Origin of the sequence: Pseudomonas sp. TTU2014-080ASC, assembly GCF_001446935.1 — a bacterium.
Lineage (GTDB): Bacteria > Pseudomonadota > Gammaproteobacteria > Pseudomonadales > Pseudomonadaceae > Aquipseudomonas.
Window position 1 is genome coordinate 519043 of sequence record NZ_LKKK01000002.1, and the last position, 56234, is coordinate 575276.

Below are 56234 nucleotides of genomic sequence, written 5' to 3' on the forward strand. Positions count from 1 at the left end.
CGGTACGGCACTGGCGCGCTGAGCGGGCGTACTTCGATCACGCCGGGGGCATAGTGGTGGCTGTGCACGGCAGACAGCGGCAAAATCGATACACCCAGGCCGGAAGCCACCATATGGCGGATAGTTTCCAGTGAGCTAGATTCGATGGTGGTGTGCTTGACGTTGTCCTCGCCACCTTTGCGAATGGTCGGACAAGCCTCCAGGACCTGATCACGGAAGCAATGACCTTCACCTAGCAAGAGTAGGCTCTTGTCGTTAAGCAGCTTGGGATCGATGGTCTCCATCTGGCACCAAGGGTGATCGGCAGGCATCAGGGCGAAGAAGGGTTCATCGTACAGTGGCTTGGTCAGTACATCGGCTTCGTGGAACGGCAAGGCGATGATGATCGCGTCCAGTTCGCCGTTGCGCAGTTTGTCACGCAGGACGTGGGTGAAGTTCTCTTCTATATAGAGAGGCATTTGCGGCGCAACGCGATGCAACTGCGGAATCAGGTGAGGGAACAGGTAAGGCCCTACGGTGTAGATCGCGCCGATCTTGAGCGGTGCCGCCATTTGGTTCTTGCCGGCCTGGGCCAGCTCGCGAATACCTTGAGCTTGTTCCAGAACTTTCTGAGCCTGAGTGACGATACCTTCTCCAACCGGAGTAAGGCGGACGGCACTTTTGCTGCGTTCGAAAATCAGAACACCTAGCTCGTCTTCCAGCTTCTTCACCCCGACTGACAGAGTCGGCTGACTCACATGGCAGCGCTCAGCGGCTCGGCCGAAGTGCTGTTCCTGAGCAAGGGTGACTATGTAGCGCAGTTCAGTAAGGGTCATAGTCTTTATCCATTGAAATGCTCTGTAGCATAGCCGCTGCATTCAACAGAACCAACCATTGATCCCTGCTCCTACTTCTATAGGCGTAGTTAGACGCTTTTCTTCTTAAGGTGAGGTATAGTGCCGCAGGCCTGTGGAATTGAAAAAAATTACCAAATATGTTCGCAGGCGAATAGAATTGCGCACACTTTGAGGGGCGTGGCCTGAACCGGGGCTATGCTCGAACAGTAAAATCAATAAAGCCGCCCCTTTACCCAAGGAGAACCGGCATGCCTGATGTGGTAACCGCCATGTCCCAGAACTGGGCTTTTGCAGTTTTTCTTTTAGGAGTCTGTGGACTCATCGCGTTTATGCTGGGCCTTTCCAGCCTGCTTGGAAGCAAGGCCTGGGGTCGCAGCAAGAACGATCCTTTCGAATCCGGCATGCTGCCGGTCGGCAGTGCGCGCCTGCGTCTGTCCGCCAAATTCTATCTGGTCGCGATGCTCTTCGTGATCTTCGACGTCGAAGCCCTCTATCTCTTCGCTTGGGCAGTCTCAGTACGCGAAAGCGGCTGGGCGGGCCTGATCGAAGCTACAGTCTTTATAGCAATTCTGTTGGCAGGTCTTGTCTACCTATGGCGTATCGGTGCGCTCGATTGGGCACCCGAGGGCCGTCGTGCTCGGCAGGCGAAGCTAAAACAATGAGGCTTTGGCGATGCAATACAAACTTACTCGGATCGATCCGGATGCGCCTAACGAGCAGTATCCGATCGGTGAGCGGGAGACTGTTTCTGACCCGTTATTAGAGGATCAGGTTCATAAGAACGTCTTCATGGGCAAACTAGAAGACGTGCTTAATGGCGCAGTCAATTGGGGGCGCAAAAACTCCCTGTGGCCGTATAACTTCGGTCTTTCCTGCTGCTATGTGGAAATGACCACGGCCTTTACGCCTTCGCATGACGTTGCCCGCTTCGGTGCTGAAGTTATTCGGGCATCGCCGCGTCAGGCCGACTTCATGGTCATTGCAGGGACCTGCTTCGTCAAAATGGCCCCTGTGATTCAGCGTCTGTATGACCAGATGCTCGAACCCAAGTGGGTGATCTCGATGGGCTCGTGCGCCAACTCCGGCGGCATGTACGACATCTATTCCGTGGTTCAGGGTGTCGACAAATTCTTGCCGGTAGACGTCTATATTCCCGGCTGCCCACCCCGTCCTGAGGCTTTCCTGCAAGGTTTGATGTTGCTGCAGGAATCTATTGGCAAGGAGCGTCGTCCGCTTTCCTGGGTCGTTGGCGATCAAGGCATTTACCGTGCTGAGATGCCGTCGCAGAAAGAGCAGCGCCGCGAACAGCGTATCGCCGTAACCAATCTGCGTAGCCCCGACGAAGTGTAAGTCCGGGCCCGATTGGGCCCGCCTACAGACGCCGTTGACCGATAGCGACCGAGATCATGACTGCAGACAGCATTCTGTCCATACCGCCATATAAGGCTGACGACCAAGATGTGGTTGTCGAACTGAATTCCCGTTTTGGCGCTGATGCCTTCACCGCCCAAAACACCCGCACTGGCATGCCCGTTTTGTGGGTTGCCCGTGAACGATTGGTTGAAGTACTGACCTTCCTGCGTAATGTGCCGCGCCCCTACGTCATGCTGTATGACCTGCATGGTGTGGATGAGCGCCTGCGCACCCAGCGCCGCGGCTTGCCGGGCGCCGATTTTACTGTGTTCTATCATCTGATGTCGCTGGAGCGTAACAGCGACGTGATGATCAAGGTCGCCCTGAGCGAGGGTGATCTGAACCTGCCGAGCGTCACCGGTATCTGGCCGAACGCCAACTGGTATGAGCGTGAGGTCTGGGACCTTTATGGCATCAATTTCACCGGTCACCCGCACCTGAGCCGGATCATGATGCCGCCGACCTGGGAAGGTCATCCGCTGCGTAAAGACTACCCGGCGCGTGCTACCGAGTTCGATCCGTTCAGCCTGACCCGTGCCAAGCAGGACCTGGAAGAAGAAGCCGCTCGCTTTAAGCCAGAAGACTGGGGCATGAAACGCGGCAACGAGCATGAGGACTATATGTTCCTCAACCTCGGCCCAAACCACCCTTCGGCACACGGTGCTTTCCGCATCATTCTGCAGCTCGACGGCGAAGAGATCGTCGATTGCGTGCCTGATATCGGTTATCACCACCGTGGTGCCGAGAAGATGGGTGAGCGCCAGAGCTGGCACAGCTTTATCCCATACACTGACCGTATCGACTACCTCGGCGGTGTGATGAACAACTTGCCGTATGTACTGGCGGTGGAAAAACTCGCGGGTATCAAGGTGCCGCAACGGGTCGACGTGATTCGCATCATGATGGCCGAGTTCTTCCGCATCACCAGTCACCTGTTGTTCCTCGGTACTTATATTCAGGACGTTGGCGCGATGACACCGGTGTTCTACACCTTCGTTGACCGTCAGCGGGCCTACAAAGTGATTGAGGCCATCACCGGCTTCCGCCTGCACCCAGCTTGGTACCGCATCGGTGGTGTGGCCCATGACCTGCCGCGTGGCTGGCAAGGTTTGGTGAAAGAATTTGTGGATTGGCTGCCGAAGCGTCTCGACGAGTACGAAAAGGCCGCACTGCGTAACAGTATTCTCAAGGCCCGTACTGTTGGTGTTGCCCAGTACAACACCAAGGAAGCCCTGGAGTGGGGTACCACCGGTGCTGGCTTGCGCGCTACCGGTTGCGATTTCGACCTGCGTAAGGCGCGCCCGTATTCCGGCTATGAGAACTTCGAATTCGAAGTGCCGTTGGCCGTTAATGGTGATGCCTATGACCGCTGCATGGTGCGTGTGGAAGAGATGCGCCAGAGCATCAAGATCATCGACCAGTGCATGCGCAACATGCCGGAAGGCCCGTACAAGGCGGATCACCCGCTGACCACGCCGCCGCCGAAAGAGCGCACGTTGCAGCACATCGAAACCCTGATTACTCACTTCCTGCAAGTCTCGTGGGGCCCGGTGATGCCGGCCAACGAGTCGTTCCAGATGATTGAGGCAACCAAGGGTATCAACAGTTACTACCTGACCAGCGACGGCAGCACCATGAGCTACCGCACGCGCATCCGTACGCCGAGCTTTGCGCACCTGCAACAGATCCCGTCGGTGATCCGCGGCAGCATGGTGGCGGACTTGATTGTGTACCTGGGCAGTATCGACTTTGTTATGGCTGACGTGGACCGCTGATTATGAGCACGTTGATTCAGACTGACCGTTTCGTCCTCAGCGATACCGAACGCTCGGCCATTGAGCACGAAATGCACCATTACGAGGACCCGCGCGCGGCGTCCATCGAAGCATTGAAAATCGTCCAGAAAGAGCGTGGCTGGGTGCCAGATGGCGCTGCCGACGCGATTGGCGAGATTCTTGGCATCCCGGCCAGCGATGTGGAAGGCGTAGCGACGTTCTACAGCCAGATTTTCCGCTCGCCGGTTGGGCGTCACATCATCCGCGTATGCGACAGCATGACCTGCTACATCGGTGGTCATGAGGGCGTACTGGACACCATCAAGCAGCAGTTGGGCATTGTCCCCGGGCAGACCACGGCTGACGGTCGTTTCACCCTGCTGCCCGTGTGCTGCCTGGGTAACTGCGACAAGGCTCCGGCGGTGATGATTGATGACGACACCTTCGGCAACCTGCAGCCGGAAGGCGTGGCCAAACTGCTGGAGTCCTACGTATGAGCAAGACGCTGACTTCCATTGGCCCGGCCAACCGGATTACCCGCACCGAAGAAACCCATCCGCTGACTTGGCGTCTGCGTGACGACGCCCAGCCAGTATGGCTTGAAGAGTACCGTTCCAAGAACGGCTACGCTGCTGCTCGCAAGGCCCTGACCGAAATGGCTCAGGCCGATATCGTCCAGACCGTGAAAGATTCAGGCCTGAAAGGTCGCGGTGGTGCAGGCTTCCCCACTGGCGTTAAGTGGGGCCTGATGCCTGCTGATGAGTCCATGAACATCCGCTACCTGCTGTGCAACGCGGATGAAATGGAGCCGAACACCTGGAAAGACCGCATGCTGATGGAGCAGCAGCCACACCTGCTGATCGAAGGCATGCTGATTTCCGCCCGTGCGCTGAAGGCTTATCGCGGCTACATCTTCCTGCGTGGCGAGTACGTTGATGCCGCCGCCAACCTCAACCGTGCCATTGAAGAAGCCAAGGCCGCTGGCCTGCTGGGCAAGAACATCTTCGGCAGCGGTTTTGATTTTGAACTGTTCGTACACACCGGCGCTGGTCGCTATATCTGTGGTGAAGAAACAGCGCTGATCAACTCGCTGGAAGGCCGCCGCGCCAACCCACGTGCCAAGCCGCCATTCCCGGCTGCTGTGGGTGTATGGGGCAAGCCGACCTGTGTGAACAACGTTGAAACCCTGTGCAACGTCCCGGCCATCGTCGGTAACGGTGTGGATTGGTACAAGAGCCTGGCCCGCCCGGAAAGCGAAGACCACGGCACCAAGCTGATGGGCTTCTCCGGCAAGGTGAAGAACCCCGGTCTGTGGGAGCTGCCGTTTGGTATTTCCGCCCGCGAGCTGTTTGAAGACTATGCCGGCGGTATGCGCGACGGTTACAAGCTGAAGTGCTGGCAGCCTGGTGGTGCCGGTACTGGCTTCCTCCTGCCTGAGCACTTGGATGCACTGATGTACGCCGGTGGTATCGGCAAGGTCGGCACCCGTATGGGCACTGGCCTGGCGCTGGCGGTAGACGACAGCATCAACATGGTCTCGCTGCTGCGCAACATGGAAGAGTTCTTCGCCCGTGAATCCTGCGGCTGGTGTACGCCGTGCCGTGACGGCTTGCCGTGGAGCGTGAAGATGCTCCGGGCGCTGGAGCGCAAGCAGGGTACTCGTGAGGACATTGACACCCTGTTGGGGCTGGTCAACTTCCTTGGCCCAGGCAAGACCTTCTGTGCTCACGCACCAGGTGCCGTCGAGCCGTTGGGCAGTGCGATCAAGTATTTCCGCTCGGAGTTCGAGGCTGGCGTGGCCAGCTCCGCAGCTCCGGCAGCGCCTGGGCAGTTTGTCCACGCGTAAAGATTAGCGCCAGGGAGGCCGCCAAAGCGGCCACCGGCACACCGTGATTCCATTAGCCAAGCCTGCTTCGGCGGGTAAAGAAGAAACCTGAACCATGGCCACTATCCACGTAGACGGCAAAGATTTCGAAGTCGATGGGGCGGACAACCTGCTACAGGCCTGTCTGTCTCTGGGGCTCGATATCCCTTACTTCTGCTGGCACCCGGCGCTCGGAAGCGTCGGCGCCTGCCGCCAGTGTGCGGTCAAACAGTACAACGACGAGAACGACACCCGTGGTCGCCTTGTTATGTCCTGTATGACGCCTGCCACTGACAACACCTGGATCTCCATCGACGACGAGGAAGCCAAGCAGTTCCGCGCCAGCGTCGTTGAATGGCTGATGACCAACCACCCGCACGACTGTCCGGTGTGCGAGGAGGGCGGTCACTGCCACCTGCAAGACATGACGGTGATGACCGGCCACAACCAGCGCCGTTATCGCTTCACCAAACGCACTCACCAGAACCAGGAACTCGGCCCGTTCATCGCACACGAGATGAACCGCTGCATCGCCTGCTATCGCTGCGTGCGTTATTACAAGGATTACGCCGGCGGCACCGATCTGGGTGTCTACGGTGCCCATGACAACGTGTACTTCGGTCGCGTTGAAGACGGCACGCTGGAAAGCGAGTTCTCCGGCAACCTGGTTGAGGTCTGCCCGACCGGTGTGTTCACCGACAAGACTCACTCTGAGCGCTACAACCGTAAGTGGGACATGCAGTTTGCCCCGAGCATCTGCCACGGTTGCTCCAGTGGCTGTAACACCAGCCCGGGCGAGCGTTATGGCGAAATCCGCCGTATCGAGAACCGCTTTAACGGTGACGTGAACCAGTACTTCCTGTGCGACCGTGGTCGTTTCGGCTATGGCTACGTTAACCGCAGCGACCGTCCGCGCCAGCCGCTGCTGCAAAGCGCGAACGGCAGCCAGCAGTTGGGTATCGACGCTGCGCTGGATAAAGCCGCCGAGCTGCTTAAAGGCAAGCGTGTGATCGGTATCGGCTCGCCGCGTGCCAGCCTGGAAAGCAACTTCGCCCTGCGTGAACTGGTCGGCGCTGCCAACTACTCCACCGGCATTGCCGCTGAAGAGCTGGCCAATATCCGCCTGATCCGCGACATCCTGCAGAACGGCCCGCTGCCGGTGCCGACCCTGCGTGAAGTGGAACTGCATGACGCCATCTTCGTCCTCGGCGAAGACCTGACCCAAACCGCTGCCCGCATGGCTCTGGCCCTGCGTCAGGCGGTAAAAGGCAAAGCCACCGAAATCGCCGCCTCTGCGCGGATTCAGGATTGGCACATGGCGGCAGTGAACAACGTCGCCCAAGGTGAACTGCACCCGATGTTTATTGCCAGCGTGGCGCCTACCCGTCTGGATGATGTGGCCGAAGCCTGTGTACATGCCGCGCCGCTTGATCTAGCCCGTATCGGCTTTGCCGTGGCCCACGCCATCGATCCGAGCGCTCCGGCGGTAACCGGTCTGGACGCTGAAGCCAACGAGCTGGTGCAGCTGATTGCCGAAGCGCTGCTTGAAGCCAAGCGTCCGCTGGTGGTTGCCGGTGCATCGCTGGGAGAGAAGAGCCTGATTGAGGCTGCTGCTAACATCGCCAGCGCCCTGAAGAATCGCGAAAAACAAGGTTCGATCAGCCTGGTTGTCCCTGAAGCCAACAGCATGGGTCTGGCCCTGCTGGCCGGTGATGACAGCCAGTCGCTGGACGACGCGCTGAACGCACTCAGCAGTGGTAATGCCGATGCTGTGGTGGTGCTGGAGAACGATCTGTACCGCCGCGCCGACAGTGCCAAGGTGGATGCGGCTCTGGCCGCGGCCAAGGTCGTCATCGTTGCTGACCATCAGCACACCGCCACCAGCGACAAAGCGCACCTGCTGCTCCCGGTGGCCAGCTTCGCTGAAGGCGACGGTACGCTGGTCAGTCTGGAAGGCCGCGCTCAGCGCTTCTTCCAGGTATTTGAGCCGAGCTACTACGACAGCAGCATTCTGGTCCGTGAAGGCTGGCGCTGGCTGCACGCCCTGCACAGCACCCTGCAAGGCAAGGCTGTGGACTGGACTCAGCTGGATCAAGTGACTGAAGCCTGTGCCGCCAGTAACACACTGTTGGCCCGTATCGGCGAGGCAGCGCCAAGCGCCTCGTTCCGTATCAAAGGCCTGAAACTGGCCCGTGAGCCGCACCGCTACAGTGGCCGCACCTCCATGCGCGCCAATATCAGCGTGCACGAACCGCGTCAGCCGCAGGATCAGGACTCGCCGTTTGCTTTCTCTATGGAAGGTTACGCGGGCACTAAAGAAGATCGCCAGCAGATTCCATTCGCCTGGTCGCCGGGTTGGAACTCACCGCAAGCCTGGAACAAGTTCCAGGACGAAGTCGGTGGCCATCTGCGTGCCGGTGATCCGGGTGTACGCCTGATCGAAGCCAAGGGTGACGTGCTGAGCTGGTTTGCAGTACCGGCAGCCTTCAATCCGGAGCAGGGCACGTTGCAGGTTGTACGCCTGCACCACCTGTTCGGCAGTGATGAAACCTCTGCATTGGCCAAGCCGATTCAGGAGCGCATGCCGCAGCCTTACGTGCTGCTGGCAACTGCCGAAGCTGAGCGACTGGGTGCCAAAGAAGGTGCACTGGTCAGCCTTAACGTAGCCGGTCAGACCCTGCGTCTGCCGCTGCAGGTCAGCGATGATCTGGCCATTGGCGTAGCGGGGCTGCCGGTTGGTCTGCCGGGTATTCCGGCACTGACGTCGCACGCTGTAGTCACGGGTCTGCAGGAGGTCGCGCAATGAGCTGGCTGACACCTGAAGTGGTCGATGTGCTGATTGCAGTGCTCAAAGCGCTGGTCATTCTGGTGGTTGTGGTGCTCTGCGGGGCACTGCTGAGCTTTGTCGAACGTCGTCTGTTGGGCTGGTGGCAGGACCGTTACGGTCCGAACCGCGTTGGCCCGTTCGGCATGTTCCAGCTCGGTGCGGACATGATCAAGATGTTCTTCAAGGAAGACTGGACGCCTCCATTCGCCGACAAGTTCATCTTTATCCTGGCGCCGATGATCGCCTTCGCGGCCATGCTGATGGCCTTTGCGATTATTCCGATCACGCCGACCTGGGGTGTGGCGGACCTGAACATCGGCATCTTGTTCTTCTTCGCCATGGCGGGCCTCTCCGTGTACGCGGTGCTGTTCGCCGGTTGGTCGAGTAACAACAAGTTCGCCCTGCTCGGTGCGCTGCGTGCGTCGGCCCAGACCGTGTCTTACGAGGTGTTCCTGGCCCTGGCCCTGATGGGCGTGGTGGCGCAGGTCGGCTCGTTCAACATGCGCGACATCGTTGAGTATCAGGCGCAGAACCTGTGGTTCATCATTCCGCAGTTCTTCGGCTTCTGTACCTTCTTTATCGCAGCGGTTGCGGTGACCCACCGTCACCCGTTTGACCAGCCGGAAGCGGAGCAGGAACTGGCCGACGGTTACCACATTGAATATGCCGGTATGAAATGGGGCATGTTCTTCGTCGGTGAATACGTCGCCATCGTTACTGTCTCGGCGCTGCTGGTAACCCTGTTCTTTGGTGGCTGGCACGGGCCGTTCGATCTGCTGCCGCAGATTCCGTTCTTCTGGTTCGCCCTGAAGACCTGCTTCTTCATCATGATCTTCATCTTGCTGCGTGCGTCGATCCCGCGCCCGCGCTATGACCAGGTCATGGCGTTCAGCTGGAAGTTCTGCCTGCCGCTGACCCTGATCAACCTGCTGGTGACCGGCGCCTTTGTGCTGGCCGCGGCCCAGTAAGGAGTAATCGCAATGTTCAAATACATCTGGGATGTGCTGGTCGGCACTGGAACCCAACTGCGCAGCCTGGTCATGGTCTTCAGCCATGGCTTCCGCAAGCGCGACACCCTGCAATACCCGGAAGAGCCGGTGTATCTGCCGCCGCGTTACCGTGGCCGTATCGTTCTGACCCGCGACCCTGACGGTGAAGAGCGCTGCGTGGCCTGTAACCTCTGTGCAGTGGCCTGCCCGGTGGGCTGTATCTCCCTGCAAAAGGCAGAGAAAGACGACGGTCGCTGGTATCCGGAGTTCTTCCGCATCAACTTCTCGCGCTGCATCTTCTGTGGTCTGTGTGAAGAAGCCTGTCCGACTACTGCGATCCAGCTCACGCCGGATTTCGAGATGGGTGAGTACAAGCGTCAGGATCTGGTGTACGAGAAGGAAGACCTGCTGATTTCCGGCCCGGGCAAAAACCCGGAATACAACTTCTACCGCGTCTCGGGTATGGCGATTGCTGGCAAGCCGAAAGGCGCTGCCCAGAGCGAAGCCGAACCGATCAACGTCAAAGGCCTGCTGCCCTAAGGAGCGTATCGTGGAATTTGCTTTCTACCTCGCCGCTGGTGTGGCGGTCGCGGCAACATTCCGGGTGATTACCTCGAGTAACCCGGTGCATGCCCTGTTGTACCTGATCATTTCCCTGCTGGCTGTGGCTATGACCTTCTTCGCCCTCGGTGCGCCGTTTGCCGGAGCGCTGGAAATCATCGTTTACGCTGGTGCCATTATGGTGCTGTTTGTGTTCGTGGTGATGATGCTCAACCTCGGCCATGCTGCCGTAGAGCAGGAGCGCAAATGGCTGACTCCGGGTATCTGGGCCGGGCCTGCGATTCTCTCGGCGCTGCTGTTGGGGCAATTGCTCTATGTGCTGTTCCAATCCCCGAGCGGTGCTGCTCTGGGTCTGGAAACGGTTGATGCGAAAGCGGTGGGTATTTCTCTGTTTGGCCCGTATCTGCTAGTAGTCGAACTGGCTTCCATGTTGCTGCTGGGTGCGCTGGTCAGCGCTTATCACCTGGGTCGCCACGATGCCAAGGAGCCAACTGCATGAATGCTATTCCTCTGGAGCACGGCCTGGCGCTGGCCGGCGTGCTGTTCAGCCTCGGCCTGATTGGCCTGATGGTGCGCCGCAACATCCTGTTCGTGCTGATGAGCCTGGAAATCATGATGAACGCTACTGCGCTGGCCTTTGTGGTCGCAGGCAGCCGCTGGGTTCAGCCGGATGGCCAGGTGATGTTCATTCTGGTGATTACCTTGGCGGCTGCTGAAGCTTCCATCGGTTTGGCGATTCTGTTGCAGCTCTATCGCCGCTTTAACACCCTCGATGTCGACGCTGCCAGCGAGATGCGCGGATGAACCTCTTATTCCTGACTTTAGTGTTTCCACTGATTGGCTGGTTCCTGCTGGCCTTCTCCCGTGGGCGTTTCTCCGAGAATCTGTCTGCGCTGATCGGCGTTGGCTCGGTGGGTTTGTCGGCGCTGGTTTCAGCCTGGCTGATCTTCCAGTTCAACACCAATCCGCCGGCAGATGGGGTATTCACCCAACAGCTGTGGCAGTGGATGAGCGTGGCCGGTTTTGCAACGACCTTCACCCTGTATCTGGATGGCCTGTCGCTGACCATGCTCGGCGTGGTGACCGGTGTGGGCTTCCTGATCCACATGTTCGCCAGCTGGTACATGCGCGGTGAAGAGGGCTACTCGCGCTTCTTCGCCTACACCAACCTGTTCATCTTCAGCATGTTGCTGCTGGTGCTGGGCGATAACCTGCTGGTGCTGTTCTTCGGCTGGGAAGGCGTGGGCTTGTGCTCGTACCTGCTGATCGGTTTCTACTTCAAGCACGTGCCGAACGGCAATGCGGCGCTGAAGGCCTTTATCGTCACCCGTATTGGTGACGTGTTCCTGATGATCGGCCTGTTCCTGCTGTTCCTCAACCTCGGCACCCTGAACATTCAGGAGCTGATGGTGCTGGCTCCGCAGAAGTACGTGGAAGGGGACACCTGGCTGTGGCTGGCGACCCTGATGCTGCTCGGCGGCGCTGTGGGTAAATCGGCGCAACTGCCGCTGCAAACCTGGCTGGCGGACGCGATGGCAGGCCCGACTCCGGTGTCGGCGCTGATCCACGCGGCGACCATGGTGACCGCGGGTGTGTACCTGATTGCCCGTACCAACGGCCTGTTCTTGCTGACTCCGGACATCCTTGAACTGGTCGGTATCGTCGGCGGTGTGACGCTGGTGCTGGCAGGCTTTGCCGCGCTGGTACAGACCGACATCAAACGCATTCTGGCCTACTCGACCATGAGCCAGATCGGCTACATGTTCCTTGCCCTGGGCGTAGGTGCATGGGATGCGGCGATCTTCCACTTGATGACCCACGCCTTCTTCAAGGCGCTGCTGTTCCTTGCTTCCGGTGCGGTGATCAACGCCTGCCACCACGAGCAGAACATCTTCAAAATGGGCGGCCTGTGGAAAAAACTGCCGTTGGCTTACGCCAGCTTTATCGTCGGTGGTGCTGCACTGGCCGCTTTGCCGTTGATTACTGCCGGTTTCTGGTCCAAGGATGAAATCCTCTGGGAAGCCTTCGCCAGTGGCCACCAAGAGCTGCTGTATGCAGGTCTGGCCGGAGCCTTCCTGACGTCGATCTACACCTTCCGCCTGATCTTCATCGCCTTCCACGGCGAGCAGAAGACCGAAGCCCACGCAGGTCATGGCATTGCCTACAACCTGCCGCTGATGGTGCTGATTGTGCTGTCGACTTTCGTCGGTGCGCTGATCACGCCGCCGCTGGCCGGTGTTCTGCCAGAAAGCGCAGGCCACGCCGGCGGCGACTTTAAGCACACGCTGGAAATCATCTCCGGTGTGGTGGCGGTGATCGGTATTGTGCTGGCGGCGTTATTGTTCCTCGGCAAACGCAGCTTTGCGACTGCTGTTGCGCAAAGCGGGCCGGGCCGTTTCCTGTCGGCTTGGTGGTTCGCTGCATGGGGCTTCGACTGGTTGTATGACAAGGTCTTTGTGCAGCCGTACCTGTTCTTCTGCCGCATCCTGCACATTGATCCGATCGACCGCACGATTGGTCTGGTGCCGCGTTTGGTTCGGGGCGGTAACGCGCTGGTGACCCGCAGTGAGACTGGCCAGGTGCGCTGGTATGCAACTTCGATCGTCGGGGGCGCCGTGCTGGTGCTCGCCGTCCTCCTGTTTCTGAACTAAGGAAAATAGCCCGTCATGATACTGCCCTGGCTAATCCTGATTCCCTTCATCGGCGGCTTCCTCTGCTGGTTCTGTGAGCATTTCAGCAAAACCATGCCCCGCTGGATCGCCTTGTTGACCATGGTCCTGCTGTTCGGTCTGGGCCTGTGGCTGTGGGCCACTGGCGATTTCAGCCTGGCTCCGGCACCTGAGACTGGCCCGGTCTGGGCGGCTGAATTCCAGCTGCCGTGGATCTCCCGTCTGGGCATCAGCATCCACTTGGCTCTCGATGGCCTGTCGCTGCTGATGATTGTCCTCACCGGCCTGCTCGGTGTGCTGTCGGTGCTGTGCTCGTGGAACGAGATCGACCGCCGCATCGGTTTCTTCCACCTCAACCTGATGTGGATTCTCGGCGGTGTGGTTGGTGTGTTCTTGGCCGTCGACCTGTTCCTGTTCTTCTTCTTCTGGGAAATGATGCTGGTGCCGATGTACTTCCTCATCGCGCTCTGGGGTCATAGCGGCAGTGCTGGCAAGACCCGCATCACTGCTGCCACCAAGTTCTTCATCTACACCCAGGCCAGCGGCCTGATCATGTTGGTGGCGATCCTGGCGCTGGTGTTCGTGCACTTTAACCAGACCGGTGTGTTGACCTTCAACTACGCTGACCTGCTGAAAACCGAACTGGCACCTGGCACTGAATACATCCTGATGCTGGGCTTCTTTATCGCATTTGCGGTGAAGTTCCCGGTGGTGCCATTCCACTCCTGGCTGCCGGATGCCCACGCACAGGCGCCGACTGCAGGTTCTGTGGACTTGGCCGGTATTCTGTTGAAGACCGCTGCCTACGGCCTGCTGCGTTTTGCTCTGCCGCTGTTCCCGAATGCTTCCGCTGAGTTCGCCCCGATTGCGCAGTGGCTGGGTGTGTTTGCCATTGGTTACGGTGCATTGCTGGCGTTCTCGCAGACTGACATCAAGCGTCTGGTGGCCTACTCCAGCGTGTCGCACATGGGCTTCGTGCTGATTGCCATTTACTCTGCCAGCGAAATTGCCCTGCAAGGCGCGGTGGTGCAGATGGTGGCCCACGGTCTTAGTGCTGCGTCGCTGTTTATCCTCAGCGGCCAGTTGTACGAGCGCCTGCACACCCGTGACATGCGTGAGATGGGCGGTATCTGGGCGCGTATGCCGTGGTTACCTGCTATCAGCCTGTTCTTTGCTGCTGCTGCACTGGGTCTGCCGGGTACCGGCAACTTCGTCGGCGAGTTCCTGATTCTGATCGGCAGCTTCGCCAGCGCGCCGTGGGTCACTGTACTGGCCGCTGTTGGTCTGGTGCTGGGTTCGGTGTACTCGCTGATCATGATTCACCGTGCTTACTTCGGTCAGCCGAAAGCTGAGTCCGCTCTGAAAGGCCTGAACTTCCGCGAGATGTCCATGGTCCTCGGGCTGGCTGTACTGCTGATTCTGCTTGGTGTTTATCCGCAACCGGTGCTCGATACCTCTGCTGCCAGCATGCAGGGCGTGCATCAGTGGATGGATAACGCCATCAATCAATCTGTTTTGGCACGGTAAGCTGCTCAATGGAAAGTCATGCTATGCAATTCACGACTCAACATTTCATCGCGCTGCTGCCGCTGCTGATCACTAGTGCCACGCTGGTACTGGTGATGCTGGCAATTGCCTGGAAGCGCAACCACAGCGTTACGTTCGCTCTGTCGGTAGTGGGCCTGAACTTGGCGCTGGTCTCGCTGCTACCTGCGCTGGGTGTAACGCCGATTGAAGTCACGCCACTGTTGTTGGTGGACAAGTTCGCCTGCTACTACATGGCGCTGGTGCTGGCGGCTACGCTGGCCTGCGTCACGCTGATTCACGCCTACCTCGGCGGTGATTCTGGCAAAGGCTATCCGGGCAACCGCGAAGAGCTGTACCTGCTGATGCTGCTGTCTGCTGCGGGCGGTCTGGTTCTGGTCAGTGCGCAACATCTGGCCGGTCTGTTCATTGGTCTGGAACTGCTGTCAGTGCCGACTTACGGCATGATCGCTTACGCCTTCTTCAATAAGCGTTCACTGGAAGCCGGTATCAAGTACATGGTGCTGTCGGCTGCCGGTTCGGCCTTCCTGTTGTTCGGTATGGCGTTGCTGTATGCCGACTCCGGCAACATGACCTTCGCCACCATCGGCGCCAAGCTGGCGGCTGATGGCCTGCCGAGCATGATTGTGCAGATTGGTGTCGGCATGATGCTGATTGGCCTTGCCTTCAAACTGTCGCTGGTGCCGTTCCACCTGTGGACGCCGGATGTGTATGAAGGCGCGCCTGCGCCTGTGGCAGCTTTCTTGGCTACAGCCAGCAAGGTCGCGGTATTCGCCGTACTGCTGCGTCTGTATCAGATGTCTCCTGCGGCAGCCGGTGGCTGGCTGACCGATGTGATGACCGTGATTGCGGTAGCTTCGATCCTGATCGGTAACCTGCTGGCGCTGTTGCAGAACAACCTCAAGCGTCTGCTGGGTTACTCTTCCATCGCTCACTTCGGTTACCTGTTGGTGGCGTTGATCGCCAGTAAAGGTCTGGCCGTTGAGGCGATTGGCGTGTACCTGGCTACCTATGTGCTGACCAGCCTGGGTGCGTTCGGTGTGATCACTCTGATGTCCACGCCGTACAGCGGCCGCGATGCGGATGCCCTGTTCGAGTACCGTGGTCTGTTCTGGCGTCGCCCGTACCTGACGGCAGTGCTGACCGTGATGATGCTGTCCCTGGCGGGTATTCCGCTGACTGCCGGTTTTATCGGTAAGTTCTATGTGATCGCCGCCGGTGTGCAGGCCCATGAGTGGCTGCTGTTGGGTTCGATGGTGATCGGTAGCGCCATCGGCGTGTTCTATTACCTGCGCGTCATGGTCACCATGTTCATGGTTGAACCGAACCTGCAGCGCCGTGACGCTGATCTGCACTGGGCACAGCGCGCTGGCGGCATCATGCTGCTGTTGGTCGCACTGCTGACCTTCCTGCTGGGTGTTTACCCGCAACCGTTGCTGGAGCTGGTACAGCTCGCGGTCATCGGTTCCTGATGTGAGTAATCTGATGCCGACTCACCACACCTTAATGATTGCCGGATGTGGTGATGTCGGCAGCCGCCTCGGTCAGCAGCTGCATGCTGCTGGCTGGCAGGTCTACGGCCTGCGCCGCGATACCCGCCTATTGCCTTCCGGCATTCTTCCCGTTGCAGGCGATCTGCAACAACCTAACTGTCCTGACGCCTGGCCTGAGGTCTCTCTGGATTATCTGGTTTATTGTGCAGCTGCCAGTCAACACGATGAAGTGGGCTACCGCAGAGCTTATGTCGAAGGCTTGCAGCATGTGCTGCGTTGGCTTGAACAGCATAAGCAACGTCCCAAGCGCATTCTGTTCGTATCCAGCAGCAGCGTGTTCGGCCAACAGGATGGCAGTTGGGTCGATGAGTCTTCTGAGGCCACTGCTGATGGGTATTCCGGTCGGGTTATGCGTGAGGCCGAGCAGCTTGTATTGGCCTGTGGCATCCCTGCTACTGTGGTGCGCCTGACGGGTATTTACGGGCCGGGCCGGGAGTGGCTGTTGCGACAGGTTAAGGAAGGCTATCGGGTAGCTGTTGAACCACCGCTGTATGGCAATCGCATCCATGCTGACGATGCCGCAGGACTACTCGCTCACGTGTTGCAGGTAGATGCTCAAGGGCAAACACTGGAGTCGTGCTACATCGGTGTGGATGACGAGCCCGCACCGTTACATGAGGTGGTCGACTGGCTGAGGGCGCGTTTGCAAGTCAGCCACTGGGCTGACGAAGCCAGCGTGCGCCGTGCCGGTAGCAAGCGTTGTAGCAATGCTCGGGCAAAGGCGCTGGGCTGGCGGCCAGCCTATCCGAGTTACCGGGAAGGTTACGCAGCAATTATCTCTGATAAGCCAATCTGAGGCTTACTGCAGGACCAACTTCCAGTACTGCGTGCCTTTGTGTAAGGACGCCATTTCATCAGCAGCCGCACGGTTGATGGCCTGATAAATCCGTAGGTTCTTGCCGTCACGTTCGAACAACCAGCTGTTTCCCTGATTGCCCAGTTGCAACCAGATTCCATCCGCGTCGCCATTCATTGCGGCGCAGTCTCCGGCCAGGCACAGCGCATAGCGCTCAGCTCCCGGCAGTCCTTTGACACTTCCGTCTGAGCCGAACAGCACCAAGCCGCCGCGACCCAAGCCCTCTTCAATTTTCCACGTGCCACCAAGGTAGGCGGTATAGAGCGCCTGAGTAAAAGTACCGCCTAGGGTTGAAGAGCTGGGGGATGTCAGGTTGAAGTGTTGTTCGGGCCAAGCTGCACTAGCTGCCTGTATCAGTTTGCCGCCGGATTGGCTGAGTTGTTCCTGATGGTCGGTATCGAATGAGACCTGAAAGGTGCCGTCCTCAGACTGAGCTAAGCGACCTTCATTTTGTTGATAGCCGTTGGTAAAAACGGCGCGTTGCAAGGCCGCATCGATCTGCCATTCGAGGTTGGGGCCATAGGCCAGCAAAGCTTCACGCAGGTTACCGCTGTCGACTGCTGCATCAATTGCGCGCTGGTTGATCCAGGTGCCGCTCGGGTCGCGGCTGCTGCTGGCGCAGCCTGTAAGAAGTACGCAACCGAGGACGGCGGCAAGTAAACGATGCATGGTCAATCCCGCTAATAAAGGCCTGCGCAAAGCATAGCGGGACGCTTGTCCGTGGTCGACACAGGTGTGAGCACGATATCGCGGCTGCCAGCGCTGTCTCACCAAAGTGGGAAACAGCGCTGGGGCAATCAGCGAGTGAGGGTAAAGTGCAGCGGGAAGTTCATGCTGACACTACCGCTGGCTACTAACTCCTTGGGCGGCTTAGGTACCGAGCTTATGCGGCGCAGCTGCATCAGGACGTCGCGGTTGAAGCTGGCGCGGGCTGTTGAGTCTTTGACCGTTGCCTGCAAGATCTCCCCGCTAGCCGTGATCTGAAAGCTCAATGTCACCATATGGCGATCACCTACACGGCCAAATCGACGCTCACGCTCCGGGTAGTGGATGCGCTTACTCAGATGGGCCTGTAGCTTGCTCATCCAAACATTGCGCAGACTCTCGTTGGCTTGCGCAGGGCGGCCAGGTGCGGCTTCAGCAGCTTTGGGAGCCGACGGCTGTGAGTTGGCCAGCGCCTCGCTCGGCGTTGGGGTTTCGACAGGCTTTTCGGGTACCGGCTGCGGTTTTGGCTGTGGCTTGGGCTCCGGTGGTTTAGGTCGGGGCTTCGGCTTCGGTTTGGGCTGCTCGATAACGATTTTTGGTTTGGGGGCCTCGACAACCTTCGGCAGTGGTTCAGGCTCGGGCTCAACGATAGGCTCCGGCGGAGCTGGCGGCGGTGGTGGGGCTAATGGCTGTAGCTCGACCAGCATTGCGGCCTCTGGCATATCCATAACAATGGGCTTGGGCTTCCAGTACAGTGCCCAGATAAACACACCGATATGCACCGCCAGCACCAGGATCAGGCTGGCACCCCAGTATAAGTCGCGTCTGCTGTTAGTCATTGCGCGCCGATCGTCTCAAGTCCTACCAAACCGATCTTCAGGTAGCCTGCTGTGCGCAGGCTATCCATGACGCTCATCAGATCCGCGTATTCAACACCCTTGTCGCCACGGACAAAGATGGTTTTTTCCTTATCAGCTTGGGTCAGCTTATCCAGAGCGCCGCCCAGCTGTTCCGCCGTGACCTGCTCTTCACCCAGAAACAGGCTCTTATCTTCCTTGATACTCAGGTAGATGGGCTTGTCAGGGCGCGGGGCAGGTTTGGCTGTTGAGGCCGGTAGGTCGATCTTTACATCGACCGTGGCCAGTGGCGCTGCGACCATGAAAATGATCAGCAGCACGAGCATTACGTCAATAAAGGGGGTGACGTTAATCTCGTGGTTTTCCTGGAGATCGTCACCGCTGTCATTCAGGTGCAGACCCATGGATTCATACCGCCCTTACGACCGGGGAGGTTTGCGGGCGATCGGCTGAAGCGGTATCCAGATCCCGGCTTACCATAAGCAGAACCTGTGCCGAAGCATCGCCGACCTGCGCTTTATAGCTGGCAATGGAGCGGGCGAATACGTTGTAGATGATCACCGCCGGAATCGCTGCAACCAAGCCGATAGCAGTGGCCAGCAAGGCTTCGGCAATGCCAGGAGCGACCACAGCGAGGTTAGTAGTCTGGGATTTGGCGATGCCAATGAAGCTGTTCATGATCCCCCAAACGGTACCGAACAGGCCGATAAAAGGCGCTGTGGAGCCGATGGTGGCGAGGACGCCAGTGCCTTTGGTCATGTCACGACCGCAGGCCGCAACCAGGCGCTCAAGTCGGAAGCTGACGCGTTCTTTAATGCCCTCTTTAAGCTTGCTGTTGGAGGACAGATGCAGCTCGTCGCGGGCATCTTCGATCAGCATCGTGGTAACGCTGTGTTTGTCGCGGGGCAGGTCTGCGGCCTGCTGCAGGGTGCGCGCAGTTTTCAGATCGTTCAGTTCGCGGCGCAGGCGGCGGCGGGCAGTGACCAATTCAATGGTCTTGGCCAGCCAGACTGTCCAGGTCAGCACCGAGGCCAAGAGCAGGCCGATCATGACGGCTTTCACCACGATATCGGCATTCTTGTACATGCCCCAAGGGGAGAGATCATGCAGGATCGGTTCTGGCTCGGCGCTAGCTACATCGGCAGGCTGATTGAGCAGGCTGAGCAGTTGGGCTGCCTGGGCGCTGTCCAGGCCATTCTCTTGAATAAATTGCTGTTGCGTGGCGTTGATCTGCTCTTCGCTCGCCTCTGCACCCAGTGCGTCAATTTTCTCGCGCAGAGCGGCCAGCTGAGCGTCTTGAGCAGCATGCTGTTCGGGCGAGAGAAGGTCTGGAGTTGTCGGAGTGCTTGGGGCGGAAAGATTGACTGCAGCTGGGGCTTGTGTGGCTTGAGAGGCTGTCGGTTGTTCAGCGAAGCTGCTCAGAGGAAAGAGCGCCAGCATAGCCAGACAAAATGGGCGAAGACGTTGCAAGGTGCGAGTCTTCTTTGATTGGAGTCTTGCTTGCAGTGAGAGCATAACGGCCAAACCTGAATGAGAAAGAGGGGCAGGCACCCGCCAGAGTGGCGAGACAGACAATGCGATTATTATTGCAAATAGTTCTCAATAAATAAATACGCATCAGAGCAAACTGATAGCGGATGGCGCTGTACGGCGTAATGGCGGGTGTGAAGCGGGGGAATTGCACAAGGGGAGGTGGGCGGAGCGGTGCTCCGCCCGAAGACTTATTCCAGAACCAGAATAGCGTCCATTTCAACCTGGGCGCCGCGTGGCAGTGCAGCAATGCCGATAGCTGCGCGGGCTGGATACGGCTGTTCGAAGTAGCGGCCCATCACTTCGTTCACTTTGGCGAAGTTGGACAGGTCGGTGAGGAAGATGTTGAGTTTGACGATGTCTTTGAACGAGCCGCCAGCGGCTTCGGCGACAGCTTTCAGGTTCTCGAAGACTTGTACGGTCTGCTCTTCAAAACCTTCCACCAGTTCCATGGTTTTTGGATCAAGTGGGATCTGGCCGGACATGTACACGGTGTTGCCGGCTTTGATGGCCTGGGAGTAGGTGCCGATGGCGGCAGGGGCCTTGTCGCTGTTGATAACGCTCTTGCTCATGGGGACTCCTGAAGGTTCAGACATAAACCGGCAGGCGCTGGCTGCGCCTGCAACGTAGACCACTTAGGTTGGGGGATTGCCCGGGCGCTGTCAAAGCTCAAGTGATTGATCTGACTTGAATATGCTTTGTCAGGCGCGTGCCCGGGTAATACGAATGATGCCGTGCAGGGTGCGCAGTTTTTTGATCACTCGGGCCAGGTGGACGCGGTCATGCACGCTGACTACCAGCTGAACAACGCTGGTGCGGCCATCGCGTTCGTCCATGCTGATCTTCTCGATGTTGCCATCGGCGGCATTGACGCTGCTGGCTAGCAGGGCGATCAGGCCTCGCTGGTGTTCCAGCTCTACGCGCAGTTCCACGTTGAACTCGCCGGTAACGTCCTTGGCCCAGGACAGTTGGACGCACTTCTCCGGGTTCTGGCGGATCTCACCAATGTTCTTACAGCTTTCCAGGTGCACCACCATGCCTTTGCCTGCTGACAGATGGCCGACAATTGGATCACCTGGAATCGGCGTGCAGCACTTGGCGTAGCTGAGAACCAGGCCTTCGGTGCCGCGAATAGCCAGCGGGCCTTCGCTGCTGGGCAGGGTTTCTTCGTTATCACTGAGCAGGCGGCGGGCGACCACATAAGCCATGCGGTTGCCCAGGCCGATGTCTTCCAGCAAATCTTCCGTAAGCTCCAGGCGGTATTCGCTGAGCACGGCGTCGATGCGCTCCACAGGCAGGGCGTCCAGATGGCTGTTGAAGCTGGCCAGTACCTTGTTCAGCAGGCGTTCGCCCAGGTTGATCGATTCGGAGCGGCGCTGTTGCTTGAGGGCATGGCGAATATGAGTGCGTGCCTTGCCGGTGACGACAAAGTTGAGCCAGGCCGGATTGGCGCGGGTGCCGGGCGCGGTGACGATCTCAACGGTGGAGCCGCTTTCCAGAGGTTGCGACAGCGGTGCCAGGCGGCGGTTGATGCGGCAGGCGATGCACGTGTTGCCAACATCTGTGTGCACTGCATAAGCGAAGTCGACCGCTGTAGAGCCTTTTGGCAGCTCCATGATGCGACCTTTTGGCGTGAATACGTAAACCTCGTCCGGGAACAGGTCGATCTTCACGCTCTCGATGAATTCCAGCGAGTTGCCGGCACGCTGCTGCATTTCCAGAACGCCTTTGACCCATTGGCGGGCACGAGCGTGGCTGCCTTTTGGCTGATCTTCGTTGGATTTGTATAGCCAGTGTGCGGCGATGCCGTTATTCGCCAGCTCTTCCATCTCGCGGGTGCGGATCTGGATTTCGATCGGTACACCGTGCATGCCAAACAGTGTGGTATGCAGAGACTGGTAGCCGTTTGCTTTGGGGATTGCTATGTAGTCCTTGAAACGGCCTGGCAGCGGCTTGTACAGGTTGTGCACGGCGCCAAGGGCGCGGTAGCAGGTGTCGACCTTGTCCACGACAATGCGGAACGCATAAACATCCATGATTTCATTGAATGCTTTGCGCTTGCCGCGCATCTTTTTATAGATGCTGTAGAGGTGCTTCTCACGCCCCATCACCTCACCCTGCATACCTTCGCGGTTGAGGCAGTTGATGATGGACTCTTCGATCTTATTGACGATTTCCTTGCGATTTCCACGGGCGCGCTTGACCGCAGCGCGGATTCGTTCGGAGCGCATCGGGTGCATGGCCTTGAAACCGAGATCTTCAAACTCGATGCGCATGCTGTGCATGCCCAGCCGGTTGGCAATCGGAGCGTAGATTTCCAGGGTTTCTTTGGCGATGCGGCGGCGCTTTTCGCCAGATAGCACTTCCAGGGTGCGCATGTTGTGCAGGCGGTCGGCCAGCTTGACCAAGATCACGCGGATGTCGCGGGCCATGGCCATGGCCATTTTCTGGAAGTTTTCAGCCTGAGCTTCGGCTTTGGTTTCGAAGTTCATCTGGGTCAGCTTGCTGACACCATCCACCAGCTCGGCGACGGACTCTCCGAACTGCGCGTTCAGAGCTTCCTTGGCGATGCCGGTGTCTTCGATCACGTCATGCAGCATGGCTGCCATCAAGCTCTGATGGTCCATATGCATGTCAGCGAGGATATTAGCTACCGCAAGCGGGTGGGTTACATACGGCTCGCCGCTGCGCCGGCGTTGGCCGTCGTGGGCTTGCTCGGCGTAGTAGTACGCCCGGCGGACCAAGTTGACTTGGTCGCCGTCCAGATAGGTCGAAAGTCTTTCGGCCAGATCATCTATGCTCGGCATGGGCGTTCCCCCTGCCGTGTCAGAGGACGATGTGCCTGAGAAATTCGACCAGGCATAGTCTTACAGCGACTCGTTGGCATCTTCCTCAAACGCAGCGAACAGTGGTTCTTCTTCAACGATGTCTTCCTGAGCAACGACGTCATAGTTGACCAGGCCTTCAGCGATTTCGCGCAGGGCTACAACGGTTGGTTTGTCGTTGTCCCATTCCACTTTGGGTTCTTTGCCGCCGGTGGCCAGCTGGCGGGCACGCTTGGTGGCAAGCATGACCAGCTCAAAGCGGTTATCGACGTTGTTCAGGCAATCTTCAACGGTAACGCGGGCCATGGTATTCCTCGATGCGACAATAATTAAGAGCAGAAAATGGGTGCCCGCTTAAGCGGGCGGACTGAATAGTCTAAAAAATCACCAGCAATTAGGGAAGCACTGATTGCCGGGCGGTGATCAGGACAGCAGTTCGCTGAGCAGGCCGGCGTGGCGCTGTTGCTGAGCCTTTTGCAGCAGCTGGTTGGCCCTGAAAATGGCTTTCAGGTCGCTCAAGGCGTGGCTGAAGTCATCGTTAATCACCAGATAATCGTATTCAACGTAGTGGCTCATCTCGCTGACCGCTTCGCGCATTCGCCGGTCAATGATTTCACCGCTGTCTTGGCCGCGGTTGGTCAGGCGGTGGCGCAGGGCCTCTTGCGTCGGTGGCAGGATGAAGATGGACTTTGCTTCCGGCATCAGGCGACGGACCTGCTGTGCTCCTTGCCAGTCGATTTCAAGAATCAGGTCATAGCCGGCCTTGAGAGTTTGTTCGACCCATTCCTGAGAGGTGCCATACAGATTGCCGAAGACTTCGGCATGCTCGAGAAACGCACTTCTGTTGAGCATTTCATTGAACTGCTCGTGATTGACGAAGTGATAGTTCACCCCGTCGACTTCACCCGGGCGCATGGCACGGGTAGTGTGCGAAACAGAGACGCGGATGCTCGCTTCGCTGTCGATCAACGCCTTGACCAGGCTGGTTTTGCCCGCGCCGGACGGGGCGGAAACGATGTAAAGAGTGCCAGTGGTGGTGGTCATAGGGTGTTCCAGGTCATGCCATTTATAGGGGGGCGCGCAGCCATCTCGGCTGTCTGCGCAGCTTATTCGATGTTCTGCACTTGTTCGCGCATTTGCTCAATCAGGACTTTGAGGTTAACTGCGGCTTGCGTGCTGCGGGTGTCGAAGGCTTTTGAGCCCAAAGTATTGGCCTCGCGGTTGAGTTCCTGCATGAGGAAGTCCAGACGACGACCCGCGGCACCGCCGCTTTTGAGGACGCGTCGCACCTCGGTGACGTGGGTGCTCAGACGGTCCAGTTCTTCGGCCACATCGCTTTTCTGAGCCAGTATCACCATCTCCTGTTCGAGGCGCTGCGGATCCAGGTCTACCTTCATTTCGGCGCAGCGGTCGAGGATCTTCTGGCGCTGTCCGGCGAGCATCTCCGGTACCAGTTCGCGCAGAGTAGCGACCTGCTCGAGAATGGCGTCGAGGCGGTCATTAAGCAGTTTTGCCAGTTCCGCCCCTTCGCGTTCGCGCCCGGCTTTCAGCTCGCTCAGGGCCTGATTGAAGGTATCTAGCGCCCGCTGGTTCAGCGCTTGTGGGTCGGCGGCGTCCGCTACCAGTACGCCAGGCCAGCCGAGCACTTCTAGGGGATTCAGCGGTGCAGGCTGTTTAATCAGGGCTGCGATGCTTTCGGCGGCCTGAATCAGTTGCTGAGCGCGCTGCTGGTCAACTTGAAGGGATTTGTCTGCCGTGCTGTCGGCAAAGCGTAAGGTGCATTCCACCTTGCCGCGGGATAGGCCATTGCGCAGCGCTTCACGCACAGCGCCTTCCAGATCACGGAAGGCTTCCGGCAGGCGCAAATGAGGTTCCAGATAGCGATGGTTGACCGATCGCAGCTCCCAGCTCAGGGTGCCGTTGGTGTCCGCGTGTTCGGTGCGGGCAAAGGCAGTCATGCTGTGGATCATGGGTAAACCTCGCGAAATGGTTAACGAAAGGCGCTGGATTGTAGCGCAGTGAATCGATAGCGCCCAATTCGGCATGGCTTCGTCATAATACGGCCCTATAATGCCCGACAGATTTTCCTTAAGAGTAGGTATCGCTAATGAAACGTCCAAGTGACCGTGCCGCCGATCAGTTGCGCCCGATCCGTATTACACGCAACTACACCAAGCACGCAGAGGGTTCGGTGCTGGTTGAATTCGGTGACACCAAAGTGATTTGTACGGTCAGTGTCGAATCAGGCGTTCCGCGCTTCCTGAAAGGTCAGGGACAGGGTTGGCTGACGGCCGAATATGGCATGTTGCCGCGTTCGACCGGTGATCGTAACCAGCGCGAGGCCAGCCGTGGCAAACAAGGTGGTCGTACTCTGGAAATCCAGCGTTTGATCGGTCGTTCACTGCGCGCTGCGCTGGATATGACCAAGTTGGGTGAAAACACCCTGTACGTCGATTGTGACGTGATTCAGGCCGATGGTGGCACCCGTACCGCATCCATCACTGGTGCAATGGTGGCTCTGGTTGATGCGCTGAAGGTGTTGAAAAAGCGTGGCGCACTGAAGGGTGAGCCGCTCAAGCAAATGATCGCAGCGGTTTCCGTAGGGATTTATCAGGGCGTACCGGTGCTGGATCTGGATTACCTTGAGGACTCGGCAGCCGAAACTGACCTGAACGTGGTGATGACCAGCGCAGGTGGTTTCATTGAAGTGCAGGGCACGGCAGAAGGGGCTCCGTTCCAGCCAGCCGAACTGAACGCAATGCTGGAGCTGGCTCAGAAGGGTATGGCTGATTTGTTCAGCGTGCAGCAGGCAGCACTGGCTGAGGCTCAGTAATTTCAAGGTATAGATGAGGGAGCACTCATGAGCGACGATCTTCAACTACCACAACCGACGCCAAACGCAGATGCGCGCCAGTGGGCAATGTTTTGCCACTTTGCTGCATTTGCTGGTCTGATTATCCCGTTCGGCAATATTGTCGGCCCTCTGCTGCTCTGGCAGCTCAAGAAGGACCTCGATCCGTTTGTGGATGCGCAAGGAAAGGAGGCGTTGAACTTCCAGATCACTGTCGCTCTGGCTGTTCTGGTTTCTTTCTGCCTGATGGTTGTGTTGATTGGTTTTCCGTTGTTGATGCTGATCAGCCTAACTGCTTTTGTTCTGACTGTAATTGCCGGTGTAAAGGCGAACGAGGGCAAGGAATATCGCTATCCCTTCACGTTGCGTCTGGTGAAGTAAGTCGCGACGTAAGGTCCTCAAAACAAAAAAACCGCAGCCAGGCTGCGGTTTTTTGTGCTTGGGACTTATCTTAGACGCTCAGCGTCCAGTCGTAATCCACAATCAGCGGTGCATGCTGCGAGAAACGTGGCTGACGCGGCATACGTGCGTTGCGTACGCTGCGACGCATACCCTGAGTCAGCAGCTGATAGTCGAAGCGATAGCCCAGATTGAGCATCTCCGCCTGTTCGCTATCAGGCCACCAGCTGAACAGGTCGCCCTCGCGGGTGACTTCGCGCAGGGCGTCGACATAACCCATGTTGCCAACCACTTCATCCATCCAGGCCCGCTCTGGTGCCAGGAATCCCGGAGACTGCTGGCAGTCACGCCAGTTCTTCACGTCCAGTTTCTGGTGGGCGACGTAGAACGAGCCGCAGTAAATGTACTCGCGGCGCTTACGGCGCTGCTTATCCAGAAAATGGGTGAAGTCGTCCATGAACTTGAACTTCTGGTTCAGGTTCTCATCGCCGCTACGTCCCGATGGCATCAGAATTGTAGCAATACTCACTTTGTCAAAGTCGGCCTGCAGGTAGCGCCCATAGCGGTCGGCCATTTCAAAGCCTAAACCGCTAATTACCGCCTTGGGTTGCAAACGGGAATACAGGGCCACGCCACCAAGGCTTGGCACTTCTGCATCACAGGCATAAAGGAAATAGCCATCCAGTTGGAGGGCTTGGTCGTCCAGTTCAAAGGCGGAGGCGCGAGTGTCCTGCAGACAGATGACGTCGGCATTCTGTGCTTGCAGCCAGCTGAGAAGTCCTCGCTCGACTGCGGCATGAATACCATTCACGTTCACACTGATGATCCGCATAAATGGCCCCTAAAATCGCGTGCGTGTATGATACCCGAGCTCTCCTGCAATTGGTTAAATTCCTAGCAATTCCGTACCGTCCGAGACTTTTTCATGCAAGCCTACCAGCGTGATTTCATCCGTTTTGCCATTGAGCGTGGGGTACTGCGCTTTGGTCAGTTCACCCTCAAGTCCGGGCGTGTCAGCCCTTACTTCTTCAATGCAGGCCTGTTTGATAGTGGTCTGGCTTTGGCGCAGCTCGGGCGCTTTTATGCTGCCGCGGTTGTAGACAGCGGGATCGACTTCGACGTTCTGTTTGGCCCTGCATATAAAGGCATTCCTCTTGCCGCCACCACTGCGGTGGCTCTGGCTGAACATCATCAACGTGATCTGCCCTGGTGCTTCAATCGTAAAGAAGCTAAGGACCACGGCGAGGGTGGCACGCTGGTTGGGGCACCCTTGCAAGGGCGTGTATTGATCATAGATGACGTAATCACTGCCGGTACGGCTATTCGTGAGGTCATGCAAATTATCGATGGTCAGGGTGCTCAGGCATCGGGCGTTTTGATCGCGCTGAACCGTCAAGAACGCGGCAAAGGCGAGCTTTCTGCAATTCAGGAAGTTGAGCGTGATTTTAAAATGCCAGTAATTAGTATTGTGTCCTTGGAGCAGGTGCTGGAATATCTGGCTGGCGATGCTGAGCTCAAGCAGCATTTGCCTGCTGTTGAAGCCTACCGTGCGGAGTACGGTATCTGACCAGACCAACCAAGGTGATGCATTGATGCTGAGGAACGCCCTGACTTGTTGTTCGTTGTTAGTGAGTGTGTGGCTGCCGGCCACCGCTGCAGCTGTTGAGTTGTATCGCTACGTGGATGAGAAGGGTGTGACGGTGCTCAGCCGTCAGGGGGTTCCGCCTGAGGTGATCGGCAAAGGTTATGACGTGCTCAACGAGCAAGGGCGGGTCATCCGTGTGGTCCCGCCAGCCCCTACCGCTGAAGAGCTGGAAAAGCTCAAGGCGGATAAGGCGCGTGCTCGTTCGGATGAGCAATTGCTGCGTCTTTACAGCACCCCTGAAGACGTTGAGCGTGCCCGCGAGCGCAAGTTTGCCGAGATTGATGGGCTGCTGAGCATTGCCCGGGGAAACTTGCAGGGCTCTATTACCCAGCAAGGCAATTTGCAGGCTCAGGCCGCTGATCATGAACGCTCCGGGCGTGAGGTGCCAGCCAATCTCTTGCAGCAAATCGAGACACAGAAGCTTGAACAGAAGCGCCTGAATATCGATATCGAACGCTACGAGGCCGCACGGCAGGAGGCTGAGAAGAGTTTTACTGCCGACCGTGAGCGCCTTGGGGAGTTACTTCAGCAGATCCGCTGAGTCATTCCTGTGGCGCAGTATGTTCGTAGGCCACCAGCATGTCTTTCAGCCACTGCGGTAGCGGGCTACTGCGCCGCGTTTGGCTGTTGGCATGGACGTAAACCACCTCGCCGCTAGTCAGCAGTTCATCAGCCCGCCATATGCCCATGGCGAAGCTCATGCTTGAGCGTCCGAAGCGAGCGATGCGTATGCCCACTTCCAGCAGGTCATCGAAACAGGCTGGCGCGTGGTACTCCAGCACCGCTTTCTTAACAAAGAAATCCCCGCCATCGCGGCTGAGGTCGCTGGGGTATTTCAGGCCCAGGTCACGGAAGTATTCGGTAATGGCGACGTCTGCATAAGTCAGGTAATTGCCGTTGAAGACTATGTTTTGCGGGTCCACTTCGGACCAGCGCACGCGCAGGGGATAAAAGAAGCGGAAGTCGTTGCGAGAAGGTGTGCTCATGGCGGCTCGGCTGATGTGAAGGCGTAGGACCGAGCTTGGCCGTTCAGGCCGGGGCAGACAAGCTGCAGAGAGGCGGATCAGGCAGGCGAATCAGCCAACTGACTGATTCGCCCGGCCAGGATTAACGCTTGCGATTGCTGATCAGGGTACCGACACCAGTGTCGGTGAAGATTTCCAGCAGAATCGCATTCGGGACGCGGCCGTCGATGATCAGCGAGCTGCCAACGCCGCCCTGCACCGCTTCCAGTGCACAACGGATTTTCGGCAGCATGCCGCCGTAGATGGTGCCGTCGGCGATCAGTGCGTCGACCTGCTGCGTGCTCAGACCGGTGAGTACTTTGCCTTCTTTGTCCATCAGGCCGGCAATGTTGGTCAGCAGCATGAGCTTTTCAGCCTGCAACGCTTCGGCCACTTTGCCAGCTACCAAGTCGGCGTTGATGTTGTAGGACTCGCCGTCCGGGCCGACGCCGATGGGCGCGATCACCGGGATAAAGTCGCCCTGTACCAGCAGGTTGAGCAGGTCAGTATTGATGCTGACTACTTCGCCGACCTGGCCGATGTCGATGATTTCCGGCTTGGTCATTTCCGGGGTCTGACGGGTGACGGTCAGCTTTTTCGCGCGGATCAGCTGTGCGTCTTTACCGGTCAGGCCAATGGCGTTGCCGCCGTGGCTGTTGATCAGGTTGACGATGGATTTGTTGACCTGGCCGCCGAGGACCATTTCCACCACGTCCATGGTCTGTGCATCAGTCACACGCATGCCGTCGATAAAGTGGCTCTCGATGGACAAGCGCTTGAGCAAGTCACCGATCTGCGGGCCGCCGCCGTGGACGACTACGGGGTTGATGCCGACTGCTTTCATCAACACGATATCGCGGGCAAAGCCGGTCTTCAGCTCTTCGCTTTCCATGGCGTTGCCGCCGTACTTGATCACCAGCGTCTTGCCGACGTAGCGGCGGATATAGGGCAGTGCCTCGGACAATACCTTGGCGGTATGGGCAGCAGCCTCGCGTTCGATAGTCATTCAGGGCTCCAGTTGAGCGTTTGCTAATTAAAAAGGCAGTTTCAGGTCGGGTTCGACGCGGCGCAGCTGGGCGCGGAATACTTCCTTGATGCGCTCAAGTTCTTCTTCGCTTTCCGCTTCAAAACGCAGGACCAGCACTGGGGTTGTGTTGGATGCACGGACCAGGCCCCAACCTTTGGGGTAGTCAATGCGGATGCCGTCGATGTCGGTGAGCTTGCCGTCGCCCCAGACACCTTCACGCTGCAGGCTTTCAATAATGCTGAATTTGCTCTGCTCGGTGACCTGGATGTTGATTTCCGGCGTGGAAATATCATCCGGGAAGGCGCTGAAAATTTGGTCGGCGGTGCGGGTATCTATGCTGAGAATCTCGAGCAGACGGGCGGCGGAGTAAATGCCGTCATCGAAACCGTACCAGCGCTCTTTGATGAAGATATGACCGCTCATTTCTCCGGCCAGCAGGGCGCCGGTTTCTTTCATTTTCTTCTTCATCAGCGAGTGCCCGGTTTTCCACATTACCGGGCGGCCACCGTAGCCGCTGATCAGCGGGGTCAGGCGGCGAGTACATTTCACGTCAAACAGGATATCTGCGCCTGGGTTGCGGGAGACCACGTCTTTGGCGAAGAGCATCAACAGACGGTCCGGGAAGACGATCTTGCCGCTGTTGGTCACGACACCCAGGCGGTCGCCGTCGCCGTCGAAGGCCAGGCCAATGTCGGCGTTTTCTTCGCGTACCTTGTTGATCAGGTCTTCGAGGTTTTCCGGTTTGCCCGGGTCTGGGTGATGGTTCGGGAAGTTACCGTCTACTTCGCAGTACAGCGGGATGACGGTGCAGCCCAAAGCTTCGATAAGTTTCGGCGCGATTACACCGGCAACGCCGTTACCGCAGTCCACGACTACGCGCAGGGGTTTGGCCAGGGCAATGTCGTTGCGAATCTGCTGGAAGTAGCTATCCAGTACGTCGACTTGCTCAACCGATCCGGTACCACTGCTCAGGTCCTGATTCTCGATACGTTCGCGCAGAGCCTGAATTTGCTCGTTGGCCAGGGTGTCACCGGCGATGACGATCTTGAAGCCGTTGTAGTCGGACGGGTTATGGCTGCCGGTCAGCATCACCGCGGATTTACCGGTGAGAATGTGGGCGGCGTAATACAGAACCGGCGTTGGCACCATGCCGACATCGCTGACCACGCAGCCGCTGTCGGCCAGGCCTTGAATGAGTTGTTGCGCCAGTTCCGGGCCGGACAGGCGTCCGTCACGGCCAACTGCGACGCAGGGCTCGCCCTGAGCCAGACTCTGCGAGCCGATGGCGCGGCCGATCCAGTAGGCGGTATCAGCGCTCAGAGTTTTGCCGACGATGCCGCGAATGTCATAAGCACGGAAGATGTCAGCGGGCAGCTTTGGGGGCTGAGCTGCAGTCGCGGCTTGATTGAGTCCTAACAAATCCATGTCCTCGTCGAGAATGTCGATGTCCAAAATATCGGTGTCCTGGAACATTGGGTCGGCAATCGGAGTGCTGACGTCTGGTGCGGCAGGGGCTTGCACTGCTGCAGGTGCAGCGGCCGGTTTGCTGGTATCGGCGCTGCGTTTGGGCAGGCGTTGGATCGTCTTCGCCACTTCGCGCAGAGGTTCCAGGTTGAATTCAGGCAGCTTCACCCCTTTATTAGCGACTAGGGCTTGCAGCATTTGCCCGAGCTGTTCGGCTTCATGGGCAATGGCTTTGTGCGTGCGGGTATAAAGCAGATAGATCCCGATAAGCGCGCCGGACAGTGCCAGCAGTGCTGCGCACAGTAGTAGAAGAGGGGAGAGCATCGGGCTGATCAGCTGCGAGCCTGGGGTGAAGTTGAGCGTCCAGTTCGGGTTGCCAGTGGCGAAGACTTCGGGGTTGCCTTCGGCTTGGCCGCGTTGCATCAGTACTTGCGGGGCGCTGTTGGCAAATTTCTGCACCAGTTGAATCTGCCCGGCTTCGACTGGGATTGGCGGCAGCATGGCGATCAGGCGCTGCAGATCAACCGCCAGCAGCACACTGCCGAGAACCGGCCCGTCTTCCTGCGCGCGCAGCGCGGCGGCGCTGTAAACCAGCCAGCGCTGGCCTGATTTAAATGCTTCGGCCGGTGCGTTCTGGCCGTTTTCTACGCGGCGTAGCATGTCCAATGCAGCAAAGTTGATCGGTGCGGCGCGTGTTGCATCTTGGGCAGCTTGCCCGCGTAGGCTGATCTTGGCGTCGACAACGGCATTCCAATAAGTGAGCTCTTGCTCGGCTTGGCGGATTTGCGCGGCATCCTCACTTTGCAGGGCTTGCAGCAGCTGCGGATTGCGGGCCGCTGCGCGGGTGTCGGCGCTGAGCTGTTGCAATGACTTTTCCAGTGCCGCCGCCTGGCCGCTGCCCCAGGCTTGATTGAGCTGCTGAAGGTGGTGCTGATGGGCGCTGCTCAGCGGGCCGAACCAGAGTAGGGCTGCGCCTAACGCAACACCGAGCAGACTGAGCAGTGCTGCGGGCAGTAAACCTTTCAGGGACGGCCCGGATGTCTTGTCCTGTACAGGTTTGAGCGTCAGGTCGGCGCTGCTGGAAAGTTCGTCAGCTTCCTTGGCTGTGCGTTTGAAGAGTTTCATGTCGTCTCCTCTTTCTTATGTCCTGTACAGGTTTTGTTATCAGAGGGTACCGGAGTGGCCGAAGCCGCCCGCGCCGCGCTGGGTTTCGTCGAATTGCTCAACCAGTTCAAATTTGGCCTGCACTACCGGCACCAAGACCAGTTGGGCAATGCGCTCGCCGATGGTGATGGTGAAGGCGCTCTGGCCACGGTTCCAGCAGGAGACCATCAGTTCGCCCTGGTAGTCGGAGTCGATCAGACCGACCAAGTTGCCCAGAACGATGCCGTGCTTATGGCCCAGACCCGAGCGTGGCAGGATCATCGCGGCCAGGCCCGGATCGCCAATGTAAATCGACAGGCCGGTTGGAATCAGTACGGTCTGACCAGGTTCAAGGACGATTTCCTCCTTGAGCATGGCACGCAAATCCAGTCCTGCAGAGCCCGGAGTTGCATAGGCTGGCAGAGGGAATTCGGTGCCCAGGCGCGGGTCGAGAATCTTGGCTTGTAAGGCGTGCATAGTGGGCTCTGTCTTAACTTGAAAAGGGGTCAGCTGCGGTTCATGCGATCGGCAATGAAGTTCACCAACTGACGGGCGATCTTGCTCTTGCTGGTCTGGGCGAAGCTGGTTTGGCCGAGTTCGCGGTCAATGATGGTGATGGCGTTTTCTTCGCTGTTAAAGCCGATGGTTGGGTTGGCCACATCATTGGCGACGATCAGGTCGAGGTTTTTGTCTTTGAGTTTGCGCGAGGCGTACTCCAGCAGGTTCTCGGTCTCAGCCGCAAAACCCACGCTGAAAGGACGGTCCGGGCGGCCTGCGAGGGTGGCGAGGATATCCGGGTTGCGCACCATTTGCAGGAGCAGTCCGTCGCCGGTGCTGGGGTCTTTCTTCAGTTTGTGCTGGGCGACGACTTCCGGGCGGTAATCCGCTACAGCAGCGGCGGCGATGAGCAGGTCGCAGGGCATTGCAGCTTCGCAGGCAGCGAGCATGTCGCGGGCGCTGACGACATTGATGCGCTCAACCCGATCCGGTGTCGGCAGGTGTACCGGACCACTGATCAGAGTGACTTTGGCACCGGCTTCTGCAGCGGCTTCGGCCAGGGCAAAGCCCATTTTCCCGGAGCTGTGGTTGGTGATGTAACGCACTGGGTCAATGTTTTCTTGTGTAGGCCCTGCGGTAATCAGCACGTGTTTGCCGGTCAGCGCTTTGCCCTGGAAGCAATCGGCCGCGCATTGCGCCAGTTGTTCGGCCTCGAGCATGCGCCCCAGACCGACATCGCCGCAGGCCTGGCTGCCAGCTGCCGGGCCGAACAGGTGAAAGCCCCGTGAGCGCAGCAGCTCAGCATTAGCTTGAGTGGCTGGGTCTCGCCACATGGCCTGATTCATGGCCGGAGCCAATGCCACTGGGGCATCAGTGGCCAGCACCAGAGTGGTCAGCAGGTCATCGGCCACACCCTGCGCCAAGCGTGCCATCAGATCGGCGGTGGCCGGGGCGATGAGAATCATGTCCGCCCAGCGTGCCAAGTCGATGTGGCCCATGCCGGCTTCGGCAGCGGGGTCAAGCAGATCGAGATGGACCGGGTGGCCGGACAGCGCCTGCAGTGTCAGTGGGGTGATGAACTCTTGCCCAGCTTGGGTCATGACGACGCGGACGTCGGCGTCCTGGTCTTTGAGTCGGCGAATCAGCTCGGCACTTTTATAGGCAGCGATACCGCCGCCTACGCCCACAATAATGCGTTTCCGATACAGCCGCTGCATAGACCTGCCTTGTTTCGAAGATGGATGTGCGTCACGGCGTTGGCATTCCTCTGCGCGACTGCCGTGCAAAGGCCGCTACGATAGCACAGCAGCCGCCATGAAGCAGTGCTGCCGATGCCCTGCAAGACTGGTGCTGCGGCGTTGTTGTATGGCTTGAAACACAAGGAGGTGTGATGAGTATTCGTGATTGGCCAGCGGCGGAGCGGCCGCGGGAAAAACTCTTGGCGCAAGGCGCTGTGAGTCTGACGGATGCAGAGCTTTTAGCGATCTTTCTACGTACCGGTGTTGCCGGTTGCAGTGCGGTGGATTTGGCGCGGCAGCTGTTAAGCGAATTTGGCAGTTTGCGGGCGTTGTTGCAGGCGGACTTGCCTTCGTTTTCCGAGCATTTGGGCTTGGGCCCGGCCAAGTTCGCCCAGTTGCAGGCGGTGCTGGAGATGGGGCGACGGCATCTGGCCGAGCAGCTGCGCCGCGAGTCTGTGCTGGAGAGCCCGCAGGCGGTGCGGGATTATTTAAAGACGCTGCTGCGGCATGAGCCCCATGAAGTATTCGGTTGCCTGTTTCTGGACGCAAAACATCGCGTGTTAGCGTTTGAGGCGCTGTTCCACGGTTCAATCGATAGCGCCAGCGTTTATCCGCGGCAAGTGGTCAAGCGTGCGCTGTTCCATAATGCTGCGGCACTGATCCTAACCCACAATCATCCGTCCGGCGTCGCTGAGCCCAGTCAGGCCGATCGTGATTTGACCCGGCGCTTGAAGGATGCGTTGGCGCTGGTGGACGTGCGGGTGCTGGATCACTTTATCGTCGGCGACGGTGAGCCGCTGTCGATGGCTGAGCATGGTTGGGTGTGACCGAGCCCTGTGCTCAGGGCTCGGTCTCTGTATGGCTAGCGGCTGAGCTGCACTTTCGAGAAGTCGACGCGGCCAAATGGGCTCACTTCGTAGCCGCTGACCTTCTTGCTCAGCAGGGCGTAGGCGGTGGGGTGTGTCAGCGGCAGCCACAGGGCTTGTTCCTGGATGATGCGTTGCGCTTCCTTATATAAGCGGCTGCGTTCGGCCTGGTCGCTGTTGGCTTTGCCGTCGCTGATCAGCTTGTCCAGTGTAGGGTCGCAGTAGCGTGCAAAGTTCAGCCCGGACTCGACGGAGGAGCAGGCAAACTGCGGGGTGAGGAAGTTGTCCGGGTCACCGTTGTCACCGGCCCAGCCCATAAACAGCAGGTCGTGTTCGCCGGCTTTGGCGCGACGAATCAGCTCGCCCCATTCGATCACGCGGATTTCTGCCTTAATGCCGACTTCGGCCAGATCAGCCTGAAGCAACTGTGCGCCGAGGCTGGGGTTTGGGTTTAGCAGGCTGCCGCTGGGGCGAGTCCAGATGGTGGTGCTGAAACCTTCTGCCAGTCCGGCTTCTTTCAACAAGGCTTTGGCTTTTTCCGGATCATGGGCGTAGCCCGGCAGGTCAGTGTTGAAGCTCCAGGTATTGGCGGGATATGGACCGTTGGCTGCTTCCGCGCTGTTTTCGAAGACGGCTTGCAGGTAGCTGGCTTTGTCGAAGGCCAGATTGATGGCCTGACGCACTTGTGGTTTATCCAGTGGCGGATGTTGGCTGTTGATACCAACAAAGGCCGTCATAAAGGCTGCGGTGTGGGCGGCGTGCAGGTTGGCGTCATTTTTGATCGCCTGAATGTCCTGAGGCTTGGGCGACAGCGCAACCTGGCATTCGCCACGTCTCAACTTTTGCAGACGCACGTTGGCATCCGGGGTGATGGCGTAGATCAGGTTATCCACAGCCGGCTTGCCCGCAAAATAGCTGGAGTTGGCGCTGTAGCGGACTACGGCGTCCTTCTGGAAGCGCTTGAACACGAACGGGCCGGTGCCGACCGGTTGGCTGTTGAGCTGTTCCGGCTTGCCGGCTGCGAGCAGTTGATCGGCATATTCTGCGGAGTAAATCGAGGCGAAACCCATGCTTAGGGTGGCGAGAAAGGTGGCGTCCGGTCGGTTCAGGGTGATGCGCAGGCTGTGTTCGCCGGTTTTCTCAAGGGCTTTGATCAGGTTGGGCCATTGCATTGATTGGGCGTGTGGATAACCGCTGGCGGCCACAGCGTGCCACGGGTGGTCGCTGCTGAGCATGCGCTGGAAGCTGAACAACACGTCATCGGCATTGAGCAGGCGTTTGGGGCTGAAGTAGGGCGTAGTGTGAAAACTGACATCACTGCGCAGGGTGAAATCGTAGGTCAGCCCGTCTGCGCTGATGGCCCAGCGTTCGGCCAGGCTGGGAATCAATTTACCGCTGACAGCATCAAAGTCGACCAAACGATTCATCAGCACATCTGCAGACGCGTTGGTGGTGGTCAGCGAGTTGTACTGGACCACATCGAAACCATCCGGGCTCGCCTCCGTGCACACGCTCAGCGTATTGGCTTGGGCCAGGACGGGCAGAAGGATGGGGGCAATCAGTAACGGCAGTGCAGCAAGGCGCATGGGGGCTCCGGAACGTCGTGTCAGCGGGAATGGTTAACCCTAGGGCATTAATACCGGTTCAGGCAATGATGGGGCGCGACGAATGGTTAAAGGCGAAGGGCACTGTGCACTGCGCCATCAGCGTGTAAAATGCACCTCCTTTGGCGCTCGCGCAAAGTACAGATTGCCTTGTGGTGGCGGGGGCTTTCTGGTATAAAGCAGCGCTCTTTTGTAGGGGCCCGGTTCTTGCGCTTTCAGGTATGGCCGGTAAGACCCTCGAGATACGTGGCGTCGAGCGCCAATGACATTGAGTTTATGCGGCCAACCCATGCCGGGTTGGGCATGTGGTTTTAGAGGGCTGAGGCATGTCGAGAGTCTGTCAAGTTACCGGTAAGGGTCCGGTAACCGGGAACAACATTTCCCACGCAAACAACAAAACCCGTCGTCGTTTCCTGCCGAACCTGCAGCATCACCGCTTCTGGGTTGAGTCTGAGAAGCGTTTTGTACGTCTGCGCGTTTCCGCCAAGGGCATGCGTGTAATCGACAAGCGTGGTATTGACGCTGTTCTGGCCGAGCTGCGCGCTCGCGGCGAAAAGGTTTAAGGAGCTAAATCATGCGTGAATTGATCCGTTTGATCTCGAGTGCCGGTACTGGTCACTTCTACACTACCGACAAGAACAAGCGCACTACTCCAGACAAGATCGAAATCAAAAAGTACGATCCTGTTGTGCGTAAGCACGTGATCTACAAAGAAGGCAAAATCAAGTAATTGATTTGCTTCTCTTGAAAGAGCCCGCCTAGTGCGGGCTTTTTCATGTCTGCGATTTTATCTTGTCCCGTTTCTGAGTGTTTTTCACGCAAGAAAAAGCCCGCACGCGGCGGGCTAAAAAGGGGATCTGTAGAGTCAGTGCTTACTGGCTCTTCTGTTCAAAAATCACGTAAACCTTGCGGGTTGTCTCCAGCACTTCCCAGGTGCCGCTGAAGCCTGCTGGAATCACAAAGCGGTCGCCGGCGCGCAGGGTCTTGGCATTACCGTCTTTGTCGCGCAGGACTGATACGCCTTGCAGCATCTCGCAGTACTCGTGTTCTGTGTAGTTGATGGTCCAGTGACCCACTTCGCCTTCCCAGATACCGGTGCTGAACTGTCCGCACGGGCTTGAATAGTGATTGCGTACATTTTGCTCAGCGTCGCCTTTGAGGATTTTCTCGGGGGCTGGGCGATAGTGCTCGGCTGGGGTGGTGGCTTGAGCAAAGTCGATGATGCTGTCGATGTTCATAAGCAAGTCCGATAGAGGTACGCACTGCTGCGGCAGGCTTGTTGTGGTGGTCAGATGAACGGCCAGTCTATGTTTAATAATCCGCACATAACAAGGGGGATTCCGGGGCGAATGTAAAAAATATTGGAAGTATCAGAGGCTCTGGTTTAGTGTTGCGGCAAGAGTGGGTTGGCGTGAACCCATGCAAAATAATTTACAGCGCAAGCGGCAACCTGCGGCGCTATCACTGCTAATAGGGGATGTTCGTATGACTAGCCTGACACGTGCCGACTGGGAACAGCGTGCCAAGGACCTGAAATTCGAGGGCCGGGCCTTTATTCACGGTGAATACCGTGCAGCTGTTTCGGGCGACACTTTTGACTGCATCAGCCCGGTGGATGGACGTTTGCTGGGGAAAGTGGCTAGCTGCGATCAGGCCGATGCGGATCTGGCGGTTGTCGATGCCCGTGCGACTTTTGAGTCTGGTGTCTGGTCCCGCATGGCCCCGACCGAGCGCAAGAAGCGGATGATCCGACTGGCTGATCTGATCGAAGCCAACCGCGACGAGCTGGCGCTGCTGGAAACCCTCGACATGGGTAAGCCGATCAGCGATTCCCTGGCTGTTGATGTGCCGGCTGCTGCCCGCGCCATTCGTTGGAGCGGTGAGGCCATTGACAAAATTTACGACGAAGTTGCTGCAACACCTCACAACGAGCTGGGTCTGGTGACCCGCGAGCCTGTCGGCGTTGTCGCTGCCATCGTGCCGTGGAACTTCCCGCTGCTGATGACTTGCTGGAAACTCGGGCCAGCTCTTTCCACCGGTAACTCGGTGATCCTGAAACCTTCTGAGAAGTCTTCCCTGACCGGCCTGCGTCTGGCTCAACTGGCCATCGAAGCGGGTATTCCGGCTGGTGTTCTCAACGTCCTGCCTGGTTTCGGTCACACAGTCGGCAAGGCGTTGGCGCTGCATATGGATGTCGACACACTGGTGTTCACCGGTTCGACCAAAATCGCCAAGCAACTGATGATCTACGCTGGCGAATCCAACATGAAGCGCGTTTGGCTGGAAGCAGGCGGTAAGAGCCCGAACATCGTATTTGCCGATGCGCCGGATCTGAAGGCTGCTGCTGAGGCTGCTGCCAGTGCCATTGCCTTCAACCAAGGCGAGGTGTGTACCGCAGGTTCCCGTCTGCTGGTGGAAAACTCCATCAAGGACAAATTTGTGCCGATGGTGGTCGAGGCAATCAAGGCTTGGAAACCGGGCAATCCGCTGGACCCGGCCACTAATGTCGGTGCGCTGGTCGATACCACGCAGATGAACAACGTGCTGAGCTACATCAAGGCCGGTCACGATGACGGTGCCAAGCTGGTAGCTGGTGGTAACCGTGTGCTGGAAGAAACCGGCGGTACTTATGTAGAGCCGACCATCTTTGACGGCGTGACCAATGCAATGCGCATCGCCAAGGAAGAAATTTTTGGCCCGGTCCTGTCGGTGATCGGTTTTGACAACGTGGAAGAAGCGATCGCGATTGCCAACGACACCATCTACGGCTTGGCCGCTGGTATTTGGACCAGCGATCTGTCCAAGGCGCATCTGACTGCCAAGGCTGTGCGTGCCGGTAGCGTCTGGGTCAACCAATATGATGGCGGTGACATGACTGCGCCGTTCGGCGGCTTTAAGCAGTCGGGCAACGGTCGTGACAAGTCCCTGCACGCCTTCGACAAGTACACCGAGCTGAAGGCCACCTGGATCAAGCTGTAACGTGTATTGATAGGTCCGCCCTTCGGGGCCGGTTGAGGCAGCCTGGCGGCTGCTAATCGCCACACCTGCGGCCGGGTTTCCTCTGGAGATCCGGCCGCTTTGGTTTATCGGGTGTTCATAAGGGTTCTGGTAATGCGTTGGGGTACATACTTTGCAGTCTGCGCAGCAGTAATCAGTATCGGTTTGGCGCTTGGTGTGACCATGCCGCTGGTGTCATTGCGCCTGGAGGAGTGGGGCTACAGCTCCTTCGCCATTGGTGTAATGGCGGCCACGCCGGCGGTGGGTGTGTTGCTGGGGGCGAGCGTGGCTGGCCGGCTGGCCTCGTGGCTCGGTACGGTCAGGGTGATGCAGGCGTGCCTGCTGTTCGGGGCGGTTTCCGTGATCAGCATGGCGCTGATTCAGAATTACGCCGTGTGGTTGGTGCTGCGCCTGGTGCTGGGTATCGGTCTGACTGTTGTATTCGTTTTGGGCGAGAGCTGGATCAACCAGCTGGCAATTGAGAAGTGGCGCGGGCGCTTGGTGGCGCTGTACGGCACTGGCTATGCCCTGAGTTATCTGTGTGGCCCTTTGCTGCTGGCTGCAGTCGGTGCAGAAGGTGATCTGGGCTTTTGGGTTGGTGTGGGCCTGCTGATTGGCGGTTCACTCTTGCTGTTGGGGCGCACCGGTGCACCGACGGTCGAGGCGCACAGCGCTTCTGCGCGCAACTTGCTGGAGTTTTGTCAGCGCATTCCGGCGATTGCCTGGGCGGTTATGTTGTTTGCTGCATTTGAGGCGATGGTGCTGACCCTGATGCCGATTTATGGCTTGCGTCAGGGCTTCACGCAGGAAGTCGCGTTGTTCATGGTCAGCGTGGTGGTGGTTGGTGATGCTGCGCTGCAACTGCCGATTGGCTGGTTGGCGGATCAGATGTCTCGCCGTCGTCTGTTTCTTGGGTGTGGCGTGGTGCTGGTGCTGTCCAGTCTCGCGGTTCCGCTGACGCTGCATACGCCTTTGGTTTGGCCGGTGCTGGTGTTGTTTGGGGCGACGGCAGGCAGTCTGTTCACTATTTCGCTGATTCTGATTGGTGAGCGCTACCGTGACGATGAGCTGGTGCAGGCTAATGCGCATATCGCCCAGTTGTGGGGGATTGGCTGCCTGGTCGGGCCGCTGATTACCGGTGCCGCTACCCACTGGGTCAGCGGCCATGCGCTGCCGCTGATGATGGCGCTGGGCGCGGCCGGATTTGTTGTGCTGGCTTGGCGCGGTAAAGGCCTGCAGACGCAGAATTAAGCAGGTTAGTCGAGCAGTTGCCGGATGCATTGCCCCAGCAACTGGATCGACTGTTCCAGTTGCTGGGTTGGCTTGTTGGCGTAGTTGATACGCAGGCAATTTCGGAACTTACCGGCAGCGGAAAAGATGCTGCCGGGAGCGATGATCAGCTTGTGTGGTAGCAGCAGGCGGTTCAGGCGCTGGCTGTCGAAGTGTTCGGGCAGTTCCAGCCACAGAATGTAACCGCCTTCCGGCTGGCTGAAGCGGGTCTGCTCCGGAAGGTAGCGCCTGATCCAGTCGATCATCACGTTGCGGTTACGGGCGTATTGGCTGCGCATGCGCCGCAGATGCGGCTGGTAGTGGCCGCCGAGGAGGTAGTCTGCCAGGGCCTCCTGCGGCAGTTGTGCCGTCATGCCACTGGATATGTATTTCTGGTGCAGCACTTGCTGCAGATAACGGCCGGGGGCAATCCAGCCGATACGGATACCGGGTGCCAGGGTTTTCGAGACGGAGCTGCACAGCACCACGCGGCCATCTTCATCGAAGGATTTGATAGTGCGCGGCCTTGGGTAGCTGTACGCCAGATCGCCGTATACATCGTCTTCAATAATCGCCACATCGTAGCGCTGAGCTAAGGTCAGCAGCCGTCGCTTGTTGGCCTCGGGCATGATGTAGCCAAGCGGGTTGTTGCAGCTTGGGGTGAGCTGTATGACTTTGATCGGCCATTGCTCAAGCGCCAGTTCAAGGGCGTCCAGGCTGATACCGGTCAGAGGGTCAGTGGGCAGCTCGAGGGCTTTGATATCGAAGCCTTTCAGTGCCTGCATGACGCCGTGGAAGCTGGGCGAGTCGACGGCGACGATATCGCCGGCCTTACACAGCGAGCGGAAGGCAACTGACAAGGCTTCGTGGCAGCCGCTGGTGACGATGATTTCATCGGCCGGAATCTGGTTGCCAGAATCGACCATCAACCTCGACAGCTGTTCGCGCAGGGCCTGATGGCCTTTGAGGCTGCCGTAACCGAGGTCCTTGCTTTGCTGACGGCGGCTCAGGCGCGACAGGCTGCGCAGCAGGGGCTTGAGTGTTGGGCTGCTGATATCCGGCATACCCCGGCCGAGCTGCAGAATGCCGTCGTCCGGTGCCAGACTGACCAGATCCAGTACGTGTTCCCACTGAGAGATATCCACAGGCCGCTGGGCGGCCCGGCTGATTTGAGGCAGGCGCGCGGGTTGGCGGCTGAACGGCACGAAATAGCCGGATTTGGGTTTTGGTGAGACCAGGCCAAGGTCTTCAAGATGTCGGTAGGCTTGCTGCACCGTGCTTAGGCTGACGCCGTGCTCTTGGCTTAGCGCCCTGACCGAAGGCAGGCGCTCGCCGGGTCGATACAGGCCCTGTTCAATGCGTGTGCTCAACTGCTCAGCCAGATTGATATAGAGCGTCATCCTAAGCCTCTCCCGGAAGGGCTAACCATACAGATTGGCTTTAAAAGCTCAATTCAGATGAACTTATGCTGATCTGTATGTTTTTAATTGTTATTTGCTGAATCTGTAAGGCATTCAGCAGCACCTGCATCATGGACTTCAGCGTAAACAGGCGACAGGAGTTCAGGATGAAAGGTCAAACAGCAGGTCCGCAGGGCGATCCAGTAACTGTATTGGATAAGGTCGGGCCAGGAGCGAATCTGTATGGTTCTCAGGCTGGGGTTGGTAAGGGCTGGCTGCGCGTATTACAGCGGATTAAAACCCGGCGCGTGCTGAGCCAACTGACGGATGATGAGCTGAAGGATGTGGGCTTGAGCCGGAGCCAGGCCGCAGAAGAGGCCCGACGTCCGTTCTGGAAGTAGAGCCGGCGATTAAACCAGCTCTTTAAGACGGTGCCAGAGCATGCCCAGTGCCAACAGCGGTGAGCGCAGGTGTTTACCGCCGGGGAAGGTGATGTGCGGGACCTTGGCGAACAAATCAAAGCCACCGTTGAGCTGACCGCTGATGGCTTCTGCAAGCAGCTTGCCCGCCAGATGCGTGGCATTCACGCCATGCCCAGCGTAGGCCTGAGCAAAGTAGACGTTGGAATGCTGGGCAAGACGGCCGATTTGCGGCAAACGGTTGGCACCGATGCCGATCATGCCGCCCCACTGGAAGTCGATACGCTTGTTGGCCAGCTGCGGGAATACTTTGAGCATCTTGGGGCGCATATAGGCGGCAATGTCCGCCGGGTCACGTCCAGAATAATGGCAGGCACCGCCGAACAGCAGGCGGCGGTCAGCGGAAAGGCGGTAGTAGTCCAGCGCCACGCGCTGATCACACAGGGCCATGTTTTGCGGAATCAGTGACTTGGCTTCTTCTTCACTGAGCGGCTCGGTGGCGATTACGTAGCTACCAGCCGGAAGTACCTTGCCGCCAATGGTTGGGTCCAGATCATTCAGATAGGCGTTGCAGGCCAGTACCAGATTGGCTGCGCGCACCACGCCTTGAGCGGTATGCACACTGACTTGTGGGCCGTATTCAATGCGCGTGACGGCGGAGTCTTCAAAGAGTTGCACGCCCAGGCTTTGCGCGGCGGCGGCCTCGCCCAAGGCCAGGTTGAGTGGGTGCAGGTGGCCTGAACCCATGTCGATCATGCCGCCGACATACAGATTGGAGCCGACCACTTCGTGCATCTGCTCTGGTTGCAGCAGACGCATTTCATGGCGATAGCCGAGCTGTTTGAGTTCGGCCATGTCTTCGGCAAACCCTTCGAGGTGACTGGGCTTGTTGGCCAGGTCGCAGTAGCCCCAGGTCAGGTCGCAGTTGATGTTGAATTCATCCACGCGCTGGCGTACCAGCTCAACTGCTTCCAGGCCCATCAGCTTGATCTGACGGACGCCTTCGCTACCGAGGATGTTCTCAAACTGTTCAACCCCGTGACCGACGCCACGAATTAGCTGGCCGCCGTTGCGTCCGCTGGCACCCCAGCCAATTTTGCGGGCTTCAACCAACGCTACAGAGAGGCCTTTGCGCGCCAGCTCAATGGCTGTGTTCAGGCCCGAAAAACCACCACCGACAATGCAAACATCAGCGCGAACCTCTCCACGCAGGGGCGCAAATGCGAGCTGTTGGTTAGCGCTGGCGGCGTAATACGACGCAGCATGCTGGTGGGTGTGCACGGGCTGATGAACGCGGCCACTCATGTTTGAAATCCTGATTATTGTGTTGTGGAATTTTTACGAAGCATAAGCGCCGGAGTTACCGTGCGCCAAGCCTGTAGTCGTAAATGGAACGCAACCGGGCAGGTATGCGCCGCTCTGGAAGTGGGCTGCGCTAGAATGTCGGCTGATGTCTGAGGATGTGTTCCATGAGTTGTGTCAGCCGCAAAATTGATCGTCTGCGTTTGCAGATTCCCAGCTTCGCCTGCGTGCCCGGCTGTCACGATTGCTGCGGGCCGGTGACGGCTTCATCTGAGGAGATGTCACGTTTGCCGGCAAAGAGCGACGCCGAGCACGACGCTGCACTGGTGGAGTACAACTGCGTGCATCTTGGCCCAAACGGTTGTGAGGTGTACGACCAGCGCCCGCTGATTTGCCGTTTGTTCGGCACCACCGAAAGCCTGCCGTGTCCGCGCGGGCAACGTCCTGAAGAACTGACGGAGCCAGCCGTTGAACGGCAGGTGCATCAACTGATTGCCAGCACTCGCCAAGTATTGGTGTAAGCCTCAGTCTGCAATCGGCAGGCTTAGGGTTTCCTTCACTTCTTCCATCACGATATAGCTCTTCGACTCACGCACGTGCGGCAGCTTGAGCAGGATGTCGCCGAGCAGTTTGCGGTAGCTGGCCATCTCGTTGATGCGGGCTTTTACCAGATAGTCGAAATCGCCGGAGACCAGATGGCACTCTAGTACGTGCGGTAGCTTGAGCACGGCACGGCGGAATTCTTCAAAGGTGTCGCCGGACTTGTAGTCCAGGCTGATCTCGACAAACACCAGCAGGCTGGCTTTGAGGTTCTGCGGGTTGAGGCGGGCGTGGTAGCCCATGATGATGCCTTCGCGCTCCAAGCGGCGTACGCGCTCAGTGCAGGGCGTGGTGGACAGACCTACACGGTCACCGAGTTCGGTAAAGCTAATACGTCCGTCTTCCTGCAGGATGCGCAAGATATTGCGGTCAATCTTATCCAGTTCACGTTTGCTTTGATGTTGGGTGCGCAAGGTGGATCTCCCTCTGCGAAAGGCAATTGTGCCAAGAATTCTCGCCAAATATAGCTTCTTATATAGTGAATTGCACTGCGTAAGAGTTCCTATACTGCGCCCAACTGTAGTCTAGAAAAAAGTACAAAAGTGCTGATTGTGGTTTGAGGAGAGCGTCATGCGTGTTCTGGTTCTCGGTAGTGGTGTGATTGGCACGGCCAGTGCGTACTACTTGGCTCGGCAGGGTTTTGAGGTGGTTGTCGTGGATCGCCAGCAGGCGCCAGCCATGGAAACCAGCTTCGCCAACGCAGGTCAGGTTTCGCCTGGCTACGCCTCGCCTTGGGCAGCACCGGGTGTGCCGCTCAAAGCCATTAAGTGGCTGCTGGAGAAGCATGCACCGCTTGCGATCAAGGCCACTGGTGACATCGATCAGTACCTGTGGATGGCGCAAATGCTGCGTAACTGCACCGCCAGCCGCTATGCCGTAAACAAAGAACGTATGGTGCGCCTGTCCGAGTACAGTCGCGACTGCCTCGACGAACTGCGCGCTGAAACTGGCATCGCCTATGAGGGCCGCACCCTTGGCACCACCCAGCTGTTCCGCACTCAGGCGCAGTTGGATAGCGCTGCTAAAGATATCGCCGTGCTTGAGCAGTCCGGTGTGCCATACGAACTGCTGGACCGCGCCGGAATTGCCCGTGTTGAGCCTGCACTGGCGTCCGTGACCGATAAGCTGGCCGGCGCACTGCGTCTGCCTAATGATCAGACTGGCGACTGCCAAATGTTCACCACCAAACTGGCTGAGATGGCCCGTAATTTGGGCGTCGAATTCCGCTTTGGGCAGAACATCCAGCGTCTGGATGCGGTGGGCAACCGCATCAATGGCGTGTGGATCGACGGCAAGCTGGAAACGGCCGATCAGTACGTGCTGGCGCTGGGCAGCTACAGCCCGCAAATGCTCAAGCCACTGGGCATCAAAGCACCGGTTTACCCGCTTAAGGGTTACTCGTTGACCGTGCCGATCACTAACCCGGATATGGCACCGACTTCGACCATCCTCGATGAAACCTATAAAGTGGCGATCACCCGCTTTGACAACCGCATTCGTGTGGGCGGCATGGCGGAAATCGCAGGTTTCGATCTGAGCCTGAATCCACGTCGTCGTGAAACCCTGGAAATGATCACCGGCGATCTCTATCCGCAAGGTGGCGATCTGTCCCGTGCTGAGTTTTGGACCGGGCTGCGTCCGGCCACTCCGGACGGCACGCCGATTGTGGGGGCAACTGGCATCAGCAACCTGTACCTCAATACCGGCCACGGCACGTTGGGCTGGACCATGGCCTGTGGTTCAGGCCGTCTGTTGGCTGATCTGATGGCGAAAAAACGCCCGCAGATCAGCGCTGAAGGTCTGGATATTTCCCGATATAACCGTTCTGCGGAGACTCCGAAGCATGTCAGTTCAGCGCCTGCACACTGAAGCGCGTTACAGCGAAATTGTTATTCACAACAGTACCGTCTACCTGGCGGGGCAATTGGCGGATGACTACAACGGCGACATCGTGCAGCAAACTCAGGAAACCCTGGCCAGCATTGATCGTTTGCTGGCTGAGGTGGGCAGCGATAAGTCGAAAATCCTTTCCGTGACCATCTATCTGAAGGACATGGAGCGGGATTACGACGGCCTGAATCAGGTCTGGGATGCCTGGGTTGCTCCGGGCACGGCTCCGGCTCGAGCCTGTGTAGAAGCGAAGATGTACAAACCTGAAGTGTTGGTCGAAATGACCGTTGTGGCAGCGCAGTAAGCGCTGCCACCTGTTCCACCCCGACCGCCAGTATTTTTCAGATGTCTGCTGGCGGTCGTTTGATTAAAACGAGAATTCCATGCGTCCTGCCCGTGCACTCATCGATCTACAAGCCCTGCGACACAACTATCAACTGGCCCGCTCAAGCACTGGTGCCCGCGCCCTTGCGGTGATCAAGGCCGATGCCTATGGACACGGTGCCGTGCGTTGCGCCCAGGCCCTTCAGGATATTGCCGACGGTTATGCGGTGGCTTGTATTGAAGAGGCCCTGCAATTGCGCGCCGCCGGTATTCGCGGGCCGATTCTGTTGCTGGAAGGTTTTTTTGAAGCCGATGAGTTGTCATTGATCGAGCAGCATGACTTTTGGTGTGTGGTGCACACTGAGTGGCAACTGCAGGCCATCGAAAAGAGTTCGGTCAAAACCCCGCTGACCGTGTGGTTAAAAATGGACAGCGGCATGCACCGGGTCGGCTTCTATCCCGAGCAGTACGAAGCGGCGTACAGGCGACTGCAGGCGACTGGTAAGGTCGCCAAGATCGTTCTGATGAGCCACTTCTCCCGCGCCGATGAGCTGGATTGTCAGCGCAGCGAAGAGCAGGTGCGTGCCTTTGAACAGGTCCGCCAGGCACTTAATGCTGAAGTCAGCCTGCGAAATTCGCCCGCCATTTTGGGTTGGCCGCAGCTGTTTTCTCAGCAGCAGAACACTGATTGGGTCCGGCCGGGCCTGATGCTTTACGGGGCTACGCCATTCGAGGTTGAGCACCCGCTAGCCAGTCAGTTGCAGCCGGTGATGACTGTTGAATCAAAGATCATCAGTGTGCGCGAACTGCCGGCCGGCGAGCCGGTTGGCTACGGTGGCAAGTTTATTTGCGAGCGACCAACCCGGGTCGGCGTGGTTGCCATGGGCTATGCCGACGGCTACCCGCGCCACGCCCCGAACGGAGCGCCGGTAGCGGTGGATGGGCAGCTGACTCGCCTGATCGGACGGGTCTCAATGGACATGCTCACGGTGGATCTGACGGATTTGCCCCAGGCCGGCGTAGGCAGCCGGGTCGAACTGTGGGGTAAGCAGGTACTTGCAAGTGATCTTGCGCTGGCCGCACAGACCATTCCCTACCAGATTTTCTGCAACCTCAAACGTGTACCACTGCTCTACGTCGGTGCCTAGACGAGCGGCTGTGTAGCAGAGTCCTCCTTGGTGTTGTAAATACTGAACGCTGTTGCCATGATACGGCGACTTCATTCCGTTATTTCCCGAGGGGGATTACCACATTGGACGTCGGTGTTCGACTGCAATCCATACGCAAGCTTAAGGGCCTTTCCCAGCGTGAACTCGCCAAACGTGCGGGCGTCACTAACAGCACCATCTCCATGATCGAGAAGAACAGCGTCAGCCCTTCGATCAGTTCGCTGAAGAAGGTGCTTGGGGGAATCCCCATGTCGCTGGTCGAATTCTTCTCACTGGATATGGACCAGGAAACCCAGACCCAGGTCGTCTACCGGGCAGACGATCTGACTGATATTTGCAGCGGCGCCATCACCATGAAGTTGGTGGGCAAGGCGCATCCGAGCCGGGCCATTGCTTTCCTCGACGAAACCTACCCACCGGGAGCCGATACGGGCGATGAGATGTACACCCACGAGGGTGAGGAAGCCGGCATGCTGGTCGAAGGTAAATTGGAACTCACGGTGGGTTCAGAGGTATTTATTCTTGAGCCCGGTGATAGTTATTACTTCGAAAGCAGTAAGCCACACCGGTTTCGCAACCCGTTTGAGCTGCCTGCTCGGCTGATCAGCGCAACAACACCGGCTAACTTCTGAACCACGGCTGGTGTGCAGGTTTTTGCGTCTTCTGCCCGAAATCCAATAACCCTGCGACAATATGGGTTGTTTCGGGTTGGTGTTTGAACCTATATAATGTCCGCCGCTCGCGAAACCGTGGCCGCGAGCGTGACTAGCCACGATGAGGGTGTACCGTGAATCTGATGAAGAAAATGCTGGTGGCACCAGCTGCTGTATTGGCCCTGTGGGCAGTGACTGCTCAGGCCACGACTGATGAGGCGATTGCCGAACGTCTGAAGCCAGTTGGTGAAGTTTGCATCCAAGGCGAAGAGTGCAAAGGCGTTGGTGCCGTTGCCGTAGCTGCTGGTGGTGGCGCGCGTAGTGCTGACGACATCATCGCCAAGCATTGCAACGCTTGCCATAGCACTGGCCTGCTGGGCGCGCCGAAAATCGGCGACACTGCTGCCTGGAAAGACCGCGCTGATCACCAGGGTGGTCTGGACGGCATCCTCGCTAAAGCCATCTCCGGTATCAACGCCATGCCGCCAAAAGGCACCTGCGCTGACTGCTCCGATGATGAGCTGCGTGAAGCCATTCAGAAAATGTCTGGCCTGTAATCGCGCTGATCTCATAAAAAACCGCCTCTCGGGGCGGTTTTTTATTGCCTGTTGTTTAACATTCCGGCTGCCAGCGTGCTGGCAACTCAGTTGCGCTTGAGCATTGCGCGCATATTGGCCAGGGCATCGTTGCCACGGGCTGTTTTAACTTCTTGGGGTGCGTCTTCTAAACCTTCCCATTGCAGGTCTTCAGGTGGCAGCTCGTCTAGGAAGCGGCTCGGCAGGCAATCCATGATCTCGCCGTATTGCTTGCGCTTGGCGGCAAAGGTCATCACCAGATTCTGCCGGGCGCGGGTGATGCCGACATAGGCGAGGCGGCGTTCTTCTTCGATGGTGTCCGCTTCGATGCTGGAGCGGTGCGGGAGGATTTCCTCTTCCATGCCGATGATGAACACGTAGGGGAACTCCAGACCTTTGGATGCATGCAGGGTCAGCATCTGTACGCCGTCAGCACCTTCTTCTTCCTCTTGCTGACGCTCGAGCATGTCGCGCAGAACCAGCTTACCGATGGCGTCTTCGATGGTCATGTCGCCATCTTCGTCGCGCTCAAGGGTGTTCTTCAGGGCATCGACGAGGAACCAGACGTTGCTCATGCGCGCGTCAGCGACTTTGTCATTGGAGGCGTTCTGGCGCAGCCAGTTTTCGTAGTCGATATCCATGACCATGCTGCGGATGGCAGCAATCGGATCGTTCTGCGCGCACTCCTGGCGGATGCGGTCCATCCAGCGGGTGAAACGGTTCAGGCGGTCGGTGTAGCGGGCGTCCAGCACTTGGCTCAGCCCCATTTCTCCCGCCGCAGCGTACATGCTGATGTTTCGCTCGGAGGCGTAGTTGCCGAGCTTTTCCAGCGTCGCTGAACCGATTTCCCGGCGCGGCACGTTGATGACGCGTAGGAATGCGTTGTCGTCATCCGGGTTCACCAGCAGGCGGAAGTAGCTCATCAGGTCTTTCACTTCCTGACGGGCGAAGAAGCTGGTACCGCCGGACAGGCGATAGGGGATCTGATGGTGCTGCAACTTCAGCTCCATCAGCTTGGCCTGATAGTTACCCCGGTAAAGAATGGCGAAGTCACTGTAAGGCCGCTGCGTGCGCAAGTGCAGAGTGAGGATTTCGAGTGCCACCCGCTCACACTCGGCGTCTTCGTTGCGGCAACGGATTACGCGGATTTCATCGCCAACGCCCATCTCCGACCACAGTTGCTTCTCGAAGGCGTGTGGGTTGTTGGCGATCAGCACGTTGGCGCATTTTAGGATGCGGCTGGTGGAGCGGTAGTTTTGCTCCAGCATGACCACCTTCAGGGAGGGATAGTCCTCCTTGAGCAGCATCAGGTTCTCCGGCCGCGCACCGCGCCAGGCGTAGATTGACTGGTCATCGTCGCCCACCACGGTGAACTGGTTGCGCATGCCTACCAGTAGCTTCACCAGCAGGTACTGGCTGGCGTTGGTGTCCTGATATTCGTCCACAAGCAGATAGCGGATGCGGTTTTGCCACTTCTCTAGAATGTCCGCGTGTTCCTGAAACAGCTTTACCGGCAGCAGGATCAAATCGTCGAAGTCCACTGCGTTGTAAGCCTTCAGCGTGCGCTGATAGTGCAGGTAGACGATGGCCGCGGTTTGTTCTTTGGGGTTGCGCGCCTTGCTGATGGCCTCGTCGGGCAGGATCAGGTCGTTTTTCCAGGCTCCGATGTAGTTTTTGATTTCGTCGATGCCGTCGTCGCCGGAATACTCTTTCTGCATGATGTCCGAGAGCAGGGCTTTGATGTCGCCGTCATCGAAGATCGAGAAGCCGGGTTTGTAGCCCAGACGTGCGTATTCCTTGCGGATGATGTTCATCCCCAGGTTGTGGAAGGTAGAGACGGTCAGCCCGCGCCCTTCTGCACCTTTAAGCAGCGTGCCGACACGCTCCTTCATTTCCCGCGCCGCCTTATTGGTAAAGGTCATGGCAACAATGTGGCGGGCCGCTATACCGCAGTTTTGCACCAAATGGGCGATCTTGCGGGTAATTACGCTGGTTTTGCCGGAACCTGCGCCGGCGAGCACCAGAAGTGGGCCGCCGACATAGTTCACGGCTTCCTGCTGCCGGGGGTTCAGTCGGGACATGCAATCAATCGTCAAAGGGAGTGGTCGGATATTTTAACAGGCCGCGAGGTGATGCTGTGACTGGTTAATAAATGTGCCGCGCGTCACACTATCTTGGCCGTGTTGGGGTTGGTTTAATCTTGTAATCATTTACTCTGGATTGAATAAGGGTCGCTTGTAGTAGAGCAAGACAGGGCCGTATTCACCACGGAAGGTGGGAGAGTCGTCGGTTTAGACGCGTCCGGACGGGATACCGTTCCTTTTGCTGTGTTGGGGGGCTTTTTGGCGGCGTTAGTCCAACCGTTAGAGGTATGCCTACTAGCGGAATCACAAGGCTGGGATTCGCTGCTGAGCGAATATCTTGGCTCGTTTGGCGGTGCTTACAGATTTATTACTGCGCCTTCATGGCAAGCGGTTAGTCCGCTGTTTGATGCGGCCAGCCACGCTGTTGTGCTGGCCACAGAATTACAGTTGCCCACGTTGGGGCATTGTCCGTTACCGATTGTATTGCTGCTGGAGCACGAGCCGGAGATTGAGCCGGAAGGTGTGGCGGACTGGTTGGTGCGCGATCAGTTGAATCCTGAGGTTATCCGTCGGTGTCTGCGCTATGCCTGTGAGCGTGGCAGTCTTAATGAAACATTGAACCGCTTGGCTGAGCAGGATGTGTTGACCGGTGTGGCCAACCGTCAGGGGTTCCAGACATTGCTGGCTGTCCGGTTGGCGGAATTTGACGGGCGTGGCTTGGTGCTGGGGCATTTGGACCTGGACAACTTTCGCCACGTTAATGATGCGCTCGGTTATCGCGGTGGCGATAGTTTGATTCTGCAGGTGGTCAGCCGGATCAGCGCGTTACTGCATCCGGGGGAGCAGATCGCCCGACTTGGCAGCGACGAATTTGCCTTGCTGATCGATACTCGCCGCGATGCGCGTCGCGCCGAGGTGCTGGCCACGAAAGTCACCGAGGTGCTGGATGAGCCGTATTGGATTGACGGCGAGAGTCTGCTCATGGGCTGCAGTCTGGGACTGGCTAGCGCTAACAGTGATAGCACGGCAGATACGCTGATGTGGCACGCGCACATTGCCATGCAACAAGCTAAGACTCAGCAAGGCTGCACCTTTCATTTCTATGACGAGCGCTTTAATCGCAGCGCCCGTAGTCAGGTCGACCTAGAGGGCGAGCTGCGTCGGGCCCTGCGTCGTGATGAGCTCGAATTGCACTATCAGCCGCGCCTGTGTCTGGAGACCGAACGCATTGTCGGTCTTGAGGCTCTGGTGCGCTGGCGTCACAGCAAGCATGGTCTGTTGGGCCCGGATGAGTTTGTGCCGCTGGCCGAGGAAAGCGGGCTAATCGTGCCACTCGGCTATTGGGTTATCAGCCGGGCGTTGCGAGACATGCAGTGGTTGATCGCGCAGGGCCTTCCGCCATTGCACATGGCGATCAATCTGTCGTTTCGGCAGTTTCAGGACAGTCAGCTGCTGCCGACGTTGGAGCGGTTGATTAAAGAGCATGGTGTGGACGCTCGCTGGCTCGAATTTGAGCTGACGGAAACCGCAGTGATGCGCCGCAGTGAACAGGTTCAGCAGACAATGCTGGAGCTGGAGCACTTGGGTGTTCAGTTCTCGCTGGATGATTTTGGCACTGGGTTCTCTTCCTTCGTGCACCTCAATAGTCTGCCGATCACCTTGCTGAAGATCGATAAGAGTTTTGTCGGCGGGATGCTGGAGCGTGCAGAAAACCGTCAATTAGTGCGGGCTATGATCAATCTGGCACACAACCTTAGCTTGCAGGTGGTAGGCGAGGGCGTGGAGACCACCGAGCATCTGGCGTTGTTGCGGCAGTACGGCTGTGATCAGGCGCAAGGCTATCTGATCAGTAAAGGTCTGCCGCTGCCAGAACTGGTGCGCTTTCTGCTCGCTGAGCATCTGCGTCAGCCGATACCTACGACAGACTCCTCCCTTAACGGCGGCACTCCCTGCAGGTAGTGCCGCTGTTTCAGCGTCTTCTTACTGTGTTGATGTCTGGCGCTGTGCCAGTTTCTGCTCGCGATAGCTGATGGCCGCTGGCGGGACTGGTGTTACCCGGCCGGTTTCGAGCCAACGCTTGAGGCGGGTAGCGTCCGCCATGTGGGTGTATTTGCCGAAGGCATCAAGGACCACAAACGCGACTTGCCGCTGATTCATCACGGTATTCATCACCAGGCAGCGGCCTGCTTCGCCGGTGTAGCCGGTTTTACTCAGGTTGACCTTCCAGTCGGGCTTGCGCACCAGATTGTTGGTGTTGCGAAAGCCCAGTGTGTAATTGGGTTTGCGGAAGGCCTGGGTTTTCTCATCGGTGGTCGAGAATTGTTTGATCAGAGGATACTGGCTGGCTGCCTTAATCATGAGTACCAAGTCGCGGGCGTTGGAGACGTTGTGCTCGGACAGACCGGTCGGCTCGACAAAGTGCGTATGGTTCATGCTCAGGCTGCGCGCCTTGGCGTTCATGGCGTTAATAAAGGCAGCATGGCCGCCCGGATAGTGGTGCGCCAAGCTGGCGGCTGCGCGGTTTTCGGAGGCCATCAGGGCTAGCAGCAGCATGTCGCGGCGGCTCAGTTCGCTGCCGATTCGCACGCGGGAGAATACCCCTTGCATTTCTTTGGTATCGCGGATGGTGATGGGCAGCATATCGTCCATCGGCAGCTTTGCATCAAGCGTCACCATGGCAGTCATCAATTTGGTGACCGAAGCGATTGGCACCACGGTATCGGCATTGCGTTCGTACAGCACTTGGTTGGTGTTCAGGTCGACCAGTAGGGCGCTGCCAGCGGCCAGATCTTGCTGGGCGGGAGCGGCGTATACGGCTGGGCTTAAGCTGCTGCAGAGCAGAAGCAGACTCGCAAGGGCATGACGGATTTTCACGGGAGGAATTCACGACTAGTGGGAGGGGGCGGGATGTTGCGCAGTATACGTAAAACGCTGTGAAATCATGAGAGGGAGACATGAAAATGTCACCAACGGCCAATAGCTTAGAACTTTTATCTCAGGTTAATGAATGAACAACTCTGTCGAGGGGCACCAGCCTGAGCCGATCAGCCTGATAAGCGCGTTTTGGTTCTGGTTGAAACTGGGATTCATCAGTTTTGGTGGGCCGGCCGGGCAGATCGCAATCATGCATCAGGAGTTGGTCGAGAAGCGCCGTTGGCTTTCTGAGCGGCGTTTCTTGCATGCCCTCAACTACTGCATGTTGCTGCCCGGACCTGAGGCGCAACAGTTGGCTATTTATATCGGCTGGCTGATGCATCGCACCTGGGGGGGGATTATCGCCGGAGCGCTGTTTGTGCTGCCGTCACTGTTTATTCTCATCGCCCTGAGCTGGTTGTATATCGCTTATGGTGATGTGCCGCTGGTGGCCGGAATTTTCTACGGAATCAAGCCGGCAGTGACTGCCATCGTGTTGCAGGCCGCCTGGCGCATTGGCTCGCGCGCGCTGAAGAACAACTGGCTGTGGGGGATTGCCGGCGCTTCGTTTGTGGCGATCTTCGCGCTCAAGGTGCCATTCCCGATGATTGTGTTGGGGGCTGCGCTGGCCGGTTATATAGGTGGGCGTCTGCTGCCTGAGGCCTTCAGCGTGGGCGGTGGGCATGGCGAAGCCGGACGCGATTTCGGTTCGCCTGTTTTAGATGATCACTGCCTGCCTGAGCACACACGATTCCGTTGGTCGCGCCTGTTGTTGTTACTGCTGACAGGGGCTGTGTTGTGGTGTTTGCCGATGGCGCTGCTAACTGGCTTGTATGGCTGGGAAGGCACGCTGACGCAGATGGCCTGGTTTTTCACCAAGGCGGCGTTGCTGACATTTGGCGGTGCCTACGCGGTCCTGCCGTATCTGTATCAGGGCGCGATTGATCACTACGGCTGGCTGACGCCGCGGCAGATGATTGATGGACTGGCGTTGGGGGAAACCACGCCAGGGCCGCTGATTATGGTGGTGGCGTTTGTTGGCTTTATCGGTGCCTACCTGCATCCGGTGTTTGGTGACTCGGGCTTTATCAGCGGCGCAGTGGCGGCAGCGCTGGTGACCTGGTTTACCTTTCTGCCTTCTTTCTTATTCATTCTGGCAGGTGGTCCGTTAGTGGAATCAACCCGGGGCGAGCTGCGCTTTACTGCACCGCTGACCGGCATTACCGCTGCAGTGGTTGGGGTAATCGTCAATCTGGCGCTGTTTTTCGCCTATCACGTGCTGTGGCCGGAAGGCTTTAGCGGTGTCTTCGACTGGCCTGCTGCGCTAATCGCGTTGGTCTCTGCCGTGGCGCTGTTCAGGTTCAAGCGCGGGGTGATGGAAGTGTTGCTGGTGTCGGCACTGGCCGGACTGGCGGTTTATCTGTGGCAGGTCTGAGTGGATGTCGTTCATTCTGGTGGAGTGGATGCTGTTCTGGGGGGGCATAAAAAAGGCCACCCGAAGGTGGCCTTTTCTGTAGCGCGTTGGATTAGACGCTGTAGTACAGGTCGTATTCCAGCGGGTGTACGAAGGTGCGTACTTTGATTTCTTCTTCAGCCTTCAGCTCGATGTAGGCGTTGATGAAGTCGTCGGAGAATACGCCGCCTTTGGTCAGGAACGCGCGGTCCTTGTCCAGTTCTTCCAGGGCTTCTTTCAGGCTGCCGCACACTTGTGGGATCAGCTTGCCTTCTTCTGGTGGCAGGTCGTACAGGTTCTTGTCTGCAGCATCGCCAGGGTGGATTTTGTTCTGGATACCATCCAGACCCGCCATCAGCAGTGCAGCGAAGCACAGGTACGGGTTAGCTGCCGGGTCCGGGAAGCGAGCTTCGATACGGCGCGCTTTCGGGCTGGAAACGTATGGGATACGGATTGAAGCGGAACGGTTGCGGGCAGAGTAAGCCAGCATGACCGGAGCTTCGAAGCCAGGTACCAGACGCTTGTAGGAGTTGGTGGCTGGGTTGGTGAAGCCGTTCAGAGCCTTACCGTGCTTGATGATACCGCCGATGAAGTACAGGGCAGTGTCGGACAGGCCGGCATAGCCTTCACCGGAGAAGGTGT

56 protein-coding genes (2 of these 56 only partly in view) are annotated in these 56234 nt (G+C 58.0%); 32 read left to right on the plus strand and 24 right to left on the minus strand.

Going from position 1 to position 56234, the window contains the following annotated elements; all coding sequences use genetic code 11:
* Nucleotides 1-815 carry the 5' portion of a hydrogen peroxide-inducible genes activator gene (locus tag AO726_RS07885; RefSeq protein WP_058067519.1) on the minus strand. 112 nt of this gene lie to the left of the window's left edge, so the window shows 815 of its 927 coding nt (coding positions 1-815); it begins with the start codon at nucleotides 813-815; the stop codon falls past the left edge of the window.
* Between the two features lie 269 nt (nucleotides 816-1084).
* Between AO726_RS07885 and AO726_RS07890 the strand changes: the two genes are divergently transcribed.
* From AO726_RS07890 to AO726_RS07955, 14 genes are all read left to right on the plus strand, one after another.
* Nucleotides 1085-1498, plus strand: coding sequence for an NADH-quinone oxidoreductase subunit A (locus tag AO726_RS07890; RefSeq protein ID WP_058067520.1), 414 nt, complete (start codon nucleotides 1085-1087; stop codon nucleotides 1496-1498).
* A 10-nt stretch (nucleotides 1499-1508) separates the two neighbouring features.
* Complete coding sequence (locus AO726_RS07895; RefSeq protein WP_058067521.1) at nucleotides 1509-2186, plus strand: NuoB/complex I 20 kDa subunit family protein; 678 nt, start codon at nucleotides 1509-1511, stop codon at nucleotides 2184-2186.
* A 56-nt stretch (nucleotides 2187-2242) separates the two neighbouring features.
* Nucleotides 2243-4024 carry an NADH-quinone oxidoreductase subunit C/D gene (gene nuoC, locus AO726_RS07900; RefSeq protein WP_058067522.1) on the plus strand — a complete coding sequence of 594 codons (1782 nt, stop codon included), beginning with the start codon at nucleotides 2243-2245 and terminating at the stop codon, nucleotides 4022-4024.
* Nucleotides 4021-4521 (plus strand): NADH-quinone oxidoreductase subunit NuoE, encoded by a 501-nt coding sequence (gene nuoE / locus AO726_RS07905; RefSeq protein ID WP_177330548.1) that lies wholly within the window; start codon nucleotides 4021-4023, stop codon nucleotides 4519-4521. The genes nuoC and nuoE overlap by 4 nt, the downstream gene beginning before the upstream one ends.
* On the plus strand, nucleotides 4518-5870 hold the full coding sequence (gene nuoF / locus AO726_RS07910) for an NADH-quinone oxidoreductase subunit NuoF (protein WP_058067524.1): 1353 nt from the start codon (nucleotides 4518-4520) through the stop codon (nucleotides 5868-5870). The genes nuoE and nuoF overlap by 4 nt, the downstream gene beginning before the upstream one ends.
* A 94-nt stretch (nucleotides 5871-5964) precedes the next feature.
* The gene (gene nuoG, locus AO726_RS07915; protein WP_058067525.1) at nucleotides 5965-8694 is read left to right on the plus strand and encodes an NADH-quinone oxidoreductase subunit NuoG; all 2730 of its coding nucleotides are present in this window, start codon (nucleotides 5965-5967) and stop codon (nucleotides 8692-8694) included.
* Entirely contained in the window at nucleotides 8691-9683 is a 993-nt protein-coding gene (gene nuoH / locus AO726_RS07920) for an NADH-quinone oxidoreductase subunit NuoH (RefSeq protein WP_058067526.1), read from the plus strand. Before nuoG ends, nuoH begins: the two co-directional genes overlap by 4 nt.
* A 12-nt stretch (nucleotides 9684-9695) precedes the next feature.
* Nucleotides 9696-10244 carry an NADH-quinone oxidoreductase subunit NuoI gene (nuoI, locus tag AO726_RS07925; RefSeq protein WP_058067527.1) on the plus strand — a complete coding sequence of 183 codons (549 nt, stop codon included), beginning with the start codon at nucleotides 9696-9698 and terminating at the stop codon, nucleotides 10242-10244.
* 10 nt (nucleotides 10245-10254) lie between these two features.
* Nucleotides 10255-10764, plus strand: a complete 510-nt coding sequence (nuoJ, locus tag AO726_RS07930; protein WP_058067528.1) for an NADH-quinone oxidoreductase subunit J — start codon at nucleotides 10255-10257, stop codon at nucleotides 10762-10764.
* Nucleotides 10761-11069: an NADH-quinone oxidoreductase subunit NuoK gene (gene nuoK, locus AO726_RS07935; protein ID WP_058067529.1), complete on the plus strand. Its 309-nt coding sequence runs from the start codon at nucleotides 10761-10763 to the stop codon at nucleotides 11067-11069. The genes nuoJ and nuoK overlap by 4 nt, the downstream gene beginning before the upstream one ends.
* On the plus strand, nucleotides 11066-12916 hold the full coding sequence (gene nuoL / locus AO726_RS07940) for an NADH-quinone oxidoreductase subunit L (RefSeq protein ID WP_058067530.1): 1851 nt from the start codon (nucleotides 11066-11068) through the stop codon (nucleotides 12914-12916). The genes nuoK and nuoL overlap by 4 nt, the downstream gene beginning before the upstream one ends.
* 15 nt (nucleotides 12917-12931) lie before the next feature.
* Nucleotides 12932-14461, plus strand: a complete 1530-nt coding sequence (gene nuoM, locus AO726_RS07945; RefSeq protein ID WP_058067531.1) for an NADH-quinone oxidoreductase subunit M — start codon at nucleotides 12932-12934, stop codon at nucleotides 14459-14461.
* A gap of 23 nt (nucleotides 14462-14484) precedes the next feature.
* Nucleotides 14485-15951, plus strand: coding sequence for an NADH-quinone oxidoreductase subunit NuoN (nuoN, locus tag AO726_RS07950; protein ID WP_058067532.1), 1467 nt, complete (start codon nucleotides 14485-14487; stop codon nucleotides 15949-15951).
* Between the two features lie 13 nt (nucleotides 15952-15964).
* Nucleotides 15965-16828 (plus strand): SDR family oxidoreductase, encoded by an 864-nt coding sequence (locus AO726_RS07955; RefSeq protein WP_058067981.1) that lies wholly within the window; start codon nucleotides 15965-15967, stop codon nucleotides 16826-16828.
* A gap of 3 nt (nucleotides 16829-16831) precedes the next feature.
* Here the strand turns inward: AO726_RS07955 and AO726_RS07960 are convergent, their stop codons facing one another.
* The 9 genes from AO726_RS07960 to AO726_RS08000 form a co-directional block, all read right to left on the minus strand.
* Nucleotides 16832-17557, minus strand: a complete 726-nt coding sequence (locus AO726_RS07960) for a hypothetical protein (RefSeq protein ID WP_058067533.1) — start codon at nucleotides 17555-17557, stop codon at nucleotides 16832-16834.
* Nucleotides 17558-17685: 128 nt separating this feature from the next.
* Complete coding sequence (locus AO726_RS21220; protein ID WP_058067534.1) at nucleotides 17686-18432, minus strand: energy transducer TonB family protein; 747 nt, start codon at nucleotides 18430-18432, stop codon at nucleotides 17686-17688.
* Entirely contained in the window at nucleotides 18429-18854 is a 426-nt protein-coding gene (exbD, locus tag AO726_RS07970; protein ID WP_058067535.1) for a TonB system transport protein ExbD, read from the minus strand. The genes AO726_RS21220 and exbD overlap by 4 nt, the downstream gene beginning before the upstream one ends.
* Nucleotides 18855-18858: 4 nt before the next feature.
* Nucleotides 18859-19890, minus strand: coding sequence for a tonB-system energizer ExbB (exbB, locus tag AO726_RS07975; RefSeq protein WP_082629085.1), 1032 nt, complete (start codon nucleotides 19888-19890; stop codon nucleotides 18859-18861).
* A gap of 281 nt (nucleotides 19891-20171) precedes the next feature.
* Entirely contained in the window at nucleotides 20172-20552 is a 381-nt protein-coding gene (locus AO726_RS07980) for a RidA family protein (RefSeq protein WP_058067536.1), read from the minus strand.
* Between the two features lie 129 nt (nucleotides 20553-20681).
* Entirely contained in the window at nucleotides 20682-22787 is a 2106-nt protein-coding gene (gene spoT / locus AO726_RS07985) for a bifunctional GTP diphosphokinase/guanosine-3',5'-bis pyrophosphate 3'-pyrophosphohydrolase (protein ID WP_058067537.1), read from the minus strand.
* Between the two features lie 60 nt (nucleotides 22788-22847).
* Nucleotides 22848-23111: a DNA-directed RNA polymerase subunit omega gene (gene rpoZ, locus AO726_RS07990; RefSeq protein WP_058067538.1), complete on the minus strand. Its 264-nt coding sequence runs from the start codon at nucleotides 23109-23111 to the stop codon at nucleotides 22848-22850.
* A gap of 117 nt (nucleotides 23112-23228) precedes the next feature.
* On the minus strand, nucleotides 23229-23849 hold the full coding sequence (gene gmk, locus AO726_RS07995) for a guanylate kinase (RefSeq protein ID WP_058067539.1): 621 nt from the start codon (nucleotides 23847-23849) through the stop codon (nucleotides 23229-23231).
* 62 nt (nucleotides 23850-23911) lie between these two features.
* On the minus strand, nucleotides 23912-24775 hold the full coding sequence (locus AO726_RS08000; protein WP_058067540.1) for a YicC/YloC family endoribonuclease: 864 nt from the start codon (nucleotides 24773-24775) through the stop codon (nucleotides 23912-23914).
* A gap of 137 nt (nucleotides 24776-24912) precedes the next feature.
* Between AO726_RS08000 and rph the strand changes: the two genes are divergently transcribed.
* Together rph and AO726_RS08010 are read left to right on the plus strand one after the other, a co-directional pair.
* Complete coding sequence (rph, locus tag AO726_RS08005) at nucleotides 24913-25638, plus strand: ribonuclease PH (protein ID WP_058067541.1); 726 nt, start codon at nucleotides 24913-24915, stop codon at nucleotides 25636-25638.
* A 27-nt stretch (nucleotides 25639-25665) separates the two neighbouring features.
* Nucleotides 25666-26037 carry a DUF4870 domain-containing protein gene (locus AO726_RS08010; protein ID WP_058067542.1) on the plus strand — a complete coding sequence of 124 codons (372 nt, stop codon included), beginning with the start codon at nucleotides 25666-25668 and terminating at the stop codon, nucleotides 26035-26037.
* A 70-nt stretch (nucleotides 26038-26107) separates the two neighbouring features.
* Here the strand turns inward: AO726_RS08010 and AO726_RS08015 are convergent, their stop codons facing one another.
* The gene (locus AO726_RS08015; RefSeq protein ID WP_058067543.1) at nucleotides 26108-26887 is read right to left on the minus strand and encodes an exodeoxyribonuclease III; all 780 of its coding nucleotides are present in this window, start codon (nucleotides 26885-26887) and stop codon (nucleotides 26108-26110) included.
* A gap of 93 nt (nucleotides 26888-26980) precedes the next feature.
* On the opposite strand from AO726_RS08015, the gene pyrE reads away from it, so the two are divergent.
* Both pyrE and AO726_RS08025 read left to right on the plus strand, forming a co-directional pair.
* On the plus strand, nucleotides 26981-27622 hold the full coding sequence (gene pyrE, locus AO726_RS08020) for an orotate phosphoribosyltransferase (RefSeq protein ID WP_058067544.1): 642 nt from the start codon (nucleotides 26981-26983) through the stop codon (nucleotides 27620-27622).
* A gap of 25 nt (nucleotides 27623-27647) precedes the next feature.
* The gene (locus tag AO726_RS08025; RefSeq protein WP_058067545.1) at nucleotides 27648-28241 is read left to right on the plus strand and encodes a DUF4124 domain-containing protein; all 594 of its coding nucleotides are present in this window, start codon (nucleotides 27648-27650) and stop codon (nucleotides 28239-28241) included.
* A 1-nt stretch (nucleotide 28242) separates the two neighbouring features.
* Here the strand turns inward: AO726_RS08025 and AO726_RS08030 are convergent, their stop codons facing one another.
* From AO726_RS08030 to coaBC, 5 genes are all read right to left on the minus strand, one after another.
* Nucleotides 28243-28686: an acyl-CoA thioesterase gene (locus AO726_RS08030; protein WP_058067546.1), complete on the minus strand. Its 444-nt coding sequence runs from the start codon at nucleotides 28684-28686 to the stop codon at nucleotides 28243-28245.
* Between the two features lie 121 nt (nucleotides 28687-28807).
* Nucleotides 28808-29710, minus strand: a complete 903-nt coding sequence (argB, locus tag AO726_RS08035; protein ID WP_058067547.1) for an acetylglutamate kinase — start codon at nucleotides 29708-29710, stop codon at nucleotides 28808-28810.
* 27 nt (nucleotides 29711-29737) lie between these two features.
* Nucleotides 29738-31156 (minus strand): phosphomannomutase/phosphoglucomutase, encoded by a 1419-nt coding sequence (gene algC, locus AO726_RS21310; RefSeq protein WP_206542511.1) that lies wholly within the window; start codon nucleotides 31154-31156, stop codon nucleotides 29738-29740.
* Between the two features lie 1203 nt (nucleotides 31157-32359).
* Nucleotides 32360-32815, minus strand: coding sequence for a dUTP diphosphatase (gene dut, locus AO726_RS08045; RefSeq protein ID WP_058067549.1), 456 nt, complete (start codon nucleotides 32813-32815; stop codon nucleotides 32360-32362).
* 29 nt (nucleotides 32816-32844) lie between these two features.
* The gene (coaBC, locus tag AO726_RS08050) at nucleotides 32845-34053 is read right to left on the minus strand and encodes a bifunctional phosphopantothenoylcysteine decarboxylase/phosphopantothenate--cysteine ligase CoaBC (protein ID WP_058067550.1); all 1209 of its coding nucleotides are present in this window, start codon (nucleotides 34051-34053) and stop codon (nucleotides 32845-32847) included.
* Between the two features lie 173 nt (nucleotides 34054-34226).
* Between coaBC and radC the strand changes: the two genes are divergently transcribed.
* Entirely contained in the window at nucleotides 34227-34901 is a 675-nt protein-coding gene (gene radC, locus AO726_RS08055) for a RadC family protein (RefSeq protein WP_058067551.1), read from the plus strand.
* A 35-nt stretch (nucleotides 34902-34936) separates the two neighbouring features.
* On the opposite strand, the gene AO726_RS08060 is transcribed toward radC, so the two are convergent.
* Nucleotides 34937-36526 carry an ABC transporter substrate-binding protein gene (locus tag AO726_RS08060; protein WP_058067552.1) on the minus strand — a complete coding sequence of 530 codons (1590 nt, stop codon included), beginning with the start codon at nucleotides 36524-36526 and terminating at the stop codon, nucleotides 34937-34939.
* A gap of 344 nt (nucleotides 36527-36870) precedes the next feature.
* Here AO726_RS08060 and rpmB point away from each other — a divergent pair, with 344 nt between their 5' ends.
* Complete coding sequence (gene rpmB, locus AO726_RS08065; protein WP_003290799.1) at nucleotides 36871-37107, plus strand: 50S ribosomal protein L28; 237 nt, start codon at nucleotides 36871-36873, stop codon at nucleotides 37105-37107.
* 11 nt (nucleotides 37108-37118) lie between these two features.
* A complete protein-coding gene (rpmG, locus tag AO726_RS08070) occupies nucleotides 37119-37274 on the plus strand; it encodes a 50S ribosomal protein L33 (RefSeq protein WP_003177274.1) in 156 nt (51 codons plus the stop codon).
* Between the two features lie 142 nt (nucleotides 37275-37416).
* Here rpmG and AO726_RS08075 read toward each other — a convergent pair whose 3' ends face one another.
* A complete protein-coding gene (locus tag AO726_RS08075; RefSeq protein WP_058067553.1) occupies nucleotides 37417-37782 on the minus strand; it encodes a cupin domain-containing protein in 366 nt (121 codons plus the stop codon).
* A 247-nt stretch (nucleotides 37783-38029) separates the two neighbouring features.
* On the opposite strand from AO726_RS08075, the gene AO726_RS08080 reads away from it, so the two are divergent.
* Nucleotides 38030-39523: an aldehyde dehydrogenase gene (locus AO726_RS08080; protein WP_058067554.1), complete on the plus strand. Its 1494-nt coding sequence runs from the start codon at nucleotides 38030-38032 to the stop codon at nucleotides 39521-39523.
* A gap of 132 nt (nucleotides 39524-39655) precedes the next feature.
* On the plus strand, nucleotides 39656-40792 hold the full coding sequence (locus tag AO726_RS08085; protein ID WP_058067555.1) for an MFS transporter: 1137 nt from the start codon (nucleotides 39656-39658) through the stop codon (nucleotides 40790-40792).
* A gap of 5 nt (nucleotides 40793-40797) precedes the next feature.
* On the opposite strand, the gene AO726_RS08090 is transcribed toward AO726_RS08085, so the two are convergent.
* On the minus strand, nucleotides 40798-42210 hold the full coding sequence (locus tag AO726_RS08090) for an aminotransferase-like domain-containing protein (protein ID WP_058067556.1): 1413 nt from the start codon (nucleotides 42208-42210) through the stop codon (nucleotides 40798-40800).
* A 167-nt stretch (nucleotides 42211-42377) separates the two neighbouring features.
* Here AO726_RS08090 and AO726_RS08095 point away from each other — a divergent pair, with 167 nt between their 5' ends.
* Complete coding sequence (locus tag AO726_RS08095; protein WP_082629086.1) at nucleotides 42378-42611, plus strand: DUF1127 domain-containing protein; 234 nt, start codon at nucleotides 42378-42380, stop codon at nucleotides 42609-42611.
* A 9-nt stretch (nucleotides 42612-42620) separates the two neighbouring features.
* Here AO726_RS08095 and AO726_RS08100 read toward each other — a convergent pair whose 3' ends face one another.
* Complete coding sequence (locus AO726_RS08100; protein WP_058067557.1) at nucleotides 42621-43934, minus strand: NAD(P)/FAD-dependent oxidoreductase; 1314 nt, start codon at nucleotides 43932-43934, stop codon at nucleotides 42621-42623.
* Nucleotides 43935-44098: 164 nt separating this feature from the next.
* Between AO726_RS08100 and AO726_RS08105 the strand changes: the two genes are divergently transcribed.
* On the plus strand, nucleotides 44099-44452 hold the full coding sequence (locus tag AO726_RS08105; RefSeq protein WP_058067558.1) for a YkgJ family cysteine cluster protein: 354 nt from the start codon (nucleotides 44099-44101) through the stop codon (nucleotides 44450-44452).
* A 3-nt stretch (nucleotides 44453-44455) separates the two neighbouring features.
* Here AO726_RS08105 and AO726_RS08110 read toward each other — a convergent pair whose 3' ends face one another.
* Nucleotides 44456-44944 (minus strand): Lrp/AsnC ligand binding domain-containing protein, encoded by a 489-nt coding sequence (locus AO726_RS08110; RefSeq protein ID WP_058067559.1) that lies wholly within the window; start codon nucleotides 44942-44944, stop codon nucleotides 44456-44458.
* A gap of 157 nt (nucleotides 44945-45101) precedes the next feature.
* Between AO726_RS08110 and dadA the strand changes: the two genes are divergently transcribed.
* The 5 genes from dadA (at nucleotide 45102) to AO726_RS08135 (ending at nucleotide 49124) form a co-directional block, all read left to right on the plus strand.
* Nucleotides 45102-46400 (plus strand): D-amino acid dehydrogenase, encoded by a 1299-nt coding sequence (gene dadA / locus AO726_RS08115; protein WP_058067560.1) that lies wholly within the window; start codon nucleotides 45102-45104, stop codon nucleotides 46398-46400.
* The gene (locus tag AO726_RS08120) at nucleotides 46375-46725 is read left to right on the plus strand and encodes a RidA family protein (RefSeq protein ID WP_058067561.1); all 351 of its coding nucleotides are present in this window, start codon (nucleotides 46375-46377) and stop codon (nucleotides 46723-46725) included. The genes dadA and AO726_RS08120 overlap by 26 nt, the downstream gene beginning before the upstream one ends.
* A gap of 79 nt (nucleotides 46726-46804) precedes the next feature.
* Entirely contained in the window at nucleotides 46805-47893 is a 1089-nt protein-coding gene (gene alr, locus AO726_RS08125) for an alanine racemase (protein ID WP_058067562.1), read from the plus strand.
* A 104-nt stretch (nucleotides 47894-47997) separates the two neighbouring features.
* Entirely contained in the window at nucleotides 47998-48546 is a 549-nt protein-coding gene (locus AO726_RS08130) for a cupin domain-containing protein (RefSeq protein ID WP_058067563.1), read from the plus strand.
* Nucleotides 48547-48701: 155 nt separating this feature from the next.
* Complete coding sequence (locus AO726_RS08135; RefSeq protein WP_058067564.1) at nucleotides 48702-49124, plus strand: c-type cytochrome; 423 nt, start codon at nucleotides 48702-48704, stop codon at nucleotides 49122-49124.
* Nucleotides 49125-49210: 86 nt separating this feature from the next.
* Here the strand turns inward: AO726_RS08135 and rep are convergent, their stop codons facing one another.
* Nucleotides 49211-51223, minus strand: coding sequence for a DNA helicase Rep (rep, locus tag AO726_RS08140; protein ID WP_058067565.1), 2013 nt, complete (start codon nucleotides 51221-51223; stop codon nucleotides 49211-49213).
* Nucleotides 51224-51484: 261 nt separating this feature from the next.
* On the opposite strand from rep, the gene AO726_RS08145 reads away from it, so the two are divergent.
* A complete protein-coding gene (locus AO726_RS08145; RefSeq protein WP_058067983.1) occupies nucleotides 51485-53185 on the plus strand; it encodes a putative bifunctional diguanylate cyclase/phosphodiesterase in 1701 nt (566 codons plus the stop codon).
* 21 nt (nucleotides 53186-53206) lie between these two features.
* Here AO726_RS08145 and pbpG read toward each other — a convergent pair whose 3' ends face one another.
* Complete coding sequence (gene pbpG / locus AO726_RS08150; protein WP_058067566.1) at nucleotides 53207-54100, minus strand: D-alanyl-D-alanine endopeptidase; 894 nt, start codon at nucleotides 54098-54100, stop codon at nucleotides 53207-53209.
* 133 nt (nucleotides 54101-54233) lie between these two features.
* On the opposite strand from pbpG, the gene chrA reads away from it, so the two are divergent.
* Entirely contained in the window at nucleotides 54234-55574 is a 1341-nt protein-coding gene (gene chrA / locus AO726_RS08155) for a chromate efflux transporter (protein WP_058067567.1), read from the plus strand.
* Between the two features lie 91 nt (nucleotides 55575-55665).
* Here the strand turns inward: chrA and glnA are convergent, their stop codons facing one another.
* On the minus strand, nucleotides 55666-56234 hold the 3' end of the coding sequence (gene glnA / locus AO726_RS08160) for a glutamate--ammonia ligase (RefSeq protein ID WP_058067568.1). The gene runs 838 nt beyond the window's last position; the window shows 569 of its 1407 coding nt (coding positions 839-1407); its start codon lies off the right edge, out of view; it ends in the stop codon at nucleotides 55666-55668.

Coding starts and splice junctions, on each gene's coding strand:
- AO726_RS07890 (WP_058067520.1), top strand. CDS start 1,085: ATGCCTGATGTGGTAACCGCCATGTCCCAGAACTGGGCTTTTGCAGTT.
- AO726_RS07895 (WP_058067521.1), top strand. CDS start 1,509: ATGCAATACAAACTTACTCGGATCGATCCGGATGCGCCTAACGAGCAG.
- nuoC (WP_058067522.1), top strand. CDS start 2,243: ATGACTGCAGACAGCATTCTGTCCATACCGCCATATAAGGCTGACGAC.
- nuoF (WP_058067524.1), top strand. CDS start 4,518: ATGAGCAAGACGCTGACTTCCATTGGCCCGGCCAACCGGATTACCCGC.
- nuoG (WP_058067525.1), top strand. CDS start 5,965: ATGGCCACTATCCACGTAGACGGCAAAGATTTCGAAGTCGATGGGGCG.
- nuoH (WP_058067526.1), top strand. CDS start 8,691: ATGAGCTGGCTGACACCTGAAGTGGTCGATGTGCTGATTGCAGTGCTC.
- nuoI (WP_058067527.1), top strand. CDS start 9,696: ATGTTCAAATACATCTGGGATGTGCTGGTCGGCACTGGAACCCAACTG.
- nuoK (WP_058067529.1), top strand. CDS start 10,761: ATGAATGCTATTCCTCTGGAGCACGGCCTGGCGCTGGCCGGCGTGCTG.
- nuoL (WP_058067530.1), top strand. CDS start 11,066: ATGAACCTCTTATTCCTGACTTTAGTGTTTCCACTGATTGGCTGGTTC.
- nuoM (WP_058067531.1), top strand. CDS start 12,932: ATGATACTGCCCTGGCTAATCCTGATTCCCTTCATCGGCGGCTTCCTC.
- nuoN (WP_058067532.1), top strand. CDS start 14,485: ATGCAATTCACGACTCAACATTTCATCGCGCTGCTGCCGCTGCTGATC.
- AO726_RS07955 (WP_058067981.1), top strand. CDS start 15,965: ATGCCGACTCACCACACCTTAATGATTGCCGGATGTGGTGATGTCGGC.
- AO726_RS07960 (WP_058067533.1), bottom strand. CDS start 17,557: ATGCATCGTTTACTTGCCGCCGTCCTCGGTTGCGTACTTCTTACAGGC.
- AO726_RS21220 (WP_058067534.1), bottom strand. CDS start 18,432: ATGACTAACAGCAGACGCGACTTATACTGGGGTGCCAGCCTGATCCTG.
- exbD (WP_058067535.1), bottom strand. CDS start 18,854: ATGGGTCTGCACCTGAATGACAGCGGTGACGATCTCCAGGAAAACCAC.
- exbB (WP_082629085.1), bottom strand. CDS start 19,890: ATGCTGGCGCTCTTTCCTCTGAGCAGCTTCGCTGAACAACCGACAGCC.
- AO726_RS07980 (WP_058067536.1), bottom strand. CDS start 20,552: ATGAGCAAGAGCGTTATCAACAGCGACAAGGCCCCTGCCGCCATCGGC.
- spoT (WP_058067537.1), bottom strand. CDS start 22,787: ATGCCGAGCATAGATGATCTGGCCGAAAGACTTTCGACCTATCTGGAC.
- rpoZ (WP_058067538.1), bottom strand. CDS start 23,111: ATGGCCCGCGTTACCGTTGAAGATTGCCTGAACAACGTCGATAACCGC.
- gmk (WP_058067539.1), bottom strand. CDS start 23,849: ATGACCACCACCACTGGCACTCTTTACATCGTTTCCGCCCCGTCCGGC.
- AO726_RS08000 (WP_058067540.1), bottom strand. CDS start 24,775: ATGATCCACAGCATGACTGCCTTTGCCCGCACCGAACACGCGGACACC.
- rph (WP_058067541.1), top strand. CDS start 24,913: ATGAAACGTCCAAGTGACCGTGCCGCCGATCAGTTGCGCCCGATCCGT.
- AO726_RS08010 (WP_058067542.1), top strand. CDS start 25,666: ATGAGCGACGATCTTCAACTACCACAACCGACGCCAAACGCAGATGCG.
- AO726_RS08015 (WP_058067543.1), bottom strand. CDS start 26,887: ATGCGGATCATCAGTGTGAACGTGAATGGTATTCATGCCGCAGTCGAG.
- pyrE (WP_058067544.1), top strand. CDS start 26,981: ATGCAAGCCTACCAGCGTGATTTCATCCGTTTTGCCATTGAGCGTGGG.
- AO726_RS08025 (WP_058067545.1), top strand. CDS start 27,648: ATGCTGAGGAACGCCCTGACTTGTTGTTCGTTGTTAGTGAGTGTGTGG.
- AO726_RS08030 (WP_058067546.1), bottom strand. CDS start 28,686: ATGAGCACACCTTCTCGCAACGACTTCCGCTTCTTTTATCCCCTGCGC.
- argB (WP_058067547.1), bottom strand. CDS start 29,710: ATGACTATCGAACGCGAGGCTGCTGCCCATACCGCCAAGGTATTGTCC.
- algC (WP_206542511.1), bottom strand. CDS start 31,156: ATGGATTTGTTAGGACTCAATCAAGCCGCGACTGCAGCTCAGCCCCCA.
- dut (WP_058067549.1), bottom strand. CDS start 32,815: ATGCACGCCTTACAAGCCAAGATTCTCGACCCGCGCCTGGGCACCGAA.
- coaBC (WP_058067550.1), bottom strand. CDS start 34,053: ATGCAGCGGCTGTATCGGAAACGCATTATTGTGGGCGTAGGCGGCGGT.
- radC (WP_058067551.1), top strand. CDS start 34,227: ATGAGTATTCGTGATTGGCCAGCGGCGGAGCGGCCGCGGGAAAAACTC.
- AO726_RS08060 (WP_058067552.1), bottom strand. CDS start 36,526: ATGCGCCTTGCTGCACTGCCGTTACTGATTGCCCCCATCCTTCTGCCC.
- rpmB (WP_003290799.1), top strand. CDS start 36,871: ATGTCGAGAGTCTGTCAAGTTACCGGTAAGGGTCCGGTAACCGGGAAC.
- rpmG (WP_003177274.1), top strand. CDS start 37,119: ATGCGTGAATTGATCCGTTTGATCTCGAGTGCCGGTACTGGTCACTTC.
- AO726_RS08075 (WP_058067553.1), bottom strand. CDS start 37,782: ATGAACATCGACAGCATCATCGACTTTGCTCAAGCCACCACCCCAGCC.
- AO726_RS08080 (WP_058067554.1), top strand. CDS start 38,030: ATGACTAGCCTGACACGTGCCGACTGGGAACAGCGTGCCAAGGACCTG.
- AO726_RS08085 (WP_058067555.1), top strand. CDS start 39,656: ATGCGTTGGGGTACATACTTTGCAGTCTGCGCAGCAGTAATCAGTATC.
- AO726_RS08090 (WP_058067556.1), bottom strand. CDS start 42,210: ATGACGCTCTATATCAATCTGGCTGAGCAGTTGAGCACACGCATTGAA.
- AO726_RS08095 (WP_082629086.1), top strand. CDS start 42,378: ATGAAAGGTCAAACAGCAGGTCCGCAGGGCGATCCAGTAACTGTATTG.
- AO726_RS08100 (WP_058067557.1), bottom strand. CDS start 43,934: ATGAGTGGCCGCGTTCATCAGCCCGTGCACACCCACCAGCATGCTGCG.
- AO726_RS08105 (WP_058067558.1), top strand. CDS start 44,099: ATGAGTTGTGTCAGCCGCAAAATTGATCGTCTGCGTTTGCAGATTCCC.
- dadA (WP_058067560.1), top strand. CDS start 45,102: ATGCGTGTTCTGGTTCTCGGTAGTGGTGTGATTGGCACGGCCAGTGCG.
- AO726_RS08120 (WP_058067561.1), top strand. CDS start 46,375: ATGTCAGTTCAGCGCCTGCACACTGAAGCGCGTTACAGCGAAATTGTT.
- alr (WP_058067562.1), top strand. CDS start 46,805: ATGCGTCCTGCCCGTGCACTCATCGATCTACAAGCCCTGCGACACAAC.
- rep (WP_058067565.1), bottom strand. CDS start 51,223: ATGTCCCGACTGAACCCCCGGCAGCAGGAAGCCGTGAACTATGTCGGC.
- chrA (WP_058067567.1), top strand. CDS start 54,234: ATGAACAACTCTGTCGAGGGGCACCAGCCTGAGCCGATCAGCCTGATA.